This window comes from Microbacterium testaceum (assembly GCF_006539145.1).
Classification (GTDB): domain Bacteria; phylum Actinomycetota; class Actinomycetes; order Actinomycetales; family Microbacteriaceae; genus Microbacterium; species Microbacterium testaceum.
The window spans coordinates 402,162-455,889 of sequence record NZ_BJML01000002.1 but is presented as its reverse complement, the minus strand read 5'-3'; the positions used below and the strand labels follow the sequence as shown (position 1 = coordinate 455,889).

Genomic DNA, 53,728 nt, shown 5'->3' with positions numbered 1-53,728 from the left:
CGATCGAGGATGCGGAGCATGCCGGGACTGACGTGCTCGGTCCCCGAGTGACGAGACGGTGGCCGGTGCCCCGCGAGACGGAAGAGGTGATCGCGCTCGGCGAGGCTCAGGTGCAGGCCCTGCGCGAGAGCGGTGAGCATCTGCTCCGAGGGGGTCGGACCGGTGCCGCGCTCGAGGCGCGCGTAGTAATCGGTGGACATGTGGCTGAGCAGGGCCACCTCTTCGCGGCGGAGGCCCGCCGTGCGCCGACGCGCGCCGCGCGCGAGACCGACGTCCTCGGGTTGCAGGGCCTCGCGTCGGCGCTGGAGGAAGTCGCCCAGGCTCGGCAGGTCGCTCACGGTGTTCCTCGCATCCCCCGTTCCTATCGCCTCGGTCGCCGGCGTGCCAGGACTCGCCGGTCCACCCCTCGTCGCCACCTGCGCGAGACGGCTCGTCGTCGTCTCTCATCGCCGAGCTGACTTTCGGGTAGAAACGGACATATCGAATCTTCAAGTCCGCAGATGCGGAATACTGAAGGGACAGCGGGCCGCCGGCCGCGCCGAAAGGACCCTCATGCGCCGCCCCCTCCGCCTGCTCGCCGTCGTCGGCACCGCCGTCCTGCTCGCCGGATGTGCGAGCGCGGCGCCCGCGCCCGCGGCATCCGAGGACTCGCTCTCGGGGACCGTCGAGGTGTACGCCGCGGCCTCGCTGCAGCGCTCGTTCGACGAGATCGCCTCCGCCTTCGAGGCCGCCCACCCCGGTGTCACGGTCAGCGCGGTCTACGACGGATCGAGCACCCTGGCGACGCAGATCGGCGAGGGCGCTCCGGCCGACGTCTTCGCCTCGGCCGACGAGAAGAACATGTCCAAGGTGGCGGCGGAGGCCCCTGATCCCCGGCTGTTCGCCGGGAACACGCTCGTCATCGCCGTGCCGACGGGAAACCCGGGCGGCGTGGCGACCCTCGCGGACCTTGCCCGCGTGACGACGGTGCTGTGCGCCCCCGAGGTGCCGTGCGGCGCCGCCTCGGCGACCCTCCTGTCGAACGCCGGCGTGCGTGTGACGCCCGCCAGCTCCGAGCAGAACGTCACCGCGGTGTTGACCAAGGTGGCCGCCGGCGAGGCCGACGCCGGTCTCGTCTACGCGACCGACGTCAATGGCCGGGACGACGTCGAGACCATCGTTCCCGCCGGTGCGGATGCGGTCGTCAACCGCTATCCGATCGCCGCCCTGACCGATGCGCCGAACCCCGACGCCGCCGCCGCGTTCGTGGCCTTCGTCCTCGGTGAGGACGGGCAGCGGGTGCTCGCGGACGCCGGGTTCCGCGCACCGTGAGAGAGGCGGGATACGTCCCCCGCTGGCTGATCGTGCCGGCGGTGGCCGGCCTGCTCTTCCTCCTCGTCCCGCTCACCGCACTGGTGGCGCGCGTGGAGTGGGCGACGCTGTGGAGCGACGTGACCTCCGAGGCCGCGCTCTCGGCCCTGGCGCTGTCGCTCGGCACCGGGGCCGTGGCCACCGTGGGGTGCGCGGTGATCGGCATCCCTCTCGCCCTCCTGATCGCGCGCAGTCCCGCCCGCACGGCGGCCGCTCTGCGGGCGCTGGTGACCGTGCCGCTCGTGCTACCGCCGATGGTCGGCGGTGTCGCCCTGTTGTACCTCTTCGGGCGCAACGGCTGGTTCGGCTTCCTCGGCCTGCCGTTCACGACCCCCGCCGTCGTGCTGGCGCAGGTGTTCGTCGCTCTGCCTTTCCTCGTGCTCGCGGTCGAGGGGGCGCTGCGCAGCACCGGCGTCGAGTTCGAGAGGGCCGCGGCCTCTCTCGGGGCCTCGCGCGCGACGATCCTGCGGCGCATCACGCTCCCGCTGGCAGCCCCCGGCATCGTCGCCGGGGTCGTGCTGTGCTTCGCCCGCGCGATCGGGGAGTTCGGGGCGACCGCGCTGTTCGCCGGCAACCGCCCGGGGGTGACGCAGACGATGCCGCTGGCGATCTACACCGCCTTCAACGGTGCGGGCGTCTCGCAGGGCACCGCGGTGGCCCTGTCGTTGCTGCTGCTCCTCACCGCCGTCGCGGTGCTGCTTCTCGTACGCGGATGGCGGCCGGGGGTGGGCAGATGACGATCCCGGATGCCGCGGAACTCCGCGCCCACATCGCGGTACGCCGCCGTGACTTCATCGTCGACATCGCGCTCGACGTCGCCCCGGGGGAGACCGTCGCCGTGATGGGGCGCAGCGGTGCCGGGAAATCCACCCTGCTCGGCGCCCTGGCCGGGCTCACCCCGCTCGACGAGGGCGAGATCTCCGTCGACGGCCGGGTGCTCGACCGTGCGCCGCGGGTGCGCACGGCCCCGATGGAGCGCGGCATCGTGCTGCTCGGTCAGGAGGCCCGGCTCTTCCCGCACCTCACCGTGCGCGAGAACGTCGCCTTCGGTCCGCGATCGGCCGGGGTCCCGGCATCCGCCGCTCGCAGCGGAGCCGACGACTGGCTCGCCCGCGTGGGTCTCCCGGGGATGGGCGACCGTCGACCCGCGCAGTTGTCGGGCGGGGAGCAGCAGCGCGTGGCCGTCGCGAGAGCGCTCGCGGCCGAGCCCCGGGTCGTGCTGCTCGATGAACCCCTCGTGGCCCTCGACGCGGTCACGGCGTCGGAGATCCGGGCCATGCTCAGCGAGCGCCTCGCCGGGGTGACGACCGTGGCCGTCACCCACGACGCGATCGACGCTGCGGCCCTCGCCGATCGACTCGTCATCGTGGAGCGCGGGCGGGTCACGCAGGAAGGGCCCGTGCGCGACGTGCTCTCGGCCCCCGCGACCGACGTCGCGGCGCGGATCGCGGGACTCGAGCGTCTCGAGGGTGTGGCGCGGGGCGGGGCGTTCGTGCGGGGTGAGCTGCGCCTCGAGTCGACGGATGCCGTGTCCCGCGGCCTCGCCGCGGTCGACGGGATCCCGCTCGTGGCGGTGTATCGCGCGGTGGATGCGCGACTCGGCGAGGGGGCGCCGGCGACGGTGATCCATCTCGAGTCGACGCCGACGGGGGTGCGGGTCGTGACGAACGCGGGTGTGGTCGAGGTGGCTCCGAGCGTCGCCGCCGGCGTGAGCGTGGGGATGCCGGTGCGGATCGGTGTTCCCGCCGACGCCGTTCGCTTCTCGCGCCCGAGCGTCGACGCCGCGTAGCCTCCTCCGGGCGCGTCGCGTCAGCGGGTGCCGCCGTATGCCGCGGGAACGAGGTCTTTCCGGGCCTCACCCGTGCGCACGAGGTCGACGATCGCTTCGGCGACCACCCGCGGGTCGTCGAAGGACGCCCCCGCCGTCATCGCTTCGGCGTCGGAGCGTCCGGCCTTGATCGAGGTGAGGAATTCCGTCTCCGTGGCGAAGGGGATGACGGTCGACACGGTGACACCCGTTCCCGCCAGTTCGTTGCGAGCGACCGCGGACAGCCGCTCCAGGGCGATCTTGGACGCGACGTAGCCCCCGGTGCCGGGCACGTCGGCGAACGTGGTGCCCGAGCTGACGTTGACGACGGCTCCGCTCCCGTTCGCTCTCATCGAGGGGAGGACCGCCTGCATCATGGCGAGGGGTGCGACGAGGTTGAGCTCGAGCACGTCCCGGAAGTCGCTCACCGACACCTGCTCGACCGTGGCCTGGAGTCCCTGTCCGGCGTTGTTCACGAGCACGTCGATACGGCCGAAGCGATCGAGCGCGGCCGTGGCGAGCGTGGAGATGTCGGTCTGGCTCGTGACGTCGCAGCGGACGGCGATCGCGTCGCCCAGTTCGAGGGCGAGGGCGCGGATGCGTTCTTCACGGCGGGCGGCGAGGACCACGCGTGCCCCGGCGGCGGCGAACGCTCTCGCTGTCGCGGCGCCGATTCCCGACGAGGCGCCGGTCACGACGACGACGCTGTTCTGGATCTGCATGGGACCTCCCGTCCGGTTCACCGAAGCGATGAACACGAATAACGATACTCCAGAGTAGCGTTATTGCGGGTGGCTGTCGTACCCTCGACGGATGGACACTCCCGCGCCGCCGAGCCAGAAGAAGCGGGGTCGGCCCCGCGACCTCACCCGCGACGGCATGGTGCTGGCGGCCACGCTCGACCTGCTGGCGGAACGGGCCTACGAACAGGTCAGCCTGGACGAGGTCGCCGCGCGCACCGGCCGAGCAAAAACCACTCTCTACCGGCGCTGGGGAACGAAGGACGATCTCGTGCTCGCCGCCGTCCGGTCGATGGGGTACCCGCCCGAGATCGATGAGCTCCCCGACCGAGGATCGCTGCGCGACGACCTGATCGCCGTCATCGACTCGCCCTGGTTGGGGGGAGCATCCCGTCGTCTCACGCTCTTCGCCGGGCTCTCCGCCGCGTCGCATCGGTCGGCGACGCTGCGCGATATGGTCGCGACGCAGGTGACTCAGCCGTATGTCGAGGTGTACCGCCGGCTCCTGATCCGGGCGGTGGAGAGGGGACTTCTGTCGACGTCGGTCGTGGATCGCGTCGCCTCTCTCGCCGCGGTCATCCCGGCGATGAGCGGCTTGTCCTTCGCTCAGACGCCCGCCGGCCCGAGACGCGACGACTTCGTCTCCATCGTCGACGACGTGCTGTTGCCGGCGTGCGGGGCGGCCCCCTGATTCAGCCCGCCGCCACCCGTCCGTTCTCGAGCCGCACCGCGCGGTCGACGAGCCCCTCGGGAACCTCGACGTGCGAGACCAGGACCACGGCGCGATCGCGGTCGACCGCGCCGAGCAGATCACGCAGAAGGGCATCGGATGCCGCGGGGTCGACGCCCGCGGTGGGCTCGTCGAGCACGAGCACCGGGAAGTCGCGCAGGATCGCCCGGGCGAGAGCGAGGCGTTGCGCCTGGCCGCCCGAGACGAGTCCGCCCCGATCGCCCACGGCTGCCTCGAGGCCGCCGCGCTCTCGCGCCCAGTCGGCGAGCCCGACGCGATCGAGCACCGCCCACAGCTCCTCGTCGGTCGCGCTCTCGCGCGCGAACAGCAGGTTCTGGCGCACCGACTCGTCGAACAGGTACGGCACCTGTTCGATCAGGCCGACGGTGCGGCGCAGGTCGTCTCCCGAGATCTCGCGGGCCTCGCGTCCCCCGATCCGGTACGACCCCTCGTAGTCGAGCAAGCGCGTCAGCACGTGCGCGAGCGTGGTCTTTCCCGCCCCGCTCGGGCCTGTCACGAGGACGCGCTCGCCCGGGCCGACGCGGAGGTCGACGTCGTCGAGGCGGCCGGCGTCTGCGTCGGTGTCGCTGCGCGCCGGCCAGTGCGCCCGGATGCCGCTGAGCTCGATCCCCGCGCCGAGGGCGGGTGCCTCGTCGGTCGGGGCCGGTTCGTCGTGGGGGAGTCCGTCGGGGACGGCCTCGGGTACGGCCTCGGCGATGCGCTCCGCCGCCGCCCGCACCTGCCGCCACGAGGCGAGGGCGAGGGGCACCGGCCCGAAGACCTCGAACACCGCCATCGGCAGCAGCACGACGACCGCGAGTCCCGGGCCCGACAGCGAGCCGCCGGTGACCGCGGGGGTGGCGACGAGCAGCGCGACGAGAGAAGCGACCCCCGCCAGCACCGACACCGCGCCCGAGGTGAGCCCCTGGGCTCCGCCGCGGCGCACGGCGGCCCGACGCAGGGCGGCATCGGCGCGGTGGACGCGTTCGGCCGCGGCATCCACTGCTCCGTACGCGGTCAGCACGTCGAGATTGGTGAGAAGGTCGTGCACCGCGTCGGCGACGCCGGCGCGCAGAGGCGCGATCGAGCGCTCGGCGCGAGCACCCGCGGCCCACCCCACGGCGACGGCGAGGCCGAAGGCGGCCACGAGGCATCCCAGCAGGACGAGAGCCGCGGGCCACGAGACGAACGCGGTGAAGATCACGGCGGCGAGCGAGGTCAGCGCGGCCGTCGTGAGCGGCAGCACGACGCGCAGGGGGAGGTTCTGCAGCTCATCGACGTCGTCGACGACGCTCGAGAGCAGCCCCCCGCGACGCGAGCGGGCGAGGCCGTCGGGAGCGAGCGGCACGAGCTCGCGCACGAGGTCGGAGCGGACCCCCGCGAGCCGGTGCAGGGCGGCATCGTGGCTCGTGAGGCGCTCGAGGTAGCGGAAGACCCCGCGCGACAGCGCGAACGCGCGCACCCCGACCACGGCCACCGACAGGTACATCACGAGCGGTTGCTCGGCGGCCCGCGCGATGAGCCAGGCGCTCGCCGCGAGCAGCGCGATCGAGCTCGCCGCCGTGCCGAAACCCGACAGCACCGCGGGCGCGAAGCGCCGGCGCGAGGGCATCGCCGATCGCAGGATGCCGCGGACGCGGGCGTTCACGAGCGCACCTCGGAACAAAGGGGGCTGCGCGTCGCACGGGCAGCGGTCTCCTCGACGGGCTCCGGAGCCTCGGGCGTCGGTTCCGGGACGTCGACGGCCGGTTCGGGGGACGGGGTCCGCGGGTCGAGGAGCGGGGAGGCCAGTTCGACCACGCGGTCGGCGATCGCCCGGGCGGAGCGGCGATGCGAGACGAGCAGCACCCCGCGACCGGCGTCGGCCTCGCGGCGCAGGGTCGTCCACAGGTGCGCCTCGGTGTCGGCATCCAGAGCACTGCTGGGCTCGTCGAGCACGAGAACGGGCGTGCCGCCGACCCGCGCGCGGTACAGCGCCCGCGCGACGGCGACGCGCTGCGCCTGCCCGCCCGAGAGCCCCGCTCCACCGGCACCGAGGGGGGTGGCCGGGTCGACGTCGGCCGCTCCCGCGTCAGCCAGGGCCGCCACGATCCGGGCCGGGTCGGCGGTCGAGCCGAGCGAGACGTTCTCGGCGACGCTGCCCGAGACGAGCGCCGGCCGCTGTCCCGCCCACGCCACCGAGGCGCGGGCGTGCGGCACGGCGACGCCGTCGACGCGCACCTCGCCGTCGTGCTCCGCCCATCCGAGCAGGGCGGCGACCAGCGACGACTTGCCCACTCCGCTGGGGCCGGTCACGAGCACCACCTCGCCGGGCCACACCGACAGCGACACCGTCGGAAGAGCGTGCCCCTCGCGGTGCACCCGGACCCTGTCGAGCGCGATGGTCGAGCCGAGCGCCGGGGTGCCGGCATCCGGGATCCGCTCTTCGCGCGTCTCGACCGCGCGCGCGGCGTCGAGGGCGTCGAAGATCTCGTCGGTGGCAGCGACCCCCTCGGAGGCCGCGTGGAACTGCACACCGACCTGTCGCAGCGGCAGGTACGCCTCGGGCGCCAGCAGCAGCACGAAGAGGCCGATCAGCAGCGTGAGGTCGCCCGAGAGCAGGCGGAAGCCGATGGTGACGGCGACGATCGCCACCGAGATGGAGGCGAGGAACTCCAGCGCGAATCCCGAGAGGAACGACACCCGCAGCACCGTCATCGTCTCGCGCGTGTAGTCGCGCGTGATGGTGTCGATCGAGCGCGCCGCCCGATGCTGACGCCCGAACGCCTTCAGCGTTCCGAGTCCCTCGACGGTATCGGCGAAGCGCGCGGCGAGGCGTCCGAGGGTGCGGAACTGCCGCTCCTGGACGCCGCGGGTCGCGAGGCCGATCAGCACCATGAACAGCGGGATCAGGGGGATCGTCAGCACGACGATCAGGCCCGACAGCGGGTCGGTGAGTGCGATGGCGCCGATGAGGATGGGCATGGTGATCGCGGTGGCCACGAGCTGCGGCAGGTAGCGACCGAAGTACGCGTCGAGCGCCTCGAGGCCGTGACCCGCCGTGAGCGACAACGACGCGGAATTACGCCGGGCGAGCCAGCCCGGACCGAGGCGGCTCACCGCGCCGATGAGCGCTGCCCGCAGCTGCAGCGACGCTGCCGCCGCGCCGTGCGCCGACGCGCGCTCCGAGGCCGCGATCAGCACCCCCCGGAGGAGCACGAGGGATGCCGCGACCCCGACGTCTCCCCACAACTCGCCGACCGGCCGGCCCTGGATCACGCCGACCAGCGCGGCGCTGAGTGCCCACGCGAACCCGACGACGACCCCCGTCTGCGCGAGCACGATCGCCGCGGTCACGGCGAAGAAGGCGCGAGAGGCGGTGGCGTAGCGGAGCAGCCGCGGGTCGACGGGTTTCATGGGTCAGTGGGCGACGAGCGCGGCCTTCTCGATGCGGGCGCGGGTCACGCGTTTGCGGAACACCCAGTAGGTCCAGCCCTGGTAGGCGAGGATCAGCGGGAGGAAGATGAGCGCCGCCCAGCTCATGATGGTCAGCGTGTACTCGGTGCTCGAGGCGTTGTCGATGGTGAGGCTCGAGCCCGCCCCGAGCGTGGAGGGCATGACGTTCGGGAACAGCGCGAAGAACAGCGCGGCGACCGCGGCGACGATGGTCACCGCTCCCAGGGTGAAGGCGGTGCCTTCGCGGTCGCGGGCGTTCGAGACCCACGAGCCGATCAGCGTCAGCGCGGCGACGCCGGAGAGGGCGACCACGCCGAGGAACAGCGGAGCGTCCGCGGCGTTCGCGATCGTCCAGATGAGGAAGAGCGCGGCCAGGGCGATCGTGACGAGGCCCGCGCGGCCCGCGAGGCGTCGAGCGTCGGCGCGCACCTGGCCGTCGGTCTTCAGCGCCACGAAGTACACGCCGTGCAGGAAGAACAGGCTCAGGGTCGTGAGCCCGCCGAGGATGCCATAGGGGTTCAGCAGCGTCAGCACGGTGCCGACGTACTCGTGATCGGCATTCAGGGGCACGCCCTGCACGATGTTCGCGAACGCGACGCCCCAGAGGAAGGCGGGGGCGGCGGATCCCGCGACGATCATGCGGTCGAAGGTCCGCTTCCACTTCAGGGAGTCGCGCTGGTGGCGGTACTCGAACGAGACGCCGCGGGCGATGAGGGCCAGCAGGATCGCGAGCAGCGGGAGGTAGAAGCCGCTGAACAGCGTCGCGTACCACTCGGGGAACGACGCGAACAGGGCCGCGCCGGCGACGATGACCCAGGTCTCGTTGAGGTCCCAGACGGGGCCGATCGTGTTGATGATCTGGCGGCGCGCGATGTCGTCCTTGCCGAGGAAGGGGAGCGACATGCCGACGCCGAAATCGAAGCCGTCGAGCACGAAGTAGCCGACGAAGAGGAAGGCGACGATCCAGAACCAGAGGTGTGCGAGGTCCATGAGGGGCTCCTAGTAGACCGTGGTCGGGGTGTTCTCGATGGAGTCGTCGTGCTCGGCATCCGGATCGGGCAGGGGCTCGGGGCCCTTCTGCGCGAACTTCACGATGAGACCGAACTCCACGACGGCGAGGGTGGCGTAGACGAGGGTGAAGGCGATCAGCGAGATCAGCACGCTCCAGCCGGGCACGCTGGGCGAGACGCCGTCCTGCGTGAGCATGAGCCCGAAGACGATCCACGGCTGCCGGCCCATCTCGGTGAAGAGCCAGCCGACGAGGCTCGCGAGCATCGGCAGCGGAGCGGCCCAGATCGCCACGCGCCACATCCACGGGGCGACCGGGCGGGTCGCCTTCTTTCGGGTCACCCAGAGGCCGACGACACTGACGAGCGCCGCGATGCCGCCGAGGGCGATCATCCAGCGGAACGCCCAGTAGGTGACCCAGAGGACGGGGGCGAAGTTGCCGTCGACCTGGTCGGCGAACTGCGGGAACATCTGCTGGCTGTAGAGGGTGTTGAGGTCGTTGATGCCCTCGACGCAGCCGTCGAGGGAGTGCGTGGACAGGATGCTGAGCAGGAAGGGTACGCGGATGGAGAACAGCTCGCTCGTTCCATCGGGCGTGCCGAGTGTGAAGATCGAGAACGACGCGTCCTGGCCGCAGACGGTGTTGAACGTCGCCTCGGCCGCCGCCATCTTCATCGGCTGCGTGGCCACCATGATCAGGCTCAGCTGGTCGCCCACGATTGCGACGAGCACAAAAGACACCAGCGTCGACCACAGACCGAAACGGAGCGTCTTGCGCATCATGTCGGTGTTGCGACCGCGCGCCATGTGCCAGGCCGAGACGGCGACGACGACCATCGCGGCGAACATCCAGCCCGCGAAGATCGTGTGCGGGAAGGCGGCGAGGGCGACGGGGTTCGTGAGCATCGCCCAGAAGTCCACGAGTTCGGCGCGGTGGCCGTCGGCCGACATCTGGTATCCGACCGGGTTCTGCATGAAGGCGTTGGCGGCGATGATGAAGTACGCCGACAGGGTGGCGCCGATGCCGGCCATCCAGATGCTCGCCAGGTGCGCGAGGCGGGGGAGCTTGTCCCACCCGAAGATCCAGAGGCCGATGAAGGTCGCCTCGAGGAAGAACGCGAGCAGTCCCTCGAAGGCGAGAGGTGCGCCGAAGACGTCGCCGACGAAGCGGGAGTAGGCCGACCAGTTCATGCCGAACTGGAACTCCTGCACGATTCCGGTGACCACGCCCATGGCGAAGTTGATGAGGAAGATCTTCCCGAAGAACCGGGTGATGTGAAGCCATCGCACGTCTCCGGTGCGGTACCAGACGGTCTGGAAGATCGCCACGATGAGCGACATCCCGAGCGTCAGGGGCACGAAGAGGAAGTGGTACAGCGTCGTCAACCCGAACTGCCAGCGGGCGAGGGCGAGAGGGTCGAGCCACTCCATCAGGAGCCTCCGATCGAACCGGACTGTGTGGTCAGACCACATGCTACGCCGGGGCCTTCCGGCGCGTCGGGCGATCCCTCGGCGTCGAACGATATACTCGGCAAGTCATTTCTCCGTCGCCAGGAGGCGCCCGTGTCCGTCCGTCTGAGCCTGCTCGCGATCCTCGATCGCGGCACCTGCTACGGCTCCCAGCTGCGGGCCGAGTACGAGCGCCGCACGGGCGCGCGGGTGAACGTCGGCCAGGTGTACACGACCCTCGAGCGCCTCGAGCGCGACGGGCTGGTGCAGGGCGCCGGCCTCGACGACGAAGCGCGCGTGCTGTGGGAGGTGACCGCCGACGGTCGCGCCGAGCTGCGTGCGTGGCTCTCGGGGGCATCCCTGGTCGAGGGGCGCGACGACGTGGCCCTCAAGATCGCGCTCGCCGTGACGCTGCCGGGAGCGGATGTGCCCGGCATCCTGTCGGTCCAGCGCGAAGCGGTCCGTGCGGCGCTCGCCGAGGTGCAGGCGGAGCGGACGGATGCCGTTCCCGCGGCCATCGTGCTCACCGCTCGCCGGGTGCGACTCGAGGCCGACCTGCGGTGGCTCGACGAGGTCGAGACGCTCACGGCGGGGGTGGAGCCGTTCGACCTGTCGGACGAGCGTCCGCGCCGCGGTCGCCCCGCGCGCAGTGCCGTCTGACCTCGCCGTAGCTTCGATGCGCCGTCTCGTCAAGGGCCGCGAGATTCACGGGTGAACGGCGCAGGCTGAGAGCACCCCGGAGGAGCCAAGGAGTCTCGCATGGTCATGGAAGCACCCCTCAGCCGCCCGGGATCATCGAAGGCTGCGGCCCGCGCCGCGGCGAAAGCGGCCCCGTCCTCCGCTCCGCCCGTCCTCACCGAGATCCCGTGGACACGCGTCGATCTCGACCTGTACGAGGTCGCCCGCGACGGGTACATCGTCGGGTACGTCGAGGTCGTCGGCGCCGTCTTCGTGGCCCTGGGCGGAGCGCGCTACGACCGCGCGGTCGAGGTGTCTCAGCACCTCACCTTCCACGCCGCCGTCGACGTCCTGGTGCGCCGCGCCTTTTGAACCCGACTCGGTGATCGGCGTCGGGTGAGGCTCGCCCGCGCGATGCTCGGACGTGCGGGGTCAGCGCACGCGCGTATACCCGGCCTCGTCGATGGCTGCGGTGAGCGCGTCGTCGTCGGCCGTGCCCGCGATACGCACGAGCGAAGCGTCGCCGACACGGAGCTCGACGTCGACGACCTCCACGCCGTCGAGCGCGTTGAGCTCTTCGGTGACCGCGCGCACGCAGTGCGCACAGGTCATCCCCTCGACGCGGATCACGTCGGTCGTCGCCGCGTCCGCGCGGACGGCAGGGGCGGATGCCGCGGCTCCGTGGCCGCACCCGCACCCGTCGCCGCACCCGCCGCCGGCGGTCGAGGTCGAGGTGAGGCCGAGGTCGATGCGCTGTTCGGTCATACGTGTCTCCTTACGAGCGGACCAGGCGAGCGATCGCCTGGTTGGCTTCTCTGAGCTTCTCTTCGGCGACGGGGCCGCCCTGTGCGGCCGCCTCGGCGACGCAGTGCGAGAGGTGGTCGTCGAGCAGCGAGAGGGCGACGTTCTCGAGTGCCTTGGTCACCGCGGAGACCTGGGTGAGGATGTCGATGCAGTACTGGTCGTCGTCGACCATGCGCGCGATGCCGCGCACCTGCCCCTCGGCGCGGCGCAGGCGCTTGAGGAGGTCGTCCTTGTGGCCCTCGTATCCGTGCATGGCTCCACGATACCCCCATGGGGTATACATAGCACCGTCCTTCGTCCTGTCAACCCCCTCGGAATCTTCGGCTGACGAGCGGATGGTGGGGAAACCAGGAGGTCGACATGTTCTCTCGTCGCACCGGTGGTGGTCAGCGATGACCGCCGATCCCTTCCCCACCGGCCCCCACCGCCCCGTGCGCATCCCGCACCTGCCCCCGTTGCGCTCGCGGCGGCGACAATCGAAGGATGACGCGAACACTGGCAGCGCTTCCGGGCGCCGCCCGGAGGCTGTGTCTCAGCCGAAGAAACGGCGAGATCTGCACCCGTGAGGACGGCCACCGCGGCCTTCACCACCGCACCGGCGGACGGCTGCTCTGGAGCGACCTGCAAGCCGACCCGCCCGAGTGCGTCGCGGGTGGGACCCCCGCCGAACCCGCCCCCACCCTCGGCGACGGATTCCCCGGCGGCCGCGCACTCTGCCCGATCTGCTGGGCGTTCGTGAACCGCGACGACGGCGGCCTGCTCGAGCCCCACGATTCGTGGCGAGGGGACGACTCGCGCGCCGAGGCCGACCGCCGTCGCGAGTGGTTCAACGCGTACGGGTGGTGACGAGCGCCGCTCGACCGTCGACGACCTCGACGGTCTCGTCGAGTGCGTCTGCGTGCACGAGGTCGTGCGTCACGAGCAGCGTCGCCGTTTCGCGTTCCCGCGTGAGTCGTGACAGCAGAGCCATGATCTCCCCGCCCCGGGTGCTGTCGAGAGCGCTCGTCGGCTCGTCGACCAGCAGTACCCGCGGCTCGTGCACGAGAGCACGGGCGATCGCCACCCGCTGACGTTGACCGCCGGAGAGCTGGGCGGGCCGCCGATCCGCCAGGGCGCCGAGACCGACGGCCTCGAGCAGCTCGTCGACCCGCGAACGAACGAGCCCGCGCCGTTCGCGCCGGCCGGGGCCGCCGAGCTCGGCCATGACCCGCAGCTGCTCGCGAGCGGTGAGGGCCGGAAGCAATTGCGGCTGCTGGAACACGATGCCGATGCTCTGACGCCGCAGCGCCGTCGCCGCCGCGGCGCCGAGCCGGGTGGCATCCGTCCCCGCGACGATCACCCGCCCGGAGTCGGGTCGCACGAGGGTGGCGGCCAGGGCCAGGAGGCTCGATTTGCCCGAACCCGAGGGGCCGGTGATGCCGGTCACGAGGCCCGGTCGTCCCTCCAGCGTGACATGGTCGACGGCGGTGACGCGGGCGTCTCCGTCGGGGTAGGTCAGGGTGACGTCGTCGAGAAGGATCATCGGGTGCTCCCGAGGGCGGTGAGGGGGTCGGACGAGATGACGGTGCGGAGAGAGACGGCCGCACCGAGAAGGCCGAGCGCGATCAAACCCGCTGCGGGAGCGAGAGTCGTCAGCGGGCTCAGAACGAAGGGCAGCGCGCCACCCGCGAGGACGCCGAGCAGGGCGGTCAGGCCGATGCCGACCCCTACCCCTCCCACGAGAAGCACGAGGGCCTGGCCGAGAGCGTCGCGCACGAGAGCGGGCGTGCTCGCCCCGAGGGCCTTGAGCACGGCGATGTCGGCCGAGCGCTGCATGCTCCACACGGTGAAGAACGCGCCGACCACGAGCGCCGAGACGCCGAACAGCATCGCGATCATCAACGCGAGCGAGCCGATCTCGGAGCGGAACGTCGACAGCGCGGTGAGACTCGCCAGGGGAGTGGATGCCGTGGTGCCGGTGTCGGCGGCGACGGAGTCCCACGCGGGGGAGCCGGTGACGGCGAGCACCGTCGGCTGCCCCGTCCCACCCAGACGCTGGTCGAGGGCCGTCCAGGCGGCCTTGCTGAGCGTGACGACGGGCGTATGGCTGTACCAGTCGTCGCCACCGATCGCGGCCACACGGTACGACGAGCCCGCGACGGACACGTCGTCGCCCACCACCGCGTCCAGGGCCTTCGCGGCCCCCGCCGACAGGTCGACCTCGTCGTCGCGGCGCGGGGCGGCGAAGGCCGTTCCCGCGTCGAGGCCGAAGAGGGCGACGGCCGTCGCGGCGCCCGGTCCCTCGACCCGTGTCTGCAAGATGCCGACGGGGGTGACCGTCTCGACGCCCGGGGCCGCGCGCCACGCGGCGACGGTGTCGGCCGCGATGGCGGAATCCGCGAAGGTCGCACTCGCGCCCTCGACCGGGTGCAGCACGAGCCGGTCTGCGGGCAGGGCGATCACGGCCGAGACGTTCTGCACGGCCAGACCGCCCGTGAGACCCGACAGGAACCCGACGAGCAGGGTGACGAGGGCGACGACCGCCCCGATGAGGGCGAATCGCCCGCGGGCGAACCGCAGATCGCGCCATGCGACGTACACGTCGCCTCCTTTCGCCGACGACTCTCGCCGGCACCGTTCCACCCTCGCCCGGACCGCCCCGGCCGTCATCGGCGGGGTGGGCGAACCTCTCCTCCACCTTTCGGATGATCCGCCGAGGTCCCGGCATCCGTAGCCTGGATCGGGAAATGACCCATCGTCCCCTCGCCCCCGTCTTCGCGGGGCTGCGCGCGGGCTTGCACGCCCTCTTCGGCGGCCTGCTCGCTCTCGTCGTCGCGCGCGTGCTGCTGACGGACGGGTCGGTGCTCGCCCTCGTGCTCGCGGGAGCGCTGGGCGCGGTGTACCTCGCGGGCCTCTGGATCGCCCGCGCGGGGCGATCGCGGCGCGGCGTGGTGTGGGTGGCGGCGCTCACGGTGGTGTGGGCGGCACTGGTGTGGCTCGTCCCCGAGGCGGCGTACCTCGTCTTCCCGCTGTTCTTCCTGTATCTGCACGTGCTGCCCGGGGTCGCCGGTCCCGTGGCGGTCGTCGGCGCGACCGCTCTCACGATCGCCGCGTTCGCCGTCCACGGGGGCCTCACCGTCGGCGGCGTCGTCGGGCCTGTCGTCGGTGCGGGTGTGGCGCTGCTCATCGGCCTGGGCTACGGAGCCCTCGAGCGACGGGCGGCGGAGCGTGAAGCCCTCATGGCCGAGCTCCTCGCCACGCGCGATCGGCTCGCGGCCGCCGAGCGCGAGCAGGGCACCCTCGCCGAGCGGGCGCGACTGGCGCGGGAGCTGCACGACACCGTGGCGCAAGGGCTCTCCAGCATCCAGATGCTCCTCCACGCCGCGGAGCGGGCGGACGCCGACGGCCCCGGTATCGACCACGTTCGACTCGCTCGTCAGACCGCGGCCGACGGTCTCGCCGAGACTCGCCGGTTCATCCGCGAACTCTCGCCGCCGAGCCTCGATCGTGGCCTGGGGTCCGCCCTCGAGCGTCTGGCCGCCGGGTGGGGGACCCGCGAGGGCATCGACGTCGAGGTCGAGGTGGATGCCGCGGTCTCGCTGCCCATGGACGCGCAGACCGCCCTGCTGCGCATCGCCCAGGGCGCCCTCGCGAACGTCGCCCAGCACGCCGGGGCGCGGCGCGTGAGTATGCGGCTCGTGCCGCAGTCGAGCGGTGCGCGTCTGACGATCTCCGACGACGGCGCCGGGTTCGATGCGAGCGGCGCCGAGGCCGCGGCAGCCGGAACCGACTCCTTCGGGCTGCGGGCCATGCGCGAGCGCGTCGACCAGCTCGACGGCGTGCTCGAGGTCGACAGCGCGCCCGGCGTCGGTTCGACCATCACGGTGGTGCTGCCGGGAGCGACGTCGTGATCCGCGTGCTCATCGCCGACGACCACCCGGTCGTACGGGCCGGCGTCCGCGCCCTGCTCGACGCCGAGCACGACATCGCGGTCATCGGCGAGGCCGCCACCGCAGACGAAGCCGTCGCGCTCGCCGAATCGCTCGCTCCGGAGCTCGTCCTGATGGACCTGCAGTTCGGCGAGCGGGCCGCCGGCGCCGAGGCCACCCGGCGGGTGCGCGCCCTGGCCGCGCCGCCGTACGTGCTCGTGCTGACGAACTACGACACCGACGGCGACATCCTCGGCGCCGTCGAGGCGGGCGCCAGCGGTTATCTGCTGAAGGACGCCCCGCCCCACGAACTGCTCGCGGGCGTCCGCGCCGCCGCCGCGGGGCAGAGCGCCCTGGCTCCGGCCATCGCGGGGCGCCTGCTGGCCCGCCTGCGCGAGCCCCGGGTGACGCTCTCGGCGCGCGAGATCGAGGTGGTGCGACTCGTCGCCCGCGGGGCGACGAACGCCGAGGTCGCCGCGCGCCTGCACGTCACCGACGCGACGGTGAAATCCCACCTCGCGCACGTGTTCTCCAAGCTCGGCGTCTCGTCGCGCACCGCCGCCGTCTCGGCCGCGCGGAGTCTCGGCATCCTGCGCTGAACGCGCGGGCCACGGGCGCGCCCCGTACGATGGCTGCATGATCCGGGTGCACGTCGTCGGGGTCGCACTGGATCCGGCGCAGCAGCACGTCATCCTGCTGAAGCCCGTCGACACCACGACGGACGGCGACCGGGTGCTTCCCGTCTGGATCGGGCCGCAGGAGGCCATGTCGATCCTCGTCGCGATCGAACGCACCGGCTCGCCGCGTCCTCTCGCGCACGACCTCATGACCGCGATGCTCGGTGAACTGTCGGCCTCCGTGGATCGCGTCGAGATCACCCACCTCGACGAGGGGACCTTCCACGCGCGGGTGGTCGTGAACACCCCGGCGGGGCCGCGGACCTTCGACTCCCGTCCCTCCGATGCCATCGCCCTCGCGGCACGCGCCGATGCTCCGATCCTCGTGGCGGACGCCGTGTTCGACGAGGCCGCGGTGCCCGACGAGACCGTGGAGCTCGACGGTGGGGGCGCCGACGATGACCGTGTCGAGGAATTCCGACGGTTCCTCGACGACGTCGATCCCGAGGATTTCCAGGGCTAGCACCGATCCTTCGTGCCCTCGTACGCTCCTAGACTCGCGGAGGGGCCGCGTGCGGCGGCCGTGATCCACGACGAACGGGGAACCAATGCAACTCGCCATGGTCGGACTCGGACGAATGGGCGCCAACATCGTCCGCAGGCTCATGAGGGACGGTCACGACTGCGTCGTGTTCGACGTGAACCAGGATGCCGTGGCATCCCTGGTCGCGGAGGGGGCCACCGGGGCGACGAGCATCGCCGATCTCGCCTCGAAACTGCAGAAGCCCCGCGCCGTATGGCTCATGATCCCCGCCGGTCTCACCGGCACGGTCGTCGACGAGGTCGCCGCCGTCCTCGAGCCGGGCGACATCATCATCGACGGCGGCAACTCGAACTACCGCGACGACGTGCGCCGGGCGAAGAAGCTCGACGAGAGCGGCATCCACTACGTCGACGTGGGCACGAGCGGCGGCGTCTTCGGTCTCGAGCGCGGCTACTGCCTCATGGTGGGCGGCCACGACGAGGCCGTCGCGCACCTCGAGCCGGTCCTGCGCACCGTCGCCCCCGGGCCGGGAGAGGTCGAGCGCACGCCCGGCCGCACCGGCGACTACACGACCGAGGAACGCGGCTATCTGCACTGCGGCCCCTCCGGCTCGGGTCACTTCGTGAAGATGGTCCACAACGGCATCGAGTACGGCATCATGGCGGCTCTCGCCGAGGGGCTGAACGTGCTCAACAACGCCGACGCGGGACTGCACCAGGGGGAGCACTCCGCCGAGGTCGCTCCCCTCGAGGAGCCCGAGTTCTACCAGTTCGACATCGACACGGCCCGCGTCACCGAGCTCTGGCGCCGCGGCTCGGTCATCTCGTCGTGGCTGCTCGACCTCACCGCGGCGGCTCTCGCGCAGAACCCGACGCTCGATGGTCTGGCCGGTCGCGTGTCCGACTCGGGCGAGGGGCGCTGGACCGTCAAGGCCGCCGTCGACACGGGCGTGCCGGTGCCCGTGCTGGCCGCGTCGCTGTTCGAGCGGTTCGCCTCGCGCGGCGAGGACCACTTCGCCAACCAGGTGCTCTCGGCGATGCGTCTGCAGTTCGGCGGGCACCAGGAACTGCCGGCGGGCGATGTGCTCGAGGCAGGTCAGAAGAAGGCCGAGAGCGGTCGCGACTGACCCCTACGACGACGCCCCCACCGCCGGTCATCGGGCCGGCGGCGGGGGCGTCGTCGTTCGTCCGCGGCGCCCCGGGGGAGACTAGAGGGATGAGCAGTACCGATTCCCCGTCGCCCGCTGATCGCTACGTCGTCGCCACCGACGGCGCCTGCAAGGGCAACCCCGGGCCTGCCGGGTGGGCCTGGGTCGGCGAAGACGGACACTGGGCGGCCGGATCGATCCCCGAGGGCACGAACAACATCGGCGAGCTGCTCGGGCTCCTGCACGCCATCACCGACCATGCCGACGTGCGCGAGCTCGTGGTGCAGGCCGATTCGAAGTACGCCATCGACACCTACTCGAAGTGGATGGACGGCCATCGCCGCCGCGGCTGGGTCACGAGCGCGAAGAAGCCGGTCGCCAACCAGGGCATCCTCGAAGCCCTCATCGCCGCGCGCGACGCGCGGCGGGCGGCGGGCCTGCCCGACGTCGAACTCGAGCACGTGCGCGGGCACTCCGGGCACGTGCTCAACTCGTGGGCCGACGAGCGCGCCGTGCGCGCGTCGCAGCACGCCGCGAAGGGCGAGGAGCTCATCTGGACCTCGCTTCGCGGTCTCGACACGCTCGAGGTGTCGTCGGCGCCTCCGCGTTCTGCGGCTGACCGCAACGGGCGCTAAACGGCCAGCACCTCCGCCTCCTCGTCGAGGGTGAGACCCGCGCGCCGGGGGCGGTCGAGCCCGCGTCGGCGCTCATCGTCGAGGGCGCGGTGCATGGTCTGGGCGAGGGGGCGTCGCCGACCCCCGGATGCCACGAACGCGGCGTCGCTCCGGCGGGCGAAGCCGCCGGCGCTCTCCGGCAGCCACAGGGGCAGCGACCGGGGCCCCGCCCAGTACGCGACGCCCCGCGCGGTCAGGGTCTCGTCGTCGATGGCGACCGTCTCGCTCGGAACGGCCGCCGCGTCGCGCGCTGCCGCCAGCACCGCGGCGAGCGGCAGTTCTTCGCCGACCGCGTTGATCGGGCCCGTGACACCCGTGCGTCCGGCGTGCGCGATCCACGCGGCGAGATCGTCCACGTCGATCGCCTGGGCGTGGCGACCGCTGGTCTCCGGCGCGAGCACGCGACCGCCGCGGGCGAAGCGCGCCGGCCAGTAGCCGAAGCGGTCGCTGGGGTCGCCCGGCCCCACGATCAGCCCCGCCCGGGCGAGGAGTGCCCGGTCGCCCAGCCGCGCCGAGGTGAGCCGTTCGGCGTGCACCTTGGCATCCGCGTACTGCTCGAGGTCGCTCGGCTCGACGAGCTCCGCCGACTCGTCGGCGAAGGGGATGTCCGAGCGGGCATACACCGAGACGCTCGAGATCAGGCTCCAGTGCGCTGCGCGGTCGGCGAGGGCGTCGAGGGCGGATGCCACGAACCCCGCGTCCCACGAGAGCTCGACCACCTCGTCCCAGTCGCGCTGCACGCGCGCGTAGGAGTCGGGGGCGTTGCGGTCGGCGCGGATCAGTCGTGCGCCCGGTGCCGTCTCGCCGGATTCGCCGCGGGCGAGGCAGGTGACCTCGGCCCCCTGCGCGAGGGCCTGCGCCGCGACGGCGCGTCCGAGCCATCCGGTTCCACCGAGGATGAGGAGCTGTCGCATGCGGGCCAGCAAACCATCTTCGGCGGCGCCAGGTCGACGGGGTTCGCGGACGGCGGACGAGGACCCGTGGTCGCTCCTCGTCGTTGTCCACAGGTGAAGGGATCATGGCATTTTCGGCATGAACTTTCCGCTAGCTTCTCCGCCACGGCATACGTCCCCGCCAGGGGACCCGACGAAGGGGTGGGAAAGATGACGGATGGACACGCTCAGCAGATGCTCGGTCGCCCGACCGGAGCGTTCGTGGGGGCCTCGTGGGTGGCGCTCGGGCTGGGGGCCTCGGTGTACTTCATCGGCCTGTACAACGCACAGATGACGCTCGCCGAGAAGGGGTTCTACCTCGCGGTCTTTCTGCTCGGTCTCTTCGCCGCCATCTCGGTGCAGAAGGCCGTCCGCGACCGTGCGGAAGACATCCCCGTGACCGGCGCCTACCTCGGCGTCGCCTGGGGCATGCTTCTCGTCGCGCTCGCCCTCATGGCGGTCGGCCTCTGGAACGCCGAGCTGCTGCTGTCCGAGAAGGGCTTCTACGGCATCGGCTTCGCGATGAGCCTCTTCGCCGTTGTCGCGGTGCAGAAGAACGTGCGTGACCTCGCGGCGTTCCGGAACCTCCACCCCGACGGTGCGCCGGCGGAGTACACCGCCTTCCCGGCGAACGGGTGACGCCTTAGTCGACCGGCGTCCCCTGGTGGAACAGGCACCGCGGCGTGGGGTCGCATCGCCAGAGGGACGACCGGCGGCTGACGCGGTTCTCGAAGCGCAGCAGATAGGTCAAGAGGACCGTGTCAGGTCCGACGAGCCGACTCTCTCGTTCTTCGACGAGGGGCGAGGAGTCGGTTCCCGGTTCATCCCCCAGGGCGGCGACGATCCCGTCTCGCGTCCACCGACGGCCGGACTGGCCGACCTCGACGAACTCGGGGTCGAGCAACCGGTTCAGCTCGCGAGGGTTCGAGCGCACCGCCGGATGCAGAAGCGTCTCTTCGGCCGCCCAGGCCGTGGCGATGAGGGCGTCGGCATCCAAGGCCCTTCCGTGGATGACGTAGAAGCGCTGGATCCCGGCGGTCTCGCGTCCCCACGTGCTCGCGGCGACGCGGCGCTGGTGCGCGTCGAAAGCCGCTTCATCGACGAAGCGCTCCGACACGCTCCAGACGCCGTCGGTGTCGGTGGGGTCGACGTCGAAAGAGAGGCATCCCGGTTCCGCACGTGTCAGAGCGATGTGCTCGGCGAGATGGGCGCGCACGCGCTGCGCCTCGGCGGCGTCGGCGCAGCGCAACTCGCCGCGGAGCGTCACCTCGGGTCCACGCGGCACGGGCGTCGTGGAGCCACTCGCCCAGTCGCGGCGCAGAACGCTGTAGGCGACGGATGCCAGGGGGTCGCCGCCCTCGACGGGCCAGCCGTCGCGGTAGTGCGCCTCGAGCACCCAGCCGCATCGTTCGAAAACACGCCGCATGGCGACGTTGTCGTCGCGGGTCTGCCCCTCGAATCGGATGACGCCGCGGTGGTGCGAGAAGACGAGGTGGGTCGCGGCCGACAACGCCGCCGAGCCGAAGCCTCGACCGCGGGCGCCGTCGGCGAGGCGCAGATCGACCGTCACGGTGGCGTCTTGCAGGTCCTCCAGCCGGATCACACCGACGCGGCCGTCCCTCTCGTCGTCGATCCAGAAGGTCTCGACGTCGTCGCCGTCCCAGGAGCCCGCGCGGATGTCGTTCTCGACCTGCGCGACCGTCGGACGCACGCGCACGTGGAACGGGAAGGTGTTCGAGGTGAGGAACGCCGTCAGCGCGGCGCGATCGTCTGCACCCGAGAGATCGACACGCGTCAGAGAGATGCCCACGTGTCCACCGTAGACACGAACGCCCCGCGGCGGCGGATCGAGGCGCGGGTACCCTGGAAAGCCGTCCCTGCCCGTCGTCATGGGCGGGTCCGGTTCCCCGCGTTCAGCCCCCCTCCCAGGAGCATCCCATCGCCGTCTCGCCCTCTCCGACACGGATCCGCGCCCTCCGCACCGCGTCCCTCGCCACCGCCGGTATCGGTGCCGCGATCACCATGGGTGCCCTGGGGCCATGGTTCACCCCCGTCATCCTCCTCGTCGCGACGGCGGGAGCGCTGCTGGTCATCTGGCGCACCAGCGCGGGTGCCATCGGCGCGCGGGCGATCGTGCCGGTGCTTGCTGTCGTCGTCGTGCTGACGATCGCGGCGTTGCTCGGGGTCATCGGCATCCTGCCCTCCGCGTGGGTGTGGGCCGCTCTCGGCGCCTACGCGGTGGCGTGGGGCGAGTACCTCGTGTCGCAGACCATCGCCCGCTCGCGGGGACTGACGGAGTACCGGTGATTCCCGTCGCGTTCCGTCTCGTCGCGGCCGTGGCAAATGCCCACGAGCGCGGCTGGCAGGGCATCCGCATCAACGCGAACCTCTACGCGACGGGGCACTGGCGGTGTCGCGTGTTCGTTCCCGAACCGGGCGAGACGCACGACAGTCCTCTCGAGCGTGAGAGCAACGTGGTGCTGAGGTACTCCAGCGCGGGCGGAGAGGACGTCTTTCAGGACGGGCGCACCGACTGGACGACCGAGACCCTGGCCGGCCGCTTCATCGAGCTCGCACGGCCCCACGCCGCGGCATCCGAACCGGATCCGGGGTACGCGACCTGGCTCGCCGAGCTGCGCCGTCGAACCGCAGGCGGAGCGTTCTGGATGGCCGAGGACTCGATGAGCCGTCAAGCCCTGTGGCGCGAGCGGGGTCTCGTCTGCCTCTGGTACGCCGATCCCGGAGCGAAGCGGGCGGATGCCACGGGCGCCGTCGATCAGAACGGGTGGACGCTCGACGGCACGATGCGGGTCCCGCCCGCGCGCTGAGCAGCGCGGCTTGGGTCACCGCAGCTCGAGGCAGACGAGTCCCGGCCGGTCGTCCCACGACGGGACGACCTCGAAACCCGCGGCGCGGTACATCCGCACCGCGGGCTCACGCCATTCCCAGACCGACAGACGCACCGGTCGCACGGCTCCGTTGAGCGCAGCCGTGAGCAACGCGGTTCCGACGCCTCGCCCCCGGGCGCGCGGATCGGTCCACACACGCGAGAGTTCTGTGCCTTCGGGCACGGTCGATGAGACGACGAGACCGACATCTGCGCCGTCGACGGTGGCGAAGAGGGCGTGCCGGCCCGTGAATGCCGCCGCCGGGTCGTCGATCTCCCGCGCGTACCGCTCGGGAAACGTGTCGGCGGCGAGCCCGCGCTCGCCCTTCTCCGCCTCCGTCTGTCGCAGGTACGCCCCGACGAGGGCGCTGACGGCCGCGGCGTCTCGCGGGAAGACGGCTTCGCGGACGGTGACGCTCACCCTCTCACCGTACGACTCTCCGCGAAACGCCGAACGGATCCGAATGCCGAGTCGATCGGCATCCGGATCCGTTCGGGGAGTTGCTCAGACCGTCGCGAGGGTCGACTGCCATCCAAGGGCGGGTGCGACGTGCTTCGCGAAGTTCTCGACCAGGCGGAGGTTGAACTCCACCCCCATCTGAGACGGGATCGTGAGCATGAGCGTGTCGGCGCTCATCACGGCGGCGTCGTTCTGCAGCTGCTCGACGAGCTTGTCGGGGGTGGCCGCGTACGTCTTGCCGAAGGTCGAGCGCATGCCGTCGATCACGCCGATCTGGTCGCTGCCGGCCGAGCCGCCGAAGTACATCTCGTCTTCCGCGGTGACGATGGGGAAGATGCTGCGGCTGACCGAGGTGCGCGGTTCGCCCTCGTGGCCGGCCTCGCGCCACGCGGCGCGGAACGCATCGAGCTGCTGCGCCTGCAGGAGGTCGAAGGGCGTGCCGTCGGCCTCGGTGAGCAGCGTCGACGACATGAGGTTAACGCCGATCCGCCCGGCCCACTCCGCGGTGGCCGTGGTGCCGGCGCCCCACCAGATGCGCTTGCGAAGCCCCGGGGAGTGCGGCTCGATGCGCTGCAGGCCGGTGCCGCCGCCGAAGGGGCTCATCGGATCGCGCTCGGCGAGACCCTCGCCGTCGATCGCGCGGAGGAACAGGTCGAAGTGCTCGCGGGCGATGTCGCCGCCGCGCGGATCCTCGGACCCGGTGTAGCCGAAGGCCTCGTAGCCGCGGACGACCGTCTCGGGTGACCCGCGGCTCACGCCCAGGGCGAGGCGGTTGGCGCTGATGAGGTCGACGGATGCCGCCTCCTCGGCGAGCATGAGGGGGTTCTCGTATCGCATGTCGATGACGCCGGTGCCGACCTCGATGCGCGAGGTGCGCGCGGCGATGGCGGCGAGCAGGGGCATGGGGGCCGCCTGCTGGCGTGCGAAGTGGTGCACGCGGAACGAGACGCCGTTGACCCCGAGGTCGTCCATGCCCTGGGCGAGGTCGATCGCCTGGAGCATCGAGTCGCCGGCGCTGAGCTGGCGACCGCCGCCGAGGGGGCCGTAATGGCCGAAGGAGAGTGTGCCGAAGGAGCGCATGACGTGTGTAACGCCGCGGTCGGTGATCTATTCCCACGCATATACCGGGAGTCGGCCCCGGCCCCCGGGAGGTGTGGAACCATTCTGGATATGGACGACGATGTGCGTGAGGAGTTGCGTCTGTTGCGGGCGCGGGCCTACGGCCCCGAGGCCGACATCGCCGACGACCCGGTCGCCGTCTCGCGTCTTCGAGACCTCGAAGAGCTCGAGCGCGAGGACCGGCTCCCCACGGCTCCGCGAACGCCGCCCGCCCCGCCGGCGGGTTCGAGCGCCGCGGTCGCGTCCGCGCAGCACGACGAGGAGGACGAGGAGGACGAGGAGGAGATCCGCCGCGAGCGCCCTCCCCTCGTGCACTCGAAGCGCCGCCTCTGGGCATGGGCGGTCTCGCTGGCCGTGGTCGCCGCCCTCGCCAGCGCGGCAACCGCGATGAGCGTGTCGTTCGTGCCCGTGACCGCGACGGCGGGAGCACCCCAGGTCGACACACTCGTGCCCGACCCGGACTCCTCGGCTCCCGCCGTGTTCGGTGAGCGCACGGGCGCGGAACGCGGCTACGAGAACTACTACGGGGTTGCGGCGTTCACGGGGCGGGCTGCCACCGACGCGACCGACAACCGCAACCCCTGTCTCTACCTGCTCGACGCCGACGAGGTGGACGCCGACGACACGCGCGGCTTCCGCGGCAACTTCGTCTACGGCGGCTGCGGAGCCGGGGTGTTCCCCGCCACCGTGCAGTTCGTCGTCGCCGACGGCATGCCCGCCGCCTTCGTCCAGCGCTTCCCGGTCGGCACGAGCGTGCAGTTCGTCTTCGACGGCGAGAACGTGGGCGTCTTCAGCGACAGGGGCTGAGCCCGCCCGGTGAATGAGAGGGTGGGGGAGTGACCCCCCTTCTCGAGAACGTCCCCGTCGGCGCCGATCCGGATGCCGTGTACCTGGGCTTCGTCGAGTGGGCGGCCTCGCGAGGGCTCACGCTGTACCCCGCGCAAGACGAAGCAGTGATCGAGATCGTGTCGGGCGCGAACGTGATCCTGTCCACCCCGACCGGCACGGGCAAGTCGCTCGTCGCGGTGGCCGCGCATGCGGCATCCCTCGCCCGGGGCGGCCGCACCTATTACACGGCGCCGATCAAGGCCCTGGTGAGCGAGAAGTTCTTCGCCCTGGTCGACATCTTCGGCGCCGAGAACGTCGGCATGGTCACGGGGGACTCCTCGGTGAATTCCGATGCCCCGATCATCTGCTGTACCGCCGAGATCCTGGCGAACCTGGCCCTCCGCCAGGGTGCCGACGCCGACGTCGACCAGGTCGTGATGGACGAGTTCCACTACTACGGCGAGGCCGACCGCGGCTGGGCATGGCAGGTGCCACTGCTGTTGCTCACGCGCGCGCAGTTCATCCTCATGTCGGCCACTCTCGGCGACGTCGAGAACATCGCCGACGACCTGACGCGCCGCACCGGCCGCAACACCGCACGGGTGACGGGCGTCGAACGACCGGTACCCCTTCACTTCGAGTACGCCCGGACGCCCGTGCACGAGACGGTGCAGGAACTGCTCGACACCCGGCAAGCGCCGATCTACGTCGTGCACTTCTCTCAGGCCGCCGCGATGGAACGGGCGCAGGCGCTGTCGTCGATCCGCATCATCGGGCGCGAGCAGCGCGACGAGATCGCCGAGGCGATCGGCGGCTTCCGCTTCACGACCGGCTTCGGCAAGACCCTCTCGCGCTACGTGCGCGCGGGGATCGGCGTGCACCACGCCGGCATGCTGCCGCGGTACCGGCGGCTCGTCGAGACTCTCGCGCAGCGCGGGCTGCTGCGGGTGATCTGCGGCACCGACACCCTCGGCGTCGGCATCAACGTACCGATTCGCACCGTGCTGATGACGGCGCTGACGAAGTACGACGGCACGCGCATGCGCCAGCTCTCGGCGCGCGAGTTCCACCAGATCGCCGGTCGCGCCGGCCGCGCAGGCTATGACACCGCGGGAACGGTCGTCGTCATGGCCCCCGACCACGAGATCGAGAACGCCGCTCAGATCCTCAAGGCCGGCGACGACCTCAAGAAGCAGAAGAAGATCGTGCGCAAGAAGGCGCCGCAGGGCTTCGTCAACTGGACCGAGCAGAGCTACGACCGCCTGGTCGCGGCCGAACCCGAGCCGCTCGTCCCGCAGATGAAGCTCTCGGCCGCCATGCTCATCAACGTCATCGCGCGCGGCGGAGACGTCTTCTCGAACGTCCGCTCCCTCGTCTTCGACAACCACGAGCCTCGCTCCCGCCAGTACGAGCTCGCCCGCCGGGCCATCGCGATCTTCCGCACCCTCGTTCAGGCGGGGGTCGTCGAGGCCGGAGCCGACGGCATCCGTCTCACGGTCGATCTGCAGCCGAACTTCGCCCTCAACCAGCCGCTGTCTCCGTTCGCGCTCGCCGCGATCGAGATGCTCGACCCCGAGGTCGAACTCGGAAGGGGCCCGGATGCCGCGCCCCCGGCGTCATCGGTCGGCACGGGCCATTACGCGCTCGACGTCGTCAGCGTCATCGAGGCGACGCTCGACGACCCGCGCCCGATCCTGTCGCAGCAGCAGTTCCGCGCTCGCGGCGAAGCGGTCGCGGCGATGAAGCGCGAGGGCATCGAGTACGACGAGCGCATGGAGCTGCTCGAGCAGATCACCTGGCCCAAGCCGCTGGACGAGCTGCTCGCGCAGGCCTACGAAGTGTTCGCCTCCAGCCAGCCGTGGATCCGCGACTTCGAGCTGTCGCCCAAGTCCGTCGTGCGCGACATGTTCGAGCGGGCGTGCTCGTTCGGCGAGTATGTGTCGCTGTACCAGCTCGCCCGCAGCGAAGGTCTGGTGCTGCGCTACCTCAGCGACGCGTATCGCGCGATCCGCCAGACGGTGCCGGTCGATGCGCAGACACCCGATCTGCTCGACCTCATCGCCTGGCTCGGCGAGGTGGTGCGTCAAGTCGACTCGAGCCTGGTCGACGAGTGGGAGCAGCTCATCAATCCCGCAGACGACCCGGACGCCCCGGTGGTGCCGCCCGCGCCGCCGTCGATCCTCACCAATCCTCGTGCCTTCGTCGTGCTCGTGCGCAATGAGATGTTCCGGCGTGTGCAGCTGGCGGCGCTGCAGCGCGACGACGAGCTGGTCGAGCTCGACCCCGACGTCGACTGGCCGGGGGTGCTCGACGACTACTTCGAGGAGCACGACACGATCGGCACCGGCGGCGCGGCGCGTTCGTCTTCCCTCGTCGTCATCGACGAGTCCTCGGCCGCCGAGGGCGTCTGGCGGGTCGAGCAGATCCTCGACGACCCCGCCGGCGACCACGACTGGCGAATCCGCGCGGAGGTCGACCTCGCCGCCTCCGAGGAGGAGGGCACCGCGATCGTGCGCGTGACCGAGGTGCTGCGGCTCTGATCGCTCCTCCCGGGGGCGGCCCGGGTGAAGTTCTCCACTGTCCGACATCATCCCCGCGGGGCGGGAGCACGGTGCTCTACAGTCATTGCATCCCACCCCGAAAGGATTGCCCGATGGAGACTCTTCCTCTGCTCTCGACGGCGGTCGGTCTGGTCGTGACGCTCTCCGTCACCATCCTGAGCGGGATGAAGTGGATGCTCGGCCGTGTCGAGCACCGGACCGATGCCCGCTTCGCGGAAATGGACGCGCGCTTCGAGCGGATGGACGCGCGGTTCGACCGGATGGAAACCCGCACCGATGAGCGCTTCGCGGAGCTCGGAGCGTCTCTCATGGAGGTCAAGCTCGGTCTCGCCCGCCTCGAAGGCCCGCACCCGCCGTTCCTCATCGCCCGCGGCTGAGCCGTCGCGCGGACCTGAGCCGTGGCGCGGACGGAACCACCGCACGAACGACGGATGCCGAGGCCCTGAGGCCCCGGCATCCGGTGTGTTCTGCGGTGATTACGACTTACGGGCGACGCGGTTCTCGGCGCTGACCATCCACGACAGCTGCTCGAGGCGCTCGAGCACGCCGTGCAGGATATCGGCGCTGGTCGGGTCTTCGTCGTCGACGTCGTCGTGCACGTCGCGGACGGTGCCGACCGTCGCGTCGAGGCGCTCGGTGATCAGGTCGATGACCTCGGCCGTGTCGACCTCGCCCTGGGGGAACTCCGGCAGGGTCGTGGTCTCGGCGATCGTGTCGCTGCGTCCGTCGGGCAGCGCGTGCAGGGCACGCATACGCTCGGCGATCTCGTCGCTGAACTCACGGGCGGCGTCGATGATCTCGTCGAGCTGCAGGTGCGTGTCGCGGAAGTTCTTGCCCACGACGTTCCAGTGGGCCTGCTTGCCCTGGATCGACAGCTCGATCAGGTCGACGAGGACGGCCTGCAGGCTGTCGGTCAGCTTCTCCGAGGCCTGGAAGCCCCTCTCGGCGTTCTGCTCGTCGGTGGTCTCGGGACCGCTGCCGCCGCGGGCCGGGCGACGACGGTTCTTGGTGGGGGCGTCCTTGGTGGTGGTGGACATGCGCGTTCCTTTCACTCACGGTCGATAGCGACGTTAGGCGGGACGCTCGAGCGCTCGACGGGGGTTGCGACTGCGGCGGAGGAGGGGTAATCAGACCCCGTCCGTAGCCGTTCCCGCTCGATCCGACAACCCCGGTCTGAGCGGAGGGCCTCGTTTCTAGCGTGAGGGAGTGCCCACGCCTCCCGCCCCGTCTCGTCCGCTGCGCGATTACGCTGCGATCGGAGACGGGCGCACCGTCGCCCTCATCGGTCTCGACGGCTCGGTCGACTGGTTGCCGCTGCCGAACATCCACTCGCGTCCCGTCTTCGCGCGACTCGTCGACGAGACCGCCGGTGGATGCATCGAGCTGGCACCGGTGGGCGAGTACGAAGTGACGCGACGCTACATCCCGCGCACCAATGTGCTCGAGACGACCTTCACCACGAAGACGGGTGTCGCCACGATGACGGATGCCATGGTGACCGGTATCGCCGGACGCCTGCCGTGGGCGGAGCTCGCTCGCCGCGTGGATGGGGTGAAGGGAGAGGTCGAGTTCGCCTGGTGCGTGCAGCCCGGCACGATGCTGCGCTCGGCGGCCCCCTGGACCGAGCGCATCGACGGCTTCTCGATCATGCGCATCGGCCACGTCTCGCTCGCCGTCACGGGCCACGAGCACGGACTGCACGGCGATCCGGATGCCGGGAACGAGAGCATCGACGGACGGTTCACCGCCACCAAGGGGTCGCGGCACCTGCTCGTGATCGCCGCGACCGAGGGGGAACCGCTGCGCATCCCCGACGCCCTGAACGTCGATCGCGGCATCGACCGCACCATCGGCGGCTGGCAGATGTGGTCGGACGAATTCTCGTACGACGGCCCGTGGGCCGACGACGTCCAGCGCAGCGCCCTGGCCCTCAAACTCCTGCTGTTCAGCCCCACCGGGGCGATCGCGGCCGCGGCGACGACGTCGCTGCCCGAGAACCCGCGGGGCGGAAAGAACTGGGACTACCGCTTCGCCTGGGTGCGCGACCTCGCCTACACCGCCCACGCGTGGGTCGGCTTCGGCCTTCGCGAAGAGACGCACGCGGCGATCTCATGGCTCTTGCGCACGATCCGCAAGAACGGGCCCGAGGTGCAGGTGATGTACACGCTCGACGGCGACGCCGAGATCGGACTCGAGAAGCACGAGGTGCCGGGCTGGAACGGCAACCGACCGGTCGTCACGGGCAACCCCGCGCAGGGGCAGCTGCAGCTCGGCGTGTACGGCGATCTCATCGCCCTGTGCCGCACGTATGTCGAGGCGGGGAACCGCCTCGACATCCAGACCGGGCGCCTGCTCGCAGACGTCGCCGATCGCACCTGCGATCTCTGGCGCCGCGAGGACTCGGGGATGTGGGAACTGCCCGAATTGCGCCATTACACCTCCTCGAAGATGGGGTGCTGGAAAGCCCTCGACGACGCGCAGTGGTTGGCCGGCGGCGGGCACATCCCCGACAACAGCGACCGCTGGCGGGCCGAGCGCGACCGCATCCACGCGTGGGTCGACGAGCGCTGCTGGTCGGAGAAGCTTCAGGCGTACACGATCGCCCCGGGCAGCGATGACCTCGACGCGTCCGTCCTCTTGCACGCCCCCACCGGCTTCGACCGCGGAGAGCGCATGTCGAAGACCCTGGATGCCATCACCGAACGACTCACGACCGAGAATCACCTGGTGTACCGCTACACCGGTATGGACCAGGAGGAGCAGACTTTCGTCGCCTGCGCTTTCTGGCGGGCCACCGCTCTGGCCTGCGTCGGCCGCCATGGCGAGGCCGTCGAAGCGATGGACGCGCTCGTCGCCCAAGGCAACGACGTGGGCATCTACTCCGAGATGATCGCCGAGGCCGACGGGGCGTTCTGGGGCAACCTGCCGCAGGCGCTGAGCCACCTCGCCCTCATCAACGCTGCCCTCGTCATCCGCGAACTCGTCGACGACGCCGAGCTCGGCGACCGCTGAACCCCGTCGGGGCACCCCGCCTCGGCATCCATCCCTCCTGAAAGGACGCGCCATGAGCACGCAGTACACGTTCACCGACCCGACCACGCTCTACGCCGACATCGAACCGCAGGCGCAGGATCAGCCCGAACCCGGCCTCGACGCCAAGATGACCCCGAAGGCCGCCCTCGGCGAGGACACCTACGTCGGCAGCGACCGGTTGAAGGGACGCAGGGCGCTCATCACCGGCGCCGACTCGGGTATCGGGGCGGCCACCGCGATCGCCTTCGCCCGTGAGGGTGCCTCGGTCGCCATGTCGTACCTCCCCGAGGAGAAGGTGGATGCCGACCGCATCGCCGGGATCCTCCGCGAGGCGGGCGCGACCGTCGTGCAGATCCCGGGCGACCTGCGCGAGCGCGAGTACGCCACGACCCTCGTCAAGGAGGCGGTCGAGGGGCTCGGCGGGCTCGACATCGTCGTCAACAACGGCGGCAAGCAGATCTTCAACGAAGACATCACCACGCTGTCGGACGAGCAGTTCGACGACACCTTCAAGACCAACGTCTACGCGATGTTCTGGATCTGCAAAGAGGCCGTGCCGCACCTTCAGCCCGGGTCGACGATCATCAACACCACGTCGATCCAGGCGTACTCGCCGGCTCCCATCCTCGTCGACTACGCCTCGACGAAGTCGACGATCAACACCTTCACCAAGGCGCTCGGCCAGCAGCTCGCGCCGAAGGGTATCCGCGTGAACGCGGTCGCCCCGGGCCCGATCTGGACGCCCCTGCAGGTCACCGACGGACAGCCGAACGAGAAGGTCGACGAGTTCGGGGAGGAGACCCCGCTGGGACGCATGGGTCAGCCCGCCGAACTCGCACCGGCGTACGTCTATCTCGCGTCGGCGGAGTCGAGCTACGTCATCGGCGAGACGCTCAACGTCAACGGCGGGATGCCGACGCCGTAAGCGCGCGCCGCAGAGGGGCCGTCGTCCGGATTCGGACGGCGGCCCCTCGTGGTTCATCGTCATGAGGACGGGAAGGAACACGAGAACAGCGCGGTTTCCCGTGAGCCGGCCTGTTCCGGGCGCATCCCCCGTTCTCGTGCCGCGGGCCAGGGATCAGATGAGCGGCTTGCGGTAGAAGATCTCGCCGTCTTCGGTCTCTTCGGAACGGTGGTAGCCCTCGCGCTCGTACAGGCGTTGGTTGGCTTCGCTCAGGGCGCCGGTGAACAGTTCCGCCTCGGTGGCTCCGGCTTCTCGGCCACGCTCTTCGACCGCGGCCAGCAGCAGTGTGCCCAGGCCTTCGCCCTGCTGGTCGGGCGCGATGGCGAGACGACCGATGAGCAGGAGTTCGCCGTCGAGGCGGGCGCGCACCGCGCCGACCAGGCGGTGCCCTGCGACGGCGACGCAGCCCAGGTTCTCGACGAGCTCCGCGCGCAGCTCCTCGAGGGTCTGCGTGAGCGGGGGCATATCGGGGTCTCCGTAGATGAGCGCTTCGCTCGCGAACGCGGCGCGTTGGATCGTGAGCACTTCGCCCGCGTCGTCGGTGTCGATGGGGCGGATGGTGGGCGAGTCGGTCATCGGGATCCTCTCGGGGGCTGATGAAGCGTTCGGTTACCTATCATGGGCGGAGGCGTCCCGCCTTTCCGGCGGTCGACCCCCCTCTCTATGAACGATTTCTTCGACACCAGCGTGCGCACGAGCGACGCCGCCGAGACGCAGGCCTGGCTGCAAGCGCAGTATGGGCACGTCGTGGTGCAAGCGGATCGAGGCACCTTCGCGGAGCACGCCGTCGGCGACGCCTCCTTCTCGATGCGGCGGCTGACCTGGCGATGCCGGGCCGAGGTGATCTATGAGGCGGATCGGTTCTTTTTCGCCACCTCGACACCGGGATACGCGTGGACCATCGGGTCCGAGACCGGGGAGTACAGCGTCGAGCCGGGTCTCGTGCAGCCGGGGCACGAGCTGATCGGCCGTCCGGACGACACCGACCTGCACCTGATCGCTTTCGACACCGACTGGTTGATCGAGACGGCGCGAGCGATCTACGGCGACGACGACCTCTCCGTGCGCTTCGCTGGAACGGGCCCCGTCTCGCGTCGGCTTCGCGACTATTGGCTCGCGACGGTGCGCTGGTCGCTCACGCAGGCGCCCCTGATGACCGAGCCCCTCGTGCGCGCCCACGTGCGTCGCACCCTCGCGATCGCCACGCTCGAAGCCTTCCCTCTCGCGGGAGACCCGCGCGAGCGTCGAGCCTCGGCCATCGAGCAGGCGTCGATCTACACCTCGGCGACGTCGTGGATGGACGACCACGCCTCGCTGCCGGTCACCGTCGACGACGTCGCGCGCGCCGTCGGCAGCTCTGTCGCCGGCCTCCGCCGGTCGTTCGCCGCGAACGGTCAGCTCAGCGCGACGCCCGAGGAGTATCTGTCGACGGCGCGGGTGAGCGCCGCCCATGCCGACCTCGTCGGCGCCGACCCCACCTCCGTCACCCTCCGCGACGTCGCGGCTCGGTGGGGGTTCACCGACACCGCGGCTTTCGTCGAGGCCTACCGCGCGGCCTATCGCGTGGATCCCCGTCGCACGCTCGAACGCTGACGGCTCAGCGATCGCGGTCGGTGTACTCGCCGGGGTCGTCGAGGTTCTCGCGCGACTCGTGTCCGCCGGGCTGCTCCACGTCGGTGTAGGCGCCCGCCTCATCGGCGCGGGGGCGCGATTCGCTGCCGTCGGCGTGCTCGGTGTCGACGTATTCGCCGGGAAGGTCGGAGCTCCCGCGGTCGGCGGTACCGTCCGGCAGCTGCACGTCGGTGTACTCGCCTTCACCTGGTCCGGTGCCGTGTCCTGAGTCATGTCCGTTGACGTCGCGCTCGGCCATGTGCGCCTCCTGAGTTCGATGGTGTCACCGACGTTAGACCCCGGATGCCGAGCCCGCGGCGGTCTTGACACGCGCACTGCCGCGGGCCGCTCGCGGTGTCAAGGCCGAGCGCCGAGCGGCGGTGCAGGCGCTCAGTGGAGGGATGCCCGCTCTCGCCATCATCCTCGTCATCGTGGGCCTCGTGCTCCTGTTCCTCGGCATCTTCGTCGAGGCCGTGAAGTTCCTGCTGTGGATCGGCGTGATCATCCTCATCATCGGGATCATCGCCGCGCTCCTGCGATTCATCCGCCGTCAGGTCTGACCCCCGATCCCGCCGTGCGGGATCGTTCCATGCCGCCCCCGCCCGACGCTTGCGACGGTGCGGGGCGGCGTGCGTTCCGACACTCAGCGCGAGATGAGGTCGCGCGCGCGAGCGGGACGCACCGCGACGACGGCGTCGAGGGCTGGGCCGATCTCGGGATAGCGGAACGAGAATCCCGCCTCCGTCAGCACGCGCGGAACGGCCCACCGGCTCTTCAGCACGAGTTCGGGCTCGTTGCGCAGCACCGCCATGGCCGGGTCGAGCATCCACCGGTAGGCGGGCAGGCCGAAGGGGGCGCGCGCAACGCGGCGCAGTTCGCGCATGAGCGTGCGGTTATCGGTGACGCCGGGAGCCGAGAGGTTGACCGGTCCGGCGATCTCGTCGTGATCGCGGACGAAGCGGACGGATGCCACGACATCGTCGATGTGGATCCAGCTGAAGCGCTGCCTTCCCGATGTCTGGCGCCAGCTCGACCACACGGGACCCGTCGGACGGGGTCCGATCCCGCGGTACCGGCGGTGCGGGAACCACCAGCTGTCGATCTGGGGTCCGCCGAGACCGAGTCGCGCGAGGGCGAGCAGGATGCGGGTCGCCGGTCCGTCGCCGAAGACGATCGCCATCCGCAGGGCCACTCGGCGCGTGGCGGGGAGCTCTCCGGCGAACAGGGCGCGTTCCCAGTTGGTCGCGACGTCGACCGAAAAGCCTTCGCCCGTGATGCCGTCCCGCTCGTCGTTACCGTGCTCGGTCTCGTGCCGGTAGATGGTCGCGGTCGACGCGTTCATCCAGACGCGCGGAGGGCGCTCCGCGTTCGCGACGGCCTCGCGTAGCGCCCGGGTGGTGGCGACGCGCGAGCGCAGAATCTCGTCGCGATGCGCATCGTTGTACCGACACGACACGATCTTCCCCGCCAGATTGATGAGCACGTCGGCTCCGTCGACGAGCCGAGCGATTGCGCCAGGGTCTGTCCACACTGCGTCCCCGGCGCGCCCGACCGTCGCCACCTCGTAACCGTCCGCACGGAAGGCGTCCGTCAGCGCGCGGCCGATGAAGCCGCTCGCGCCGGCGATCACGACACGGGGTGGGGTCACGGCATCCTCCTGGCCTGGGTGGGTTTCAGCCTAGGGGCGGGCTTTCGCCGCGGCGTCGCCGTCCGACCGGCAGGACGAGATGGTGACCGCCGACGCCCGCTGGATCCCGCTGCCGACCGCGGTGGCGCGCGACGCTCTCGTCGACCAGCCGGATCAGGTCCGCGTCTCGCGCGGAACGCCCACTTCTCGGCCGCTGACACCCGTCCGGTCCGAGCGTCGTCGCCTGGCACAATGAGTCCCATGCGACGACAGGCTCGGGCGACACGCGTAGCGCGCGGTACCGCCGCGGCATCCGTCGCCACCTTCGTCGCTCTGCTCTCGCACGTCAGCGGGGGAGGAGAGGTTCCCGGCCTGTTCGGTGTCGCCGTGCCGCTCGCTCTGTCGTTCGTCGTGTGCACGGTGTTGGCCGGGCGCCGCCTGTCGACCTGGCGCCTCGCGGTGGCCGTTGCGGTGAGCCAAGTGCTGTTCCACGCGCTGTTCGTGCTCGGCAGCTACGACCTGGCCGCCGCGGCGCACGTTCACGGCTCCGCCCTCCCGGTGCTCACGGGCACCGCGCTTGCGCCGGTGAGCCCGCATGCCGCGATGTGGCTCGGCCACGCCGTCGCCGCTGTCGCCACCACCCTGGCCCTGCACCGGGGCGAGCGGACGCTCGCCGCCCTGCGGATCCTCGCGGAGCGCAGCGTCGTGTGGCTCCGCGCGCGGGTGCGCGTCGTGCTGACCCTTCCCGCGGCGCCGTCCGTGCGGCGAACCGTGCCCGTCGTCGTCGTCGCGGTGCGTCCGCACTCGGCCTTCATGGTGTCGTCCGCGCACCGGCGCGGGCCTCCTCTCGCGGCATCCTGAGTCTCGCTCCGCCCGCCTCTCGCGGCGGCGGAGCGATCGACCGCTGTGCCGTGCACCTCGCCGGATCAGCGCGATCGTCGACGTGTCTTCGGGCGCGTCCCCACCCTTCCGGCCCACGCCGTCGCCCCTGAGGAGGGGCCGCCGTGGGCGACGGCGTCCGCCCTGCGCGGCGTCCTGTCACGAGCGCATCCTGCGTTCGGAAAGAGACCTCGATGTTCCCTGCTGCTCCCCTCACGCCGATTCCGGCCCCGCCGTCGATCGGAGCCCGCGCATGACCGCCGTGGGCGCTGACCCGAAGGCCACCCCGTCCGCTCCCGCTGCCGCGGACAGGGCGTCCTCTCGCGGGTGGTTCACCGCGCTGCTACGGCGCCTGCACTTCTTCGCGGGGCTGTTGGTGGGGCCGTTCATCCTCGTCGCCGCGGTGAGCGGCGCGCTGTATGCGATCACCCCGACCCTCGAGAGCACCCTGTACGCGCACGAGCTCACCGCGTCTTCGACGGCGCCGGCGGTACCGCTGGCCGAACAGGTATCGGCCGCGGAGCAGTACGTCGGCGGCGGGGCGACTCCCGTCGCCGTGCGTCCAGCACCTCAGGCCGGGGCGACCACGCGCGTGATGTTCGCCGACGAAACCTTGCCCGAGAGCACGACGAGGGCGATCTTCGTCGATCCCGCCACCACCGAGATCCGCGGCGACCTCCCGGCCTACGGCACGAGCGGTGCGCTGCCGTTGCGGCACTGGATCAGCGACCTGCACCGCTCGCTGCACCTCGGAGACGTCGGCCGCTGGTACAGCGAGCTCGCGGCGTCGTGGCTGGGGATCGTGGCTCTGGCCGGACTGGGACTCTGGATCGGACGGTTCGTGCGCAGCCGCCGGGGTCGCCGCGATCTGCTGCGACCCAACCGGCGGCACACGGGTTACCGGCGTCTGTCGGGCTGGCATTCGGCCGTGGGCATCTGGGTCGTGGCCGGGGCGCTGTTCCTGTCGGCCACGGGCATCACGTGGTCGACCTTCGCGGGCGCGAACGTGGCCGAGCTTCGCACCCTCGTGGGCGAGGGGACTCCCGCCCTCACGACCACCCTCGACGCGGCGTCCGCGGCCGGAGGCGAGCACGCGCACCACGGCGGCACGCATTCGTCGGGTGCGCCGTCCGCGGATCCGGCGACCTTCGACGTGGTGTGGGCCGTGGCCCGAGACGTGAACGTGAACTCCGGCGACCTCGAGATTCGTCCTCCCGCCTCGGCGGGCACGGCCTGGGTCGTGCAGGAGATCCACCGGAGTTTCCCGACGGAGGTGGATGCCGTGGCCATCGACGGATCCACCCTGCGGGTGACCGACCGGGTCGACTTCGCCGACTACCCGCTGCTGGCCAAGCTCTCGCGCTGGGGCGTCGATCTGCACATGGGCACGATGTTCGGCCTCGCGAACCAGCTCGTGCTGTTCGCTCTCGCGATCGGCATCGCCGGCCTCGTCGTGCTGGGGTATGCGATGTGGTGGAAGCGGCGACCGGCCGGAAGAGTCGCCGCGGCGCCCGCGCACGGCGTGCTGCGACACGCGCCGTGGTGGGGAACCGGGGCGGTACTCGTCGCGGCCGTCGCGATCGGACTGGTGCTGCCGCTGGTCGGGTACACACTCGCGGTGTTCGTGCTGGTCGACGTGGTGCTCGGGTGGCGTGCTCGCCGCGCCCGGAGATCCCTCTCGAGAGGGAGGTGACGACGAGGCGGCGTGCGTAGCGTGGGAATCTCTCTCCCCCCCCGGAAGGATTCTCGTGACTCTCGCCCGTCGCCTCGCCGCCGCCCTCTCCTTCGTCGCCGTCGCGGCGCTCACCGCCTGCGCGAGCGCCGCGCCGGGTACGCCCGCGAGCGCGGCGGCATCCGTCGACATACCGGACACCCCCGTCGGGGAACGCGTGTCGTGGATCATCGACCGGCTGGAGGCCGATGCCGACACCACACCGGGGGAGTGGGCGCGCGTCCTGCACGAGAGCTTCCTCGCGCAGGTGCCCGCGGAGCAGGTCGCCGAGCTCGTCAATCGCCAGCTGCGTCCGGCCGCTCCCTTCACGGTCACGGCGTACCAGGGCACCGAGACCCAGGCCGTGGCGACCCTGGCGGGAGCCCTGGGCGACCCGTTCGACCTCTCTCTCACGATCGACGGTGCGAGCCGCATCACCGGGATGGTGTTCGGACCCGTGGCGGAACCGTGGTCTCCCTCGGCCTCTCTCGGCGAGGTCGAGCAGCGCCTCGCCGACCTCCCGGGCGAGGTCAGCGCCCTCGTGCTCCGCGGTGACGAGGAGGCGCTCGCCGTCGATGCGAACCGGCTGGCCCCTCTCGCCTCGGCCTTCAAGCTGTACGTGCTTCTGGCGGTGGCGGATGCCGTGGCCTCCGGCGACCTGTCGTGGGACGAGAAGCTCGTCCTCCGTGACATCGACCGGAGCCTGCCATCGGGTGAGCTGCAGACCGCGCCCACCGGGACCGAGGTCTCGGTGCGAGACGCCGCCTCCGCGATGATCCGCATCAGCGACAACACCGCGACCGACCTGCTGATCACGAGGCTCGGGCGCGAGCGCGTGGAGGCGGCGGTGGAGCGGTCGGGTCACAGCGACCCGGCCGTGCTCTCGCCCTTCTTCTCGACCAAGGAGCTGTTCACCCTCGGGTGGGGCGATGCCTCGCTGCGCGCCGAGTGGAAGTCCGCAGACGACGCGGGCAAGCGCGCACTGCTCGACCGGATCGACGCGGCGCCCCTCGCCGTCGAGGTGGCCGACGTCGCGACCCCCGTGTGGCAGGACGGATTCGACTGGTTCGCCAGTGCGAACGACATCGCCGCCGTCCACCGCGCGCTGCAGCAGACGCAGGATGCCGAGGTGCTCGGCATCCTGAGCGAGAACCCCGGGCAGGGGCTCGACCTGGGGACGTGGCCGTACGCCGCGTTCAAGGGCGGGTCGAGCCTGGGAGTGCTGACGGGCAGCTGGTTCGCGCGCGACGACGCGAGCGAGGCGACGGTCGTGTGGCTCATGGCGGACGACGACGCACAGGCGGTCACCGGCGCGATGAGCGACTTCTTCCACCTGGCTCAGGACGCCCTGCGCCTCGCCCACTGAGACGACGATCCGCGCATCCCGGGCGAGAGCCCCGGGCATGCGCGGATCGTCGCGACGCGCGTCAGGCGTCGTCGGGGTCGGGCAGGCTCTGCGCGATCCTGCTCGAGGCGGCCGAGTCGCGGCCGACGCCCGGCTGGAACTTCGCGATGGGGTCGTCGCCGTCGACGTGCGGCTCGCCGCCGTCATCGGAGCGCGACGGCGACGCGGGGGTGCGGATCGCCTCGTCCTGTGCGTCGTCGCGGGGCTCGTGGTCGGGACGGCTCGTGTCCTCGGCGTGGCGCGAGGTCGATCCGACCTCCCCGCGAGCGTCGTCGGTGCCGCGCTCGCCCGCGCCGTCGGCGCCGCGTGTGCCGACGCCGGCGAGGTCGTTCTGGCTCGAGATCCCCTGGAGGCGTGCCTCGTCGTCGGGGTCGATACGGGCGGTGCCCACGGCACCGGAGTCCGCACCGGCGCCGCCGGCGGGCACGTCGGCGGCGAGGCCGTCGGATTCGGGGACGAGGTTCTCTTCGTCGGCTCCGGGGAGCCGGTCGGCGGGGGAGTCCATGGTGTTCCTTCCGTGGGTGTGCCGCCACGCTAGGCGCGCCGCGCCCGCGATCGGACGGGGTTGACGCGGCCCGCGATGTCGGACGGTCTGGTTAGGCTCGACTCACGCTTCGAAAGGAAACCGCAATGCAGCAGCGCCCTCTCTCCCGAACCGGCCGTCGGGTCTCGGCCGTCGGTCTCGGCACCTGGCAGCTCGGCGCCGACTGGGGCGACGTCAGCGAAGACGACGCGCGCGCCGTCCTGGCGGCCTCGGCAGACGCCGGCGTCACCCTCTTCGACACCGCCGACGTCTACGGAGACGGTCGGTCGGAGCAGATCGTCGGGTCGTTCCTGAAGGAGCGGGGTGCCGACGACATCACCGTGGCGACCAAGATGGGTCGCCGCGAAGACCAGGTTCCCGAGAACTACGTCATCGAGAACTTCCGCGGCTGGCTCGACCGTTCGCGGCGCCTGCTCGACACCGAGACGCTCGACCTGGTGCAGCTGCACTGCCCGCCGTCGGCGGTCATCGACGACGACGCGACGTGGGACGCTCTCGACCAGCTCGTGTCGGAGGGCGTGATCGCCGCCTACGGTGCCTCGGTCGAGACCATGGATCAGGCCCTGTCGGCCCTGACCCGGCCGAACCTCACCAACCTGCAGATCATCTTCAACCCGTTCCGCCTCAAGCCGCTCGACGAGGTGCTGCCCCTCGCGGCCGAGAAGAACGTCGCGGTGTTCGCACGGGTGCCGCTCGCCAGCGGTCTGCTCTCGGGGAAGTACACGCGCTCGACGACCTTCGACGCGAACGACCACCGCACCTACAACCGCAACGGCGAGGCCTTCGACAAGGGCGAGACGTTCTCGGGTGTGCCCTTCGACGAGGGCGTGGCCGCGGCCGACGAGCTGAAGGCGGCGCTTCCCGAGGGCGTGACGTTGCCGGCCGCGACTCTCGCGTGGATCGCCTCGCGCGAGGGCGTCACCTCGGTGATCCCGGGTGCGCGCTCGATCGACCAGGCGGCGGCCAACGCCCAGGCGGCGGAACTGCTCGACGGAGGTTTCGACCTCGGGGCCTTCGACACCCTGGTGCGCGAGGTCTACGACCGTCGCCTCCGGGCGGAGATCCACCCGCAGTGGTGACCCGCACATGACGAAAGCCGGGCCCGTCCCTCACGGACGGACCCGGCTTCTCTCATCGCGCGACGTCAGCTGACGTCGCCGCGCCAGGCGCCGGACTCGGCACCGCGCGACTCGATGTACTTCTTGAAGTTTTCGAGGTCCTTCTTGACCGAGTGGTCGTCCGCGCCGAACGCCGCGCCGAGCTTCTCGAGGACGCCGGTGGGCGCCCAGTCGATCTGGACCGTGACGCGCGTCTCATCGTCCGAGAGACGGTGGAAGGTCACGACTCCGGCGTGGTTCTCGTCGCCGCCCACGCTGTTCCACGCGACGCGCTCGTCGGGGTGCTGTTCGGTGATCTCGGCGTCGAACTCGCGCTCGGCACCGGCGATCTTCACCTTCCAGTGCGTCAGGGTGTCGCTCTTCTGCGTGATGGACTCCACGAAGCTCATGAAGTGCGGGAACTCCTCGAACTGCGTCCACTGGTTGTACGCGACGCGGACGGGAACGTTGACGTCGATGGTTTCGATGACCTGTGCCATGGTGTCCTCTTCTCGGTGATTTCCGGGGCTGATCTCAGTCTTCGACCGATGCCGCCGACCCGACCCCGGGGTTGAGGGATCCGCGTTCGTGCCCTATACGCGCAGGCGTGTGGTCTGGACCCATGGCGTGAGGGGGGTCGGAGGCAGCGCCCGCGTCATGCCCGCCCGCGCAGGATGAGGTGCCAGTACACCCACGGGAGGACGCGACGATCGGCGATCCACGACAGGCGGCGCTCGCGATACAGCGAGCGCCAGAACGGCACGGTCGGCTTCAGCCGACCCTTCCGGTCGAACTCGGCGAAGACGACCGTGCCGCGCGAGACGGTGAACGGCACGACGCTGTAGCCGTCGTACGTCGCCGAGGGCGCACGCCCCGCGAGCGCGGCCCTCATGTTCCTGACGAGCACTTTGGCCTGCGGGCGGATCGCCCCGCCCGAGCGCCGCGTCGCGACGGTGGCGGCATCGCCGATGGCCCAGACCTCCGGGTGGCGGGTGTGCTGCAGGGTCTCGGGATCGACATCGACGAAGCCGTGCGGATCATCGGATGCCGCGAGGCCGCTGCCCGCGATCCATTCCGGTGCTCGCTGCGGAGGCACAGCGTGCAGCACGTCGTACGCCAACGTCTCTTCCGCATCGCCGCGACCGATCACGAGCGTGCGGGAGTCGGCATCCACTCGTCGAACGTCCCGGCTGTAACGCACCTCGATGTCGTATGCGTCGAGTGTGGGGCGGAGTTCGTCGTCGACGGCCGGGATGCCGAAGGGCACGGGATCCGGGCACACGAACACCACGCGGAGGTCGTCGCGCACCCCGATCGCCCGCCACCAGTCGCACGCGAGGTACATCGGTTTCTGGGCGGCCGCTCCGCACGAGGCAGGCTCGGGCGGTTGGGTGAAGACGACCGTGCCCGAGCGGAGGTTACGGAGCACCGGCGACGCTTTCGCGGCGAGCTCGTAGTCGTAGTTCGAGATGCCGCTGGGGGCGGCCATCGCTTCGGGCAGACCCGGGATCTGCTCCCACGCCATGCGCATGCCCGCGCTGACCACGAGCTGGTCGTAGTCGAGGTGTCCGCCTGAGACGAGGTGGACGCGGCGGGCCTCGGCATCCACGGTGAACACTTCGTCGCGCAGCCATCGCACTCCCGCAGGGATGACGTCGGCCTGATTCCGTGCGGCCTCCGAGGCGCGCGCGGTGCCGCCGGCGATGTGCGACTGGAGGGGGGCGAAGACGTGGATCGTGCGCGGTTCGATGACGGTGATGTCGCCGAGGCGCAGCCGGTGCAGGCGCCCGGCGACGGACAGGCCGGCGTTTCCGCCGCCGATCACGACGATGCGCGGGGAGTCGGTCATGGGAATCCTCTCGTTTCCCTCACGGTGCGGCCTCGCGCGGTGCCCGACCAGTGCCTTGACACCACCGGTCCCGCGGACGACGCCTCACGTGGACGACCGGGGGCCCCTCGTCGACCGGGGGCGTCCGGGACGACTTCGCTCGCGGTGCTCGTACGAAAGCGGGGACGCACGTGTCAAGGCCCGGGGCTCGAGGCGGAGCGCCCCGTTGGATGAGAAGACCGCCGTTCCCGGCGGTGACGCGCGTGCCACGAAAGGACCCCTCATGAGCGACGCTTCGATCGACCCGACCCCCGACGCGACGAACCCGGCCGCCGACGCGGGCATCGCCGCCGTGCAGCCCCTTCGCGACGGCGACACGTCCATCGAGCCCGACCCCGCGCTCGACCCCGCCCAGGCGGAGTGGGACGCCACGAACGCCCTCGACGAGGGGGCGGACCCGGCCGATATCAACCCGGCGACCGCCACGGGTGCCGATCCGGCCGAGATTCCCGCGGACGACAGCGACATCCCGCTCGAGGACATCCATCCCGAATCCACCGGGACCGACTCGCAGGGAGAGGACCCGGGCGTGGTCGAACTCGGCGAAGAGGGCCAGGGCGACCTCGCCCCCGAAGACCTCTGACCCCTCCGCCATGCCCCGGGCCCGATCGCGGCGCCCGGGGCATGGTGCCGCGGGCGCCGCGCCGATGGTCCCGAAGCGGAGGCAGAGCGCGGCCGCGCGGCCGGGCCGCGCTCGCGGCTCGTGCCCTACTGCTCGATGGGCTGAGGGGTGCTCTCGTGCGCCTCGATGACGCCGTCGCCGTCGTCGGTCGAGACGGCGATGCGGCGCGGCTTCGCCTTCTCGCTGACCGGAATCGTCACGGAGAGCACGCCGTTGCGGTACGACGCGCTGATGCCGTCGGTGTCGATGCCCTGGCCGAGATTGAGCTGGCGGACGAACGAGGCCGTCTCGCGCTCGCGGGTGATCCACTTCACCCCCTCGCCCGAGCCCAGGGTGCGCTCGGCGCGGATCGTCAGCAGCTGACCGTCGACGTCGATGTCGACCGAGCCGGGGTCGACGCCGGGCAGGTCGGCGGCCAGGACGTAGTGGTCGCCGTCGCGATAGAGGTCCATCGGCATCCGTCGCGGACCACCGCCGCGGCGGGCGTCGAGGAGCGTCGACGCGAGGCGGTCGAGGTCTCTGAAGGGGTCGTAGGTGGCCATGGTCGTTCTCCTTTTCGATCGTCCGGGATCTGGCATCCCGAGGTTCTGAAGTTGAGCCGAAGCGACTCAACTGCGACGAGATTAGCACTCGGGTGGACAGAGTGCCAAGAGGCGAACGCGCGGCCGATCCCGCCCTCGGCGCGGTAGCGTCGGGGGGTGACGGATGCCGCGGTCGAGCCGCCCCTCGTGCGCTCGCTCTGGGGTGCCACCCACCCGGGCCCGACCCTCGTGGTCACCGTCCTCGCGCTGGCCCTTGGCATCGCGGCGGGCGTCGAGCCGTGGCGCTTGGCGGTGCTCGTCGTCGCCGTCTTCGCTGGTCAGGTCTCCGTCGGGCTCTCGAACGACGCGATCGACGGCGCGCGCGACGCGGCGGTCGGTCGTACCGACAAGCCGATCGCCGGGGGAGCGGTGACGCCGGAGCGCGCGCTCGGGGTGGCCGTGGCATCCGCGATCCTCGCCATCGCCCTGTCGCTGCCCCTCGGACCGGCTCTCGTGGCCGCCCATGCCGTCGCGCTCGCATCCGCCTGGGCGTACAACGCGGGTCTCAAATCGACGCCGCTGTCGATCGTGCCCTTCGTCGTGAGCTTCGGGTTCTTCCCCTCGTTCGCGACCCTGAGTCTCTCGCCGCCCGCGCTCGCCGCGTGGTGGGCATCTCTCGCGGGGGCGGCCCTCGGAGCCGCCGTCCACCTGACGAATGTCGTGCGCGACCTCGACGACGACCGGCGCACCGGGGTGCGCGGACTTCCGCACCGTCTGGGAGCGCGGGCGTCTACGGTGATCGCCGCGTGCGGGATCGTCGTCGGAGCGGTCGCCGTGTTCGCCGGCACGGATGCCACGATCGCCGGCGTCGTCTTCCTCGCCGCGGTCGCAGCGGTCGCGGTCGGCGCCGTGGCGCTGGTGTTCGTGCGGCCGCCCGGGCGGGCGGTGTTCCGATTGACCATGTTGGCGGCGCTGCTCCTCGCCGCGCAGCTGGTCGTCGCCTGAGCTCGCCTACTGCGGCCGCACCCGCAGATGCGTCACGCCCCCGTCGACCTCGAGCGCGGTGCCGGTCGTCGAGCCCGCGCTCGGACTCGCGAGATACATGATCGCGCCGGCGACTTCGGCGGGCGTGACCATCCGCCCCGTCGCCTGGCGGGCGTCGAGAGTGGCGCGCTCGGCCACGGGGTCGGGGAAGTCTTGCAGCATCCGCTCGACGAAGGGCGTCGAGACGGTGCCGGGGCTCACGCAATTCACCCGCACGCCCTCGCGCACATGGTCGGTGGCCATCGCGTAGGTGAGCGAGAGGATCGCACCCTTCGAGGCGTTGTAGACGGCGCGCCGGGGCAGACCGTTCATGGCCCCGATCGAGCACACGTTGACGATCGACGCGTGCTCCGAGTGCGTGAGGTACGGCAGCGCTGCGGCGCAGGCACGGGCCGTGCCGCGCACGTTGATGTCGAGCACGCGGTCCCAGTCGGCCTCGGTCGCCTCCTCGACGGTTCCGACGCAGCTCACGCCGGCGCTGTTCACCAAGACGTCGACCCCGCCGAATCTTTCTGCGACGGCCGCCATCGCGGCATCCACCGACTCCCGGTCGGTCACGTCGGCGTGGAAGCCGGCCAGATCGTCGTCGAGACCGTCGGTGACGAGATCGAGAACGGCGACGTGCGCCCCGCGGGCGGCGAAGGCCGTCGCGGTCGCGAGCCCGATGCCCGATGCTCCGCCGGTGACGACCACGGCCAGCCCGCGGAACTCCCCGGTGCTCATGCCTGCACCATCGTCTGACGAGCGCGGCCGAGGCCGTCGATCTCGAGCTCCACGACGTCGCCGGCGCGAAGGTACGGCGTGTCGGGCATCCCGAGGGCGACCCCCGCGGGCGTTCCCGTGTTCACCAGGTCGCCGGGACGCAGCACCATGAACTGCGAGAGGTACCAGATGACGTGCGCGACGGAGAAGATCTGCGACGCCGTCGAGCCGTTCTGCCGCTCGACGCCGTTCACCCACAGCCGGAGGCCCAGTGCTTGCGGGTCGGCGACGTCGGTCGCCGGCACCAGGTCGGGCCCGAGCGGGTTGAACGTCTCGCAGCTCTTGCCCTTGTCCCACTGCCCGCCGCGCTCGAGCTGGAACTCCCGCTCCGATACATCGTGCGACACGACGTACCCCGCCACGTACGCGAGAGCGTCGTCGGGGGAGGAGAGATAGCGCGCGGTGGTGCCGATCACGACACCGAGCTCGATCTCCCAGTCCGTCTTCGTCGACGTGCGCGGGATGAGCACGTCGTCGAAGGGACCGACGATCGTCGAGGGGTCCTTCATGAACACGACCGGCTCGGCGGGGACGCTCGCCCCCGTCTCGGCGGCGTGGTCGTGGTAGTTCAGCCCCACGCAGACGATCTTCCCCGGGGGAGCGATCGGTGCGCCCACGCGGAGCCCCTCGGCGCCCGGGAGATGTGCCAGCTCGCCGCGCTCGACGGCGGCGCGAGCGCGGACGAGTCCGTCGGCGGAGAGGAACGCCCCGTCGATGTCGGCGGTCAGGGACCGCAGGTCGTAGACGACGCCGTCGTGGCGCAGGGCAGGGATCTCGGCGCCGGGGGCACCGAGTCGGGCGAAGGTCATGCGGTTCTCCTCGAGCGGATCATCGGGCGACGGGGTCGGCGGACTCGGCGCCGTGGAGTTCGGATCGGCGGATGCCGCCCTGCCAGTCGCCGGGGTGCAGACAGGCGTAGGCGCCGGCTCTCGCCGCCGTGTTCAGGCGGGTGGTGGCGTCGCTGCCGGCGAAGCGTTCGGACAGGTAGCCGGCGGCGAACGCATCTCCGGCGCCGACCGTGTCGACGGCGGTGATGGGCAGAGCGGCCACACGGCGCCGTTCCCCGTCGATGAATGCCACGGCTCCCTCGCTTCCCCGAGTCACGATGGCCTCGGCCGGCCCCGCGTCCGCCAGCGCGCGGGCGAGGTCCTCCGGGGCGGGGTGGGGATGCAGCATCCGCGCTTCGTCGTCGCTGGCGAAGACGATGTCGGCGCGGGCGACGACGTACGCGTACGCTTCGACGGCCTCGGCGTGCCCCCAGAGGCGGCTGCGGTGATTGACCGCGAACGAGACGAGGGCGCCGACGGATCGCGCGCGATCCACCGCGACGATCACTGCTTCGCGCGCCGACTCCGACAGGGCGAGGGTGACGCCGGTGACGTGCAGGATATCGCCGGCGCCCAGCGGCAGCTCGTCGAGGTCGGCTGCGGCGAGGCGGCTGCCCGCGCTCCCGCGCCGGTAGTAATCGACGGTGGTGGCACCGGCTCGCGGCGTCGACTTGAGCATGAGTCCGGTGGGCGCTCCGCCGTCGATGCGCGCGAGAACGTCGACACCCTCGGAGCGGAGGTCTCCGACGACCCGGCGGCCCAGCGCGTCATCGCCCACGCGACCGAGCCAGGTGACGGGTACGCCGAGCCGCGCCAGCCCGATCGCGGTGTTCCCCTCGGCTCCGCCGGTCGCGACGCGCGCCTGCGATTGATGCTCCCAGCCGCCCACGCCGTCGCCGAGGATCAGTCCCATGCTCTCGCCGAGCGTGACCACGCGGTTCATCGGGCGGCCCGGACGTCGTCGCGGATACGGGCGCAGTCGGCGGCCGCGGTGCGGATCGTGTCGAAGTCGCCGCGCGCGATCACGTCGCGCGGCACCATCCAACTGCCGCTCGCCGCGAGCACCCACGAACGTCGGAGGTAGTCGCCGAGGCTGCCCGGATCGACGCCGCCGCTGGGCACGAACCTCATGTCGGGGAACGGCCCGTGCAACGCGTCGAGGTAGCCGGCACCGCCGAGATGCCCGGCAGGGAAGATCTTCACGTCGCGGAAGCCATCGGCCAAGGCCCGCTGGACCTCGGTGGGCGTCGCGACACCCGGGACGACCTCGACCCCGCCGGCACGCAGACGGTCGGCGACCGCGGGGTCGTAGCCCGGCGTGACGGCGAAGCTCGCGCCCGCGTCGATGGCGGCATCCGCCTGCTCGACGGTGAGGACGGTGCCCGCGCCCGCCAGAAATCCGTCGATATCCGCGGTCGCGGCGATCGCGGCGAGACCGGCGGGGGTACGCAACGTGAACTCCGCGCAGCCGATGCCCCCGTCGCGCAGGGCGAGGGCCACATCGCGCGCACGATCGGCGTCGTCGAGCACCACGACGGGAACGATACCGACGGCGCTGATGCGTTCGGTAAGCGCAGACCGAGATCGCGTCATCGCCCGAGCCATCCTCCGTCGACCGGCAGGGTGATGCCCGACACGTAGTCCGACGCGCGGGAGGCGAGGAACACGGTCGCCCCGGCGAGGTCGGATGCGTCGCCCCACCGTCCCGCGGGGATGCGCTCGAGGATGGCCGTCGAGCGCGCCGCGTCGGCGCGCAGGGCCTCGGTGTTGTCGGTGGCGATGTACCCCGGCGCGATCGCGTTGACGTTGACGCCCTTCGACGCCCACTCGTTGGCGAGCGCTTTCGTCAGCCCGGCGATACCGGACTTGGCCGCGGTGTATCCCGGCACGTTGATGCCGCCTTGGAAACTGAGGAGCGAGGCGGTGAAGATGATCTTCCCGCGGCCGCGCGCGAGCATCTGCCGGGCGACCGCCTGGGTGAGCCGGAACGGGCTGCTCAGGTTGATCTGCAGCACCCGGTCCCACGCGTCGAGCTCGTGGACGGCAGCGGGAGCACGCTCGATGGTGCCGGCGTTGTTGACGAGGACGTCGATGTGGCGCTCCGACAGGTCTGCGGCGAGGTCGTCGACCGCGGACGGATCGCCGAAGTCGCAGGCGATCCCGGTGAACGAGCGTCCGACCGCCGTGACGGCCCGTTCGATCTCGCTGCCCGACGCCGTCTGCGAGGCGCTGACGCCGATGATGTCGGCACCGGCCTCGGCGAGACCGAGGGCCATCGCGAAGCCGATGCCGCGTCGTGCTCCGGTGACGACGGCCGTGGTGCCCTCGAGCGAGAAGAGGCCGCTCATGCCTGGCCTTCCACGTCGACGAGGATCTTCATCGCGCGGCCGGCCTCGAGGCCGGCGAAGGCTTCGGCCGTGGCGCTGAGGGGCACGATGCGGGTGATCAGCAGATCGGTGGGGATGACCCCGTCGGCGACGAGCTCGACGGCGGTCTCGAAGTCGGTCCGCTGGTAGACGCGGGCGCCGAGCAGACGCAGTTCGCGCCAGAACATCCGCTGCAGGTCGATCTCGCGTGGGGTGGGGTGGATGGCGACGACCACGATGGTGCCGCGCACCTTGGCCAGGCCGGTGGCTCCGCGCACGGCGGCGGCCGCTCCCGAGACCTCGAAGACGACGTCGGCTCCGGCGCCGTCGGTCCACTCCTCGACGACAGCGACCTGATCCCGCTCTCGAGGGTCGAGGGTCGAGAAGCCGAGTTGCTCGATCTGGGCGCGGCGCTTCTCGTCGAGTTCGATCACGAGGACCTCGGCGCCGACATGGCGCGCGACGCAGGCGATGAGAACGCCGATCGGGCCCCCTCCGATGACCACGGCCTTGTCTCCGGCGGCGAGCTCAGCGCGTCGCACGTCGTGCACGGCGACGGCGACCGGCTCGACGAGCGCGGCGTGGTCGAGAGCGATGCCCGCGGGCAGGCGCACGAGCGTCTCGACCGGCACGTTCCACAGGCCCTGCAGCGATCCGGGGGAGTCGATCCCGATGAAGTCGAGGTTCTGACAGATGTGCTCGTTGCCCGCGCGGCAGGCGGGGCACGTGCCGTCCCACGACAGCGGCATGACGGTCACGCCGTCGCCGACGGCCCACCCGTCGACGCCCTCGCCGAGGGCGGCGATCGAGCCGCTCATCTCGTGCCCGAAGACGAGCGGCATCTGCACGCGAGCGTCCATCGAGCCGTGCAGGATGTGCAGGTCCGTTCCGCACAGGCCTGTATACGCCACGCGAATCTGGACCTGGCCGGGGCCGGGAGGGGTGGCATCCGCCTCTCGGACATCGATTGTGCGATCGCCCACGTAGGCCGCTGTCAGCATTGACTCTCCTCGATTGGATGGCTGTTCCCTCCATCATGCCCGACGATAGGTAATATGTCGTACAAGAGGAGGAATCGCGTCGTTGCGATCCATGCAGAAGCACCCTCCGAACGCTGAGACTGATGGGATGCTGCAGGCTCCCCCTGTCGATGCGTTCTTCGATCGTCAGGGGGATGCCCGGCGACCTGTCCACGATGAAGGAGGCGCCATGCGCACTCGTACACTGCGGCACGGACTACCGCTCACCGAGATCGGCCTGGGAACGGCTCAACTCGGCAATCTCTTCCGCGAGACCACGGAGGTCGAGGCGGATGAATCGGTCGAGACCGCCTGGGAGGGCGGCATCCGCTATTTCGACACCGCCCCGCACTACGGCCTGGGGCTGTCGGAGCGACGTCTGGGCGAGCGCCTCGCCGATCGGCCTCGCGGCGAGTACGTCATCTCCACGAAGGTCGGACGGGTGCTCGAGGCGAGTCCGGCTACCGCGCATCTGCGCGACGACGACGGGTTCGACGTGCCGCGCGATGTCGTGCGACGGTGGGATTTCAGCCGTGACGGCGTTCTGCGCTCCGTCGAGGACTCGCTGCGGCGCACGGGCCTCGATCGCTTCGACATCCTGTACCTCCACGACCCCGACGATCACTTCGAGCAGGCGTCCACCGAGGGCATCGGTGCCCTCATCGAACTCCGCGATCAGGGTGTGGTTTCGGCGGTGGGTGCGGGAATGAACGCCGACGCGCCTCTCGCCGAGCTCATCCGTCGCGCCGACGTCGACGTGGTCATGTGCGCGGGGCGGTACACGTTGCTCGACGACTCCGCCGCCGCCGACCTGCTTCCGCTCGCTCGGGAACGCGGCGTGGGGGTCGTCGCCGCCGGTGTGTTCAATTCCGGCCTTCTGGGTGCCCCGCGTCCGCCCGCGGACGCGACGTATGACTACCGGCCCGCGTCGCCCGAGATCCTCGCGCGGGCGAACGCGATCGCCGACGTCGCCGAGCGCTACGGAGTGACCCTCCCCGACCTGGCGGTGGCCTTCGCCCTGCGGCATCCCGCCGTCGTATCGGTCGTGCTCGGCGCGCGCGGACGCCGACAGGTCGCCCAGAATCTCGACCGAGCCGCCACCCCCATCCCCGACGACCTCTGGGATGAACTCGCCGCGACCGGACTCGTCGCCTCTCGTCACGCATGACCACGGTCACGACGCGCGAGCCGCGCTGTCCGACCTCGCTCGCCGTGGACGGGCCGGATGCCGTGGACGAGCACGGCGACCACTTCGCGTCGAAGGGCGCATCACCGAGGCGACCCCGTGCCTGAGGAGGCCCGCATGACCTTTCCCGTGATCGACGCCCACCAGCACGTCTGGGACCCGTCGCGTGCCGAGTACGACTGGCTGACGTCGGATGCCGCCCCGATCGACACCGTCATGACCTTCGCCGACGTCGCTCCCGAGTTGCGCGCGGCCGGTGTCGACTTCACCGTCCAGGTGCAGTCGGCGGACAACGCCGAAGACACCGAGCTGATGAAGGAGTCGGCGGCCCACCATCCCGAGGTGGCCGGCATCGTCGGATACGCCCCGCTCGACGATCCGGGGCGGACCGCCCGCACGCTGGCGTCGTGGGAGGGCGACCCGCTCATGGTCGGCGTGCGCACGCTCATCCACGCCCAGGACGACCCGGACTGGCTGTTGCGGCCCGATGTCGACGCGTCGCTGGGGATGTTGGAAGAGCGCGGTCTTCCCTTCGATGTCGTCGCGGTGCTCCCGCGGCATGTCGAGATCGTTCCGCTCGTCGCGGCACGCCATCCACGCCTGCGGATGGTGATCGACCATCTCGCCAAGCCGCCGATCGGTGTCGGCGACGGCGCGGAGTGGGGCCGCCTGATGGCCGCCGCCGCCGACTGCGAGAACGTCTACGCCAAGGTGAGCGGTCTGTACTCCGCGACCGGTGACAGTTCGGCCTGGACGACCGATCAGATCCGACCGTTCGTCGACCGTGCGCTCGAGATGTTCGGTGCGCAGCGCCTGATGTACGGGGGAGACTGGCCGATCTCCGTGCTCGCCGGGGGATACTCCCGGGTGTGGCAGGGCCTTCGCCCCCTGTTCGACGAGCTCGACGCCGAGGCGCGAGAACACGTCCTCGGTCGCACGGCCGCGGAGTTCTACCGGCTCGACACCCGGCGGCTCGGCCTCACGCGCTGACTCCCGCGCGATGCGCGGACCCGGCCGTACGAACGAATCACACGATGTATCCGTGGACTCCCGGGTCTGCGGATCGACCACGAAAACCCCAGGAGAACGAATGAGAAGGTTCGCGTCCGTCATCGGCGTCTCACCCGAGAACCGCGCGGAATACGAGCGCTACCACGCGGCCGTCTGGCCCGGGGTGCTCCAGCAGATCACGCGGAGCAACATCCGCAATTACTCGATCTACCGCTACGGTGAACTGCTGTTCGCGTATTACGAGTACGTCGGCGACGACTACGAAGCCGACATGGCCGCCATGGCGGCCGACCCCGAGACTCAGCGCTGGTGGTCGGTGCAGGAGCCGCTCCAGAGTCCCGTGCCCGATCGGCGCGAGGGCGAGTGGTGGCACGAGCTGCCCGAGATCTTCCACCTCGACTGAGGTTCACGAGCGGGCGGCCCGGTCCCCCTGCATCGCGTAGGCGCGAGTGAAAGCGGCACCGCCCGGTCCCCGCAGGACCGCGCGCAGCGTCGCGGTCTTCGCCGCGTGTGCCGCGGGGCCGAGTGCCCGCCCCAGGAAGGTGTTGAGCGTGGCCAATCGCGCGGCGTGCCGCGCCGAGGCGAGACGGTCGCGTTCCCACCGCCACACCCCCTCCGGTTCCTCGGTCCGCAGCCATCGCGACAGCAGCGGTGAGAGGGTCAATGCGTCGAGCAACCCGAGGTTCATCCCCTGCCCGCCGATGGGGCTGACCTCGTGGGCGGCGTCGCCGACGACGATCACGCGCCCGCGCCGCAGGGCGGGCGCGACGGCGCGGCGCACACGGAACGTCGTCGCCTCGGGGATGTCGACCTCGAGCCCGGCGCGCTCGACGACGGCGCGGCGGAGAAAGGACGTGGCATCCGGAGCCTGCTCGATTCCCGCCCAGGCCACGAGGCGGCGCCGACCGTTCGGAAGGGGGAACGACTCGAGCACGCCCGCTCGCTCGAGATGCACGCGGGCGACCGGTCCGCCCGGGGCGACGACGTCCGCCATCGCGTACCGGTCGGGATACTCGTGCGCGCGGACGGCCCCGGGGCGGTAGACGAGATCGCGCCCCGCCCACCCCGAGGCGACCACGACGAGCCGTGCGCTCGTCTCGTGCTCGCCGTCTTCGCCGATCGTCCGCGCTCGCACCGCGGTCCCGTCGTCGGTGAGGGAGGTGACGACGACGCCGCGTCGGACGGGAGGGGCGAGCCGGATGAGGATCTCGGCCGTGTCTGCCTGCGGGAGGGCGGCGACGTACGGGTGGCGCGCGCGGAGCCGGTCGAAACGGATCTGCGCCAGGACCTTCCCGTCGGCGCGGGCCTCGCCGCGCTCGATGCGGACGGCCCGCGACAGAAGCTCGTCGGTCGCGCCGGAGGCCTCGAGGAGGGCCAGAGCGGGGGAGTGGATGCCGATGGCCCGGGTTCCACCGCCGATCGCGGTGCGCTTCTCGACGATGTCGACGTCGACGCCGCGGGCGCGGAGGTCTGCCGCGAGGGCGAGACCGACGGGACCCGCTCCGACGACGAGGACCTCACGCACGGCCGGCCTCCCCGCGGGCGACGGCCAGAACGCGGAAGGGTGCGGGCGTCTCCACACGCCAGGGGGACCCGAGGGCTGCGGCGAGCTCGGGAGCGCGGTAGCTGCGACGGATCGAGCGGAGGCCGTCGACGCGGAGGAACGTGCCCGCCGAGAGCGGCGAGATGCCGACGGCGTACAGCCCGAAGGCCAGGCGGCCGCGCGCGATGTCGGCGTGCAGGACGCTGCCCGTCGACAGGGCGAGGGAGTCGGAGGTGAAGCCTCGGAGTGCCGCAGCGTCCAGGTGGTGCAGAACGTGGTTCGACACGACGATGTCGAAGCTGTCCCCGGCCGCGATCAGGGCCCGTGAGTCCTGTGCGACGAACCGCACCCCCGGCCGGGCGCGCTCGCGGGCGGCGGCGATCGCGCGCG

At 71.2% G+C, this 53,728-nt stretch carries 62 protein-coding genes (2 of these 62 only partly in view); 32 read left to right on the top strand and 30 right to left on the bottom strand.

All coding sequences use genetic code 11. The annotated features are described in order from the left end of the window. Positions 1-338: the 5' end (the start) of a helix-turn-helix transcriptional regulator gene (locus MTE01_RS06240; RefSeq protein WP_141376302.1), read on the bottom strand. The gene continues 502 nt to the left of window position 1, outside the view; the window shows 338 of its 840 coding nt (coding positions 1-338); it begins with the start codon at positions 336-338; its stop codon lies off the left edge, out of view. 214 nt (positions 339-552) lie between these two features. On the opposite strand from MTE01_RS06240, the gene modA reads away from it, so the two are divergent. The 3 genes from modA to MTE01_RS06225 are packed head-to-tail and all read left to right on the top strand — an operon-like array spanning position 553 to position 3,139. Beyond that, positions 553-1,311, top strand: coding sequence for a molybdate ABC transporter substrate-binding protein (gene modA, locus MTE01_RS06235; RefSeq protein WP_141376300.1), 759 nt, complete (start codon positions 553-555; stop codon positions 1,309-1,311). Next, a complete protein-coding gene (gene modB / locus MTE01_RS06230; protein ID WP_103206001.1) occupies positions 1,308-2,087 on the top strand; it encodes a molybdate ABC transporter permease subunit in 780 nt (259 codons plus the stop codon). The genes modA and modB overlap by 4 nt, the downstream gene beginning before the upstream one ends. Beyond that, positions 2,084-3,139 carry a sulfate/molybdate ABC transporter ATP-binding protein gene (locus tag MTE01_RS06225; RefSeq protein ID WP_246078020.1) on the top strand — a complete coding sequence of 352 codons (1,056 nt, stop codon included), beginning with the start codon at positions 2,084-2,086 and terminating at the stop codon, positions 3,137-3,139. Before modB ends, MTE01_RS06225 begins: the two co-directional genes overlap by 4 nt. A gap of 20 nt (positions 3,140-3,159) precedes the next feature. Here the strand turns inward: MTE01_RS06225 and MTE01_RS06220 are convergent, their stop codons facing one another. Further along, positions 3,160-3,879, bottom strand: coding sequence for an SDR family NAD(P)-dependent oxidoreductase (locus MTE01_RS06220; protein WP_141376296.1), 720 nt, complete (start codon positions 3,877-3,879; stop codon positions 3,160-3,162). A gap of 91 nt (positions 3,880-3,970) precedes the next feature. Here MTE01_RS06220 and MTE01_RS06215 point away from each other — a divergent pair, with 91 nt between their 5' ends. Then, positions 3,971-4,588: a TetR/AcrR family transcriptional regulator gene (locus MTE01_RS06215; RefSeq protein WP_116239200.1), complete on the top strand. Its 618-nt coding sequence runs from the start codon at positions 3,971-3,973 to the stop codon at positions 4,586-4,588. Position 4,589: 1 nt separating this feature from the next. Here MTE01_RS06215 and cydC read toward each other — a convergent pair whose 3' ends face one another. From cydC to MTE01_RS06195, 4 genes are read right to left on the bottom strand one after another with little or no spacing between them, the layout of a single operon-like run. Next, positions 4,590-6,275 carry a thiol reductant ABC exporter subunit CydC gene (gene cydC, locus MTE01_RS06210; RefSeq protein ID WP_281285398.1) on the bottom strand — a complete coding sequence of 562 codons (1,686 nt, stop codon included), beginning with the start codon at positions 6,273-6,275 and terminating at the stop codon, positions 4,590-4,592. Continuing rightward, on the bottom strand, positions 6,272-8,023 hold the full coding sequence (gene cydD / locus MTE01_RS06205) for a thiol reductant ABC exporter subunit CydD (RefSeq protein ID WP_218026327.1): 1,752 nt from the start codon (positions 8,021-8,023) through the stop codon (positions 6,272-6,274). Before cydD ends, cydC begins: the two co-directional genes overlap by 4 nt. Positions 8,024-8,026: 3 nt before the next feature. Next, positions 8,027-9,052, bottom strand: a complete 1,026-nt coding sequence (gene cydB, locus MTE01_RS06200; protein WP_141376294.1) for a cytochrome d ubiquinol oxidase subunit II — start codon at positions 9,050-9,052, stop codon at positions 8,027-8,029. Between the two features lie 9 nt (positions 9,053-9,061). Next, a complete protein-coding gene (locus MTE01_RS06195; protein ID WP_141376292.1) occupies positions 9,062-10,501 on the bottom strand; it encodes a cytochrome ubiquinol oxidase subunit I in 1,440 nt (479 codons plus the stop codon). A gap of 132 nt (positions 10,502-10,633) precedes the next feature. Between MTE01_RS06195 and MTE01_RS06190 the strand changes: the two genes are divergently transcribed. Together MTE01_RS06190 and MTE01_RS06185 are read left to right on the top strand one after the other, a co-directional pair. Beyond that, entirely contained in the window at positions 10,634-11,179 is a 546-nt protein-coding gene (locus MTE01_RS06190; protein WP_103206006.1) for a PadR family transcriptional regulator, read from the top strand. A 99-nt stretch (positions 11,180-11,278) separates the two neighbouring features. After that, a complete protein-coding gene (locus tag MTE01_RS06185; RefSeq protein WP_174799648.1) occupies positions 11,279-11,569 on the top strand; it encodes a hypothetical protein in 291 nt (96 codons plus the stop codon). A gap of 60 nt (positions 11,570-11,629) precedes the next feature. Here MTE01_RS06185 and MTE01_RS06180 read toward each other — a convergent pair whose 3' ends face one another. Then, a complete protein-coding gene (locus tag MTE01_RS06180) occupies positions 11,630-11,962 on the bottom strand; it encodes a heavy-metal-associated domain-containing protein (RefSeq protein WP_141376290.1) in 333 nt (110 codons plus the stop codon). Positions 11,963-11,972: 10 nt separating this feature from the next. Beyond that, on the bottom strand, positions 11,973-12,254 hold the full coding sequence (locus MTE01_RS06175; RefSeq protein WP_103206009.1) for a metal-sensitive transcriptional regulator: 282 nt from the start codon (positions 12,252-12,254) through the stop codon (positions 11,973-11,975). A gap of 230 nt (positions 12,255-12,484) precedes the next feature. Here MTE01_RS06175 and MTE01_RS06170 point away from each other — a divergent pair, with 230 nt between their 5' ends. Further along, a complete protein-coding gene (locus MTE01_RS06170) occupies positions 12,485-12,847 on the top strand; it encodes a hypothetical protein (protein WP_246078013.1) in 363 nt (120 codons plus the stop codon). Here the strand turns inward: MTE01_RS06170 and MTE01_RS06165 are convergent. Together MTE01_RS06165 and MTE01_RS06160 are read right to left on the bottom strand one after the other, a co-directional pair. After that, positions 12,828-13,523, bottom strand: coding sequence for an ABC transporter ATP-binding protein (locus MTE01_RS06165; protein ID WP_141376288.1), 696 nt, complete (start codon positions 13,521-13,523; stop codon positions 12,828-12,830). The genes MTE01_RS06170 and MTE01_RS06165 overlap by 20 nt on opposite strands. Further along, positions 13,520-14,581, bottom strand: a complete 1,062-nt coding sequence (locus MTE01_RS06160; protein WP_141376286.1) for an FtsX-like permease family protein — start codon at positions 14,579-14,581, stop codon at positions 13,520-13,522. The genes MTE01_RS06165 and MTE01_RS06160 overlap by 4 nt, the downstream gene beginning before the upstream one ends. Before the next feature lie 146 nt (positions 14,582-14,727). Between MTE01_RS06160 and MTE01_RS06155 the strand changes: the two genes are divergently transcribed. From MTE01_RS06155 to MTE01_RS06135, 5 genes are all read left to right on the top strand, one after another. After that, a complete protein-coding gene (locus MTE01_RS06155; RefSeq protein ID WP_116239194.1) occupies positions 14,728-15,891 on the top strand; it encodes a sensor histidine kinase in 1,164 nt (387 codons plus the stop codon). Further along, on the top strand, positions 15,888-16,508 hold the full coding sequence (locus MTE01_RS06150) for a response regulator (RefSeq protein ID WP_141376283.1): 621 nt from the start codon (positions 15,888-15,890) through the stop codon (positions 16,506-16,508). The genes MTE01_RS06155 and MTE01_RS06150 overlap by 4 nt, the downstream gene beginning before the upstream one ends. A gap of 37 nt (positions 16,509-16,545) precedes the next feature. Continuing rightward, on the top strand, positions 16,546-17,049 hold the full coding sequence (locus MTE01_RS06145) for a bifunctional nuclease family protein (RefSeq protein ID WP_141376281.1): 504 nt from the start codon (positions 16,546-16,548) through the stop codon (positions 17,047-17,049). A gap of 85 nt (positions 17,050-17,134) precedes the next feature. Then, on the top strand, positions 17,135-18,196 hold the full coding sequence (gene gnd / locus MTE01_RS06140) for a phosphogluconate dehydrogenase (NAD(+)-dependent, decarboxylating) (protein ID WP_103206015.1): 1,062 nt from the start codon (positions 17,135-17,137) through the stop codon (positions 18,194-18,196). An 89-nt stretch (positions 18,197-18,285) separates the two neighbouring features. Then, positions 18,286-18,852 (top strand): ribonuclease H family protein, encoded by a 567-nt coding sequence (locus tag MTE01_RS06135; RefSeq protein WP_103206016.1) that lies wholly within the window; start codon positions 18,286-18,288, stop codon positions 18,850-18,852. On the opposite strand, the gene MTE01_RS06130 is transcribed toward MTE01_RS06135, so the two are convergent. Then, positions 18,849-19,805: an NAD-dependent epimerase/dehydratase family protein gene (locus tag MTE01_RS06130; RefSeq protein WP_141376279.1), complete on the bottom strand. Its 957-nt coding sequence runs from the start codon at positions 19,803-19,805 to the stop codon at positions 18,849-18,851. The two genes, MTE01_RS06135 and MTE01_RS06130, sit on opposite strands and share 4 nt — an antisense overlap. A gap of 189 nt (positions 19,806-19,994) precedes the next feature. Between MTE01_RS06130 and yiaA the strand changes: the two genes are divergently transcribed. Next, complete coding sequence (yiaA, locus tag MTE01_RS06125) at positions 19,995-20,462, top strand: inner membrane protein YiaA (RefSeq protein WP_141376277.1); 468 nt, start codon at positions 19,995-19,997, stop codon at positions 20,460-20,462. Positions 20,463-20,466: 4 nt separating this feature from the next. On the opposite strand, the gene MTE01_RS17455 is transcribed toward yiaA, so the two are convergent. Then, positions 20,467-21,633: a GNAT family N-acetyltransferase gene (locus MTE01_RS17455; protein ID WP_218026326.1), complete on the bottom strand. Its 1,167-nt coding sequence runs from the start codon at positions 21,631-21,633 to the stop codon at positions 20,467-20,469. Between the two features lie 212 nt (positions 21,634-21,845). On the opposite strand from MTE01_RS17455, the gene MTE01_RS06110 reads away from it, so the two are divergent. Together MTE01_RS06110 and MTE01_RS06105 are read left to right on the top strand one after the other, a co-directional pair. Next, positions 21,846-22,130, top strand: coding sequence for a hypothetical protein (locus tag MTE01_RS06110; protein WP_103206019.1), 285 nt, complete (start codon positions 21,846-21,848; stop codon positions 22,128-22,130). Then, on the top strand, positions 22,127-22,651 hold the full coding sequence (locus MTE01_RS06105; RefSeq protein ID WP_141376275.1) for a hypothetical protein: 525 nt from the start codon (positions 22,127-22,129) through the stop codon (positions 22,649-22,651). The genes MTE01_RS06110 and MTE01_RS06105 overlap by 4 nt, the downstream gene beginning before the upstream one ends. Before the next feature lie 15 nt (positions 22,652-22,666). Here MTE01_RS06105 and MTE01_RS06100 read toward each other — a convergent pair whose 3' ends face one another. Continuing rightward, positions 22,667-23,131 (bottom strand): GNAT family N-acetyltransferase, encoded by a 465-nt coding sequence (locus MTE01_RS06100; protein ID WP_141376273.1) that lies wholly within the window; start codon positions 23,129-23,131, stop codon positions 22,667-22,669. Positions 23,132-23,215: 84 nt separating this feature from the next. Continuing rightward, a complete protein-coding gene (locus MTE01_RS06095) occupies positions 23,216-24,250 on the bottom strand; it encodes an LLM class flavin-dependent oxidoreductase (RefSeq protein WP_116239186.1) in 1,035 nt (344 codons plus the stop codon). A 90-nt stretch (positions 24,251-24,340) separates the two neighbouring features. Here MTE01_RS06095 and MTE01_RS06090 point away from each other — a divergent pair, with 90 nt between their 5' ends. From MTE01_RS06090 to MTE01_RS06080, 3 genes are all read left to right on the top strand, one after another. Next, complete coding sequence (locus MTE01_RS06090; RefSeq protein ID WP_141376271.1) at positions 24,341-25,096, top strand: hypothetical protein; 756 nt, start codon at positions 24,341-24,343, stop codon at positions 25,094-25,096. A gap of 29 nt (positions 25,097-25,125) precedes the next feature. After that, positions 25,126-27,657 (top strand): DEAD/DEAH box helicase, encoded by a 2,532-nt coding sequence (locus tag MTE01_RS06085; protein WP_141376269.1) that lies wholly within the window; start codon positions 25,126-25,128, stop codon positions 27,655-27,657. Between the two features lie 113 nt (positions 27,658-27,770). After that, positions 27,771-28,055 carry a hypothetical protein gene (locus MTE01_RS06080; RefSeq protein ID WP_103206024.1) on the top strand — a complete coding sequence of 95 codons (285 nt, stop codon included), beginning with the start codon at positions 27,771-27,773 and terminating at the stop codon, positions 28,053-28,055. Between the two features lie 99 nt (positions 28,056-28,154). Here the strand turns inward: MTE01_RS06080 and MTE01_RS06075 are convergent, their stop codons facing one another. Further along, positions 28,155-28,715, bottom strand: a complete 561-nt coding sequence (locus MTE01_RS06075) for a Dps family protein (protein ID WP_141376267.1) — start codon at positions 28,713-28,715, stop codon at positions 28,155-28,157. A 169-nt stretch (positions 28,716-28,884) separates the two neighbouring features. Between MTE01_RS06075 and MTE01_RS06070 the strand changes: the two genes are divergently transcribed. Continuing rightward, entirely contained in the window at positions 28,885-30,690 is a 1,806-nt protein-coding gene (locus MTE01_RS06070) for a glycoside hydrolase family 15 protein (protein WP_141376265.1), read from the top strand. Positions 30,691-30,742: 52 nt separating this feature from the next. Beyond that, on the top strand, positions 30,743-31,636 hold the full coding sequence (locus MTE01_RS06065; protein ID WP_103206027.1) for an SDR family oxidoreductase: 894 nt from the start codon (positions 30,743-30,745) through the stop codon (positions 31,634-31,636). 153 nt (positions 31,637-31,789) lie between these two features. Here the strand turns inward: MTE01_RS06065 and MTE01_RS06060 are convergent, their stop codons facing one another. Next, entirely contained in the window at positions 31,790-32,251 is a 462-nt protein-coding gene (locus tag MTE01_RS06060) for a GNAT family N-acetyltransferase (protein WP_103206028.1), read from the bottom strand. 87 nt (positions 32,252-32,338) lie between these two features. Between MTE01_RS06060 and MTE01_RS06055 the strand changes: the two genes are divergently transcribed. Further along, entirely contained in the window at positions 32,339-33,268 is a 930-nt protein-coding gene (locus MTE01_RS06055) for a helix-turn-helix transcriptional regulator (RefSeq protein WP_170210625.1), read from the top strand. Between the two features lie 4 nt (positions 33,269-33,272). Here MTE01_RS06055 and MTE01_RS06050 read toward each other — a convergent pair whose 3' ends face one another. Next, positions 33,273-33,545 (bottom strand): hypothetical protein, encoded by a 273-nt coding sequence (locus tag MTE01_RS06050; RefSeq protein WP_103206030.1) that lies wholly within the window; start codon positions 33,543-33,545, stop codon positions 33,273-33,275. Positions 33,546-33,609: 64 nt separating this feature from the next. On the opposite strand from MTE01_RS06050, the gene MTE01_RS06045 reads away from it, so the two are divergent. Then, a complete protein-coding gene (locus MTE01_RS06045) occupies positions 33,610-33,846 on the top strand; it encodes a hypothetical protein (RefSeq protein ID WP_141376263.1) in 237 nt (78 codons plus the stop codon). A gap of 83 nt (positions 33,847-33,929) precedes the next feature. On the opposite strand, the gene MTE01_RS06040 is transcribed toward MTE01_RS06045, so the two are convergent. Then, positions 33,930-34,934, bottom strand: coding sequence for an epimerase (locus MTE01_RS06040; protein WP_103206031.1), 1,005 nt, complete (start codon positions 34,932-34,934; stop codon positions 33,930-33,932). Between the two features lie 82 nt (positions 34,935-35,016). Here MTE01_RS06040 and MTE01_RS16985 point away from each other — a divergent pair, with 82 nt between their 5' ends. From MTE01_RS16985 to MTE01_RS06025, 4 genes are all read left to right on the top strand, one after another. Beyond that, positions 35,017-35,169: a hypothetical protein gene (locus tag MTE01_RS16985; protein ID WP_170210624.1), complete on the top strand. Its 153-nt coding sequence runs from the start codon at positions 35,017-35,019 to the stop codon at positions 35,167-35,169. 5 nt (positions 35,170-35,174) lie between these two features. Next, on the top strand, positions 35,175-35,774 hold the full coding sequence (locus MTE01_RS06035) for a hypothetical protein (RefSeq protein ID WP_103206032.1): 600 nt from the start codon (positions 35,175-35,177) through the stop codon (positions 35,772-35,774). 271 nt (positions 35,775-36,045) lie between these two features. Continuing rightward, positions 36,046-37,485: a PepSY-associated TM helix domain-containing protein gene (locus tag MTE01_RS06030; RefSeq protein ID WP_141376261.1), complete on the top strand. Its 1,440-nt coding sequence runs from the start codon at positions 36,046-36,048 to the stop codon at positions 37,483-37,485. Between the two features lie 55 nt (positions 37,486-37,540). Continuing rightward, positions 37,541-38,869, top strand: coding sequence for a Cpe/LpqF family protein (locus MTE01_RS06025; RefSeq protein ID WP_141376259.1), 1,329 nt, complete (start codon positions 37,541-37,543; stop codon positions 38,867-38,869). A gap of 61 nt (positions 38,870-38,930) precedes the next feature. Here MTE01_RS06025 and MTE01_RS06020 read toward each other — a convergent pair whose 3' ends face one another. Then, positions 38,931-39,413, bottom strand: a complete 483-nt coding sequence (locus MTE01_RS06020) for a hypothetical protein (protein WP_141376257.1) — start codon at positions 39,411-39,413, stop codon at positions 38,931-38,933. Between the two features lie 125 nt (positions 39,414-39,538). Here MTE01_RS06020 and MTE01_RS06015 point away from each other — a divergent pair, with 125 nt between their 5' ends. Next, the gene (locus MTE01_RS06015; protein WP_141376255.1) at positions 39,539-40,531 is read left to right on the top strand and encodes an aldo/keto reductase; all 993 of its coding nucleotides are present in this window, start codon (positions 39,539-39,541) and stop codon (positions 40,529-40,531) included. A gap of 65 nt (positions 40,532-40,596) precedes the next feature. On the opposite strand, the gene MTE01_RS06010 is transcribed toward MTE01_RS06015, so the two are convergent. Both MTE01_RS06010 and MTE01_RS06005 read right to left on the bottom strand, forming a co-directional pair. Continuing rightward, a complete protein-coding gene (locus MTE01_RS06010) occupies positions 40,597-41,049 on the bottom strand; it encodes an SRPBCC family protein (protein WP_116239174.1) in 453 nt (150 codons plus the stop codon). 155 nt (positions 41,050-41,204) lie between these two features. Further along, positions 41,205-42,398 (bottom strand): NAD(P)/FAD-dependent oxidoreductase, encoded by a 1,194-nt coding sequence (locus MTE01_RS06005; protein ID WP_141376253.1) that lies wholly within the window; start codon positions 42,396-42,398, stop codon positions 41,205-41,207. A 262-nt stretch (positions 42,399-42,660) separates the two neighbouring features. Here MTE01_RS06005 and MTE01_RS06000 point away from each other — a divergent pair, with 262 nt between their 5' ends. After that, complete coding sequence (locus MTE01_RS06000; RefSeq protein WP_103206422.1) at positions 42,661-43,020, top strand: sugar ABC transporter ATPase; 360 nt, start codon at positions 42,661-42,663, stop codon at positions 43,018-43,020. A gap of 125 nt (positions 43,021-43,145) precedes the next feature. On the opposite strand, the gene MTE01_RS05995 is transcribed toward MTE01_RS06000, so the two are convergent. Beyond that, positions 43,146-43,601: an Hsp20/alpha crystallin family protein gene (locus MTE01_RS05995; RefSeq protein WP_103206039.1), complete on the bottom strand. Its 456-nt coding sequence runs from the start codon at positions 43,599-43,601 to the stop codon at positions 43,146-43,148. Positions 43,602-43,757: 156 nt separating this feature from the next. Between MTE01_RS05995 and MTE01_RS05990 the strand changes: the two genes are divergently transcribed. Continuing rightward, positions 43,758-44,585: a UbiA family prenyltransferase gene (locus MTE01_RS05990; protein WP_116239173.1), complete on the top strand. Its 828-nt coding sequence runs from the start codon at positions 43,758-43,760 to the stop codon at positions 44,583-44,585. Between the two features lie 6 nt (positions 44,586-44,591). On the opposite strand, the gene MTE01_RS05985 is transcribed toward MTE01_RS05990, so the two are convergent. Genes MTE01_RS05985 through MTE01_RS05960 form a run of 6 tightly spaced genes read right to left on the bottom strand, consistent with a single transcriptional unit; the run spans position 44,592 to position 49,562 of the window. After that, the gene (locus MTE01_RS05985) at positions 44,592-45,347 is read right to left on the bottom strand and encodes an SDR family NAD(P)-dependent oxidoreductase (RefSeq protein ID WP_141376251.1); all 756 of its coding nucleotides are present in this window, start codon (positions 45,345-45,347) and stop codon (positions 44,592-44,594) included. Then, positions 45,344-46,195, bottom strand: a complete 852-nt coding sequence (locus tag MTE01_RS05980; protein WP_103206042.1) for a fumarylacetoacetate hydrolase family protein — start codon at positions 46,193-46,195, stop codon at positions 45,344-45,346. The genes MTE01_RS05985 and MTE01_RS05980 overlap by 4 nt, the downstream gene beginning before the upstream one ends. 19 nt (positions 46,196-46,214) lie before the next feature. After that, positions 46,215-47,156, bottom strand: coding sequence for a sugar kinase (locus MTE01_RS05975; protein ID WP_141376249.1), 942 nt, complete (start codon positions 47,154-47,156; stop codon positions 46,215-46,217). Further along, positions 47,153-47,806, bottom strand: a complete 654-nt coding sequence (locus tag MTE01_RS05970) for a bifunctional 4-hydroxy-2-oxoglutarate aldolase/2-dehydro-3-deoxy-phosphogluconate aldolase (RefSeq protein WP_141376247.1) — start codon at positions 47,804-47,806, stop codon at positions 47,153-47,155. Before MTE01_RS05970 ends, MTE01_RS05975 begins: the two co-directional genes overlap by 4 nt. Next, complete coding sequence (locus MTE01_RS05965; RefSeq protein ID WP_116239168.1) at positions 47,803-48,561, bottom strand: SDR family oxidoreductase; 759 nt, start codon at positions 48,559-48,561, stop codon at positions 47,803-47,805. Before MTE01_RS05965 ends, MTE01_RS05970 begins: the two co-directional genes overlap by 4 nt. After that, positions 48,558-49,562, bottom strand: coding sequence for a zinc-dependent alcohol dehydrogenase (locus MTE01_RS05960; RefSeq protein ID WP_246078010.1), 1,005 nt, complete (start codon positions 49,560-49,562; stop codon positions 48,558-48,560). The genes MTE01_RS05965 and MTE01_RS05960 overlap by 4 nt, the downstream gene beginning before the upstream one ends. Positions 49,563-49,788: 226 nt before the next feature. Here MTE01_RS05960 and MTE01_RS05955 point away from each other — a divergent pair, with 226 nt between their 5' ends. From MTE01_RS05955 to MTE01_RS05945, 3 genes are all read left to right on the top strand, one after another. Next, a complete protein-coding gene (locus tag MTE01_RS05955) occupies positions 49,789-50,766 on the top strand; it encodes an aldo/keto reductase (RefSeq protein WP_141376243.1) in 978 nt (325 codons plus the stop codon). A 135-nt stretch (positions 50,767-50,901) separates the two neighbouring features. After that, positions 50,902-51,774 carry an amidohydrolase family protein gene (locus tag MTE01_RS05950; protein WP_103206047.1) on the top strand — a complete coding sequence of 291 codons (873 nt, stop codon included), beginning with the start codon at positions 50,902-50,904 and terminating at the stop codon, positions 51,772-51,774. A 100-nt stretch (positions 51,775-51,874) separates the two neighbouring features. Continuing rightward, a complete protein-coding gene (locus tag MTE01_RS05945; RefSeq protein WP_116239165.1) occupies positions 51,875-52,198 on the top strand; it encodes an L-rhamnose mutarotase in 324 nt (107 codons plus the stop codon). Between the two features lie 3 nt (positions 52,199-52,201). On the opposite strand, the gene MTE01_RS05940 is transcribed toward MTE01_RS05945, so the two are convergent. Together MTE01_RS05940 and MTE01_RS05935 are read right to left on the bottom strand one after the other, a co-directional pair. Beyond that, a complete protein-coding gene (locus MTE01_RS05940) occupies positions 52,202-53,320 on the bottom strand; it encodes an FAD-dependent oxidoreductase (protein ID WP_103206425.1) in 1,119 nt (372 codons plus the stop codon). After that, on the bottom strand, positions 53,313-53,728 hold the 3' portion of the coding sequence (locus MTE01_RS05935; RefSeq protein WP_103206424.1) for a methyltransferase domain-containing protein. 247 nt of this gene lie beyond the right edge of the window; 416 of the gene's 663 nt are visible here — the last part of the coding sequence; its start codon lies beyond the right edge, outside the window; the stop codon is at positions 53,313-53,315. The genes MTE01_RS05940 and MTE01_RS05935 overlap by 8 nt, the downstream gene beginning before the upstream one ends.

Excerpts from the sequence above, each read along its gene's own strand:
- MTE01_RS05955 (WP_141376243.1), top strand. The coding sequence starts at position 49,789 with ATGCGCACTCGTACACTGCGGCACGGACTACCGCTCACCGAGATCGGC.
- MTE01_RS06035 (WP_103206032.1), top strand. The coding sequence starts at position 35,175 with ATGCGACGACAGGCTCGGGCGACACGCGTAGCGCGCGGTACCGCCGCG.
- cydD (WP_218026327.1), bottom strand. The coding sequence starts at position 8,023 with ATGAAACCCGTCGACCCGCGGCTGCTCCGCTACGCCACCGCCTCTCGC.
- MTE01_RS06185 (WP_174799648.1), top strand. The coding sequence starts at position 11,279 with ATGGTCATGGAAGCACCCCTCAGCCGCCCGGGATCATCGAAGGCTGCG.
- MTE01_RS06165 (WP_141376288.1), bottom strand. The coding sequence starts at position 13,523 with ATGATCCTTCTCGACGACGTCACCCTGACCTACCCCGACGGAGACGCC.
- MTE01_RS05965 (WP_116239168.1), bottom strand. The coding sequence starts at position 48,561 with ATGAGCGGCCTCTTCTCGCTCGAGGGCACCACGGCCGTCGTCACCGGA.
- MTE01_RS06130 (WP_141376279.1), bottom strand. The coding sequence starts at position 19,805 with ATGCGACAGCTCCTCATCCTCGGTGGAACCGGATGGCTCGGACGCGCC.
- MTE01_RS06075 (WP_141376267.1), bottom strand. The coding sequence starts at position 28,715 with ATGTCCACCACCACCAAGGACGCCCCCACCAAGAACCGTCGTCGCCCG.
- MTE01_RS06095 (WP_116239186.1), bottom strand. The coding sequence starts at position 24,250 with ATGCGCTCCTTCGGCACACTCTCCTTCGGCCATTACGGCCCCCTCGGC.
- MTE01_RS06145 (WP_141376281.1), top strand. The coding sequence starts at position 16,546 with ATGATCCGGGTGCACGTCGTCGGGGTCGCACTGGATCCGGCGCAGCAG.
- MTE01_RS06180 (WP_141376290.1), bottom strand. The coding sequence starts at position 11,962 with ATGACCGAACAGCGCATCGACCTCGGCCTCACCTCGACCTCGACCGCC.
- MTE01_RS06055 (WP_170210625.1), top strand. The coding sequence starts at position 32,339 with ATGAACGATTTCTTCGACACCAGCGTGCGCACGAGCGACGCCGCCGAG.
- MTE01_RS05980 (WP_103206042.1), bottom strand. The coding sequence starts at position 46,195 with ATGACCTTCGCCCGACTCGGTGCCCCCGGCGCCGAGATCCCTGCCCTG.
- MTE01_RS06135 (WP_103206016.1), top strand. The coding sequence starts at position 18,286 with ATGAGCAGTACCGATTCCCCGTCGCCCGCTGATCGCTACGTCGTCGCC.
- MTE01_RS06225 (WP_246078020.1), top strand. The coding sequence starts at position 2,084 with ATGACGATCCCGGATGCCGCGGAACTCCGCGCCCACATCGCGGTACGC.
- MTE01_RS05995 (WP_103206039.1), bottom strand. The coding sequence starts at position 43,601 with ATGGCCACCTACGACCCCTTCAGAGACCTCGACCGCCTCGCGTCGACG.
- yiaA (WP_141376277.1), top strand. The coding sequence starts at position 19,995 with ATGACGGATGGACACGCTCAGCAGATGCTCGGTCGCCCGACCGGAGCG.
- MTE01_RS05945 (WP_116239165.1), top strand. The coding sequence starts at position 51,875 with ATGAGAAGGTTCGCGTCCGTCATCGGCGTCTCACCCGAGAACCGCGCG.
- MTE01_RS06060 (WP_103206028.1), bottom strand. The coding sequence starts at position 32,251 with ATGACCGACTCGCCCACCATCCGCCCCATCGACACCGACGACGCGGGC.
- MTE01_RS06155 (WP_116239194.1), top strand. The coding sequence starts at position 14,728 with ATGACCCATCGTCCCCTCGCCCCCGTCTTCGCGGGGCTGCGCGCGGGC.
- MTE01_RS06015 (WP_141376255.1), top strand. The coding sequence starts at position 39,539 with ATGCAGCAGCGCCCTCTCTCCCGAACCGGCCGTCGGGTCTCGGCCGTC.
- MTE01_RS06005 (WP_141376253.1), bottom strand. The coding sequence starts at position 42,398 with ATGACCGACTCCCCGCGCATCGTCGTGATCGGCGGCGGAAACGCCGGC.
- MTE01_RS05970 (WP_141376247.1), bottom strand. The coding sequence starts at position 47,806 with ATGACGCGATCTCGGTCTGCGCTTACCGAACGCATCAGCGCCGTCGGT.
- MTE01_RS06175 (WP_103206009.1), bottom strand. The coding sequence starts at position 12,254 with ATGCACGGATACGAGGGCCACAAGGACGACCTCCTCAAGCGCCTGCGC.
- MTE01_RS06080 (WP_103206024.1), top strand. The coding sequence starts at position 27,771 with ATGGAGACTCTTCCTCTGCTCTCGACGGCGGTCGGTCTGGTCGTGACG.
- MTE01_RS05985 (WP_141376251.1), bottom strand. The coding sequence starts at position 45,347 with ATGAGCACCGGGGAGTTCCGCGGGCTGGCCGTGGTCGTCACCGGCGGA.
- MTE01_RS06065 (WP_103206027.1), top strand. The coding sequence starts at position 30,743 with ATGAGCACGCAGTACACGTTCACCGACCCGACCACGCTCTACGCCGAC.
- MTE01_RS05950 (WP_103206047.1), top strand. The coding sequence starts at position 50,902 with ATGACCTTTCCCGTGATCGACGCCCACCAGCACGTCTGGGACCCGTCG.
- MTE01_RS06170 (WP_246078013.1), top strand. The coding sequence starts at position 12,485 with ATGACGCGAACACTGGCAGCGCTTCCGGGCGCCGCCCGGAGGCTGTGT.
- MTE01_RS06000 (WP_103206422.1), top strand. The coding sequence starts at position 42,661 with ATGAGCGACGCTTCGATCGACCCGACCCCCGACGCGACGAACCCGGCC.
- cydB (WP_141376294.1), bottom strand. The coding sequence starts at position 9,052 with ATGGACCTCGCACACCTCTGGTTCTGGATCGTCGCCTTCCTCTTCGTC.
- gnd (WP_103206015.1), top strand. The coding sequence starts at position 17,135 with ATGCAACTCGCCATGGTCGGACTCGGACGAATGGGCGCCAACATCGTC.
- modA (WP_141376300.1), top strand. The coding sequence starts at position 553 with ATGCGCCGCCCCCTCCGCCTGCTCGCCGTCGTCGGCACCGCCGTCCTG.
- MTE01_RS06195 (WP_141376292.1), bottom strand. The coding sequence starts at position 10,501 with ATGGAGTGGCTCGACCCTCTCGCCCTCGCCCGCTGGCAGTTCGGGTTG.
- MTE01_RS05975 (WP_141376249.1), bottom strand. The coding sequence starts at position 47,156 with ATGAACCGCGTGGTCACGCTCGGCGAGAGCATGGGACTGATCCTCGGC.
- MTE01_RS06020 (WP_141376257.1), bottom strand. The coding sequence starts at position 39,413 with ATGGACTCCCCCGCCGACCGGCTCCCCGGAGCCGACGAAGAGAACCTC.
- MTE01_RS06050 (WP_103206030.1), bottom strand. The coding sequence starts at position 33,545 with ATGGCCGAGCGCGACGTCAACGGACATGACTCAGGACACGGCACCGGA.
- MTE01_RS06030 (WP_141376261.1), top strand. The coding sequence starts at position 36,046 with ATGACCGCCGTGGGCGCTGACCCGAAGGCCACCCCGTCCGCTCCCGCT.
- MTE01_RS06220 (WP_141376296.1), bottom strand. The coding sequence starts at position 3,879 with ATGCAGATCCAGAACAGCGTCGTCGTCGTGACCGGCGCCTCGTCGGGA.
- MTE01_RS06090 (WP_141376271.1), top strand. The coding sequence starts at position 24,341 with ATGGACGACGATGTGCGTGAGGAGTTGCGTCTGTTGCGGGCGCGGGCC.
- MTE01_RS06110 (WP_103206019.1), top strand. The coding sequence starts at position 21,846 with ATGGGTGCCCTGGGGCCATGGTTCACCCCCGTCATCCTCCTCGTCGCG.
- MTE01_RS06215 (WP_116239200.1), top strand. The coding sequence starts at position 3,971 with ATGGACACTCCCGCGCCGCCGAGCCAGAAGAAGCGGGGTCGGCCCCGC.
- MTE01_RS06010 (WP_116239174.1), bottom strand. The coding sequence starts at position 41,049 with ATGGCACAGGTCATCGAAACCATCGACGTCAACGTTCCCGTCCGCGTC.